Consider the following 57,671-nt stretch of genomic DNA (forward strand, 5'->3'; position numbering starts at 1 on the left):
CAGCGAATAAAGTCCCAGGAGGATGAACGCCCCGATGATCATGGCCATCTGCAGAAGGTTTTTTTCCCGCAAAGCATGAATGAGTTCAGGCCGTCCAATGACAGGCGGTCGAAAGAGTCCGTAGCTGGCCGCGCTGCTCGATATCTCGATGGAGATTTTGACTTCGGGCTGCAGCGGCAAGGGAGCCCAGACTTCACCGCCCATGGGAATCGAATGCTCGTGCTGGGCGGCGATGGATCCAAACTGCTGATCAAAGTAAATCACGTCGGTGGCCGGATCGGAAAGGATCACACGCCAGGCTCCGAAGACATCACGGATATTCAAAAACAAAGGATCGCGCAGATCCCGCGGCAGACTCACAGTGGTTTCCAGCCTCGAATAGAGCGCCTGCCCTTTCCGCACCTGCTCCAGGGAACGCCAGAGCGTAAAGGGAACACTGCGCAGGGAACCCGGTGCCGCACAATCGAGAGCGTCTCCAAGGCTCTGACAGAGCCATTCGCCATGCAGCTCGACCAGCTTATCCTCGGAGAAATCCCAGCTGGAAAGATCAGCAGTCCCCTGCTGAACCCTTCTGATGGGCTGGGATAAAGCGTGAGTGGCAAAGGTCAGCAGCATAAGGCTGAGGACCAAAAATTGGCTGTGCATGCGGGGATCCCTCCACGCCTTATGATCGGCAGAAAAGGAGGCATCCTGAAGATTTTCCTAGGGTTTATCTCGACCTGGCTGCATGATTCTACGAGGTTGACGGGCCCAGGATCCCGGCACAGCCTCGTCATCGACCCGCGTGGTCGAAGCACCATCCAACGCAGCAAACCTGCAGATACTATGGTTTTTTAGCTGAATGTTACGCAAAGGCAGGATTGCCAGTCTCCGAGCAAAAAGCATTCAAGTGTTTCCATGGCCTCTCCGATTCAGGAAATCAGGTGCCTTGACTCCAGGGCAGAACGAGGAGGCAACCATGAAAAGTCTTGCGGTTTTCCCATTGGCAGCCCTGCTGCTGACCCACTGCGGAAAAAAAACGGATGACGAATCAAGCCGGTCAGTGAATGATGATATCAAAAGCACAATTCCTGATGTAGGAACGATCATCATTGATCTTCCATCAGCCGTAGCCCCAGGCGGTGGCAACATACAACTCGCGGATGCCTCGGAAAACATCAAAACACTTTTCCTCGTGCCTGTCAGCTTCACCGGGGTAGCCGGCCAGATGACAACACTCACCAAAAGTATTATCGACCACATCTTTGGCAAACCCGTCTGTACGGATTCTGATACCAGCAATGATGAAGCGGATTGCAACGCCTATCGGGGAATTGTTACAGGGCAAGTGTCGGAAACACCGACCGTCTTTGAAGTTCCCAGCAGTGATTCCGATGCACCTTCGCATGTAAAATACTGGGCGAACCCAGCTGGCTCGGATTACGATGTGGGTATTGAACTCTATTGGCCCAATGGAAAAGGCTCATATGTCTCGGCGCTGCAGATGCAGCTCAGCAAAACGGGTGAGAAGCAAGGCAAGGGCGAACTCACATTCTTTCCGAATTATGATGGCGCGGGTTCAGCTCCGGATGTGATTGTCACCAAATTTGAGGCCACCGAAGATAAAAAGACGATGGCGCTGCAGATCTATTTTGAAGCGAGCACGCAACTGGCCTCCTTGGGTTTATCCGTTACGGATAGCAATGGCTTGATTAGCGGTTCGGGGTCTGCGATCCGACCTGCTCAGGCTACGGCGTCAGGGAATTTCGCACCCTTCCAGACCAAAGACGAGTTTGCGTATGTTTTCACCTTGGCCGCGGATGCCGCTCGTAACATTGCTGTGGAAAAAATGGCCGCCGTTCAGGCCGCGCATTACGCGGATGAGGCGAATTTCTTTACGAGCTATGGTGTCGACGGGCTTCTGAAAACGTTTACCCTCGACCTCTTGCGCAAGGACACGAGTAACTTCAACTGTACAACATCCGGCAAGTATATCTCCACAGACCTGCCGGTCAATATCTGTCAGTCGAATACCGCTGTGACGGATGCTGCCGTACTCACTGGGTTGGCTACGTTCTGCAGCAATAATCCGACGAATGACACCATCTGTCCCGTTGCCGGCCAGACCAGCCGCTGGGCCAATCCCATCTACCTCAATGCCGAGGGTTATGTCGGGAATGAGAGTTACCAAAAACCAGGCGACACGGCTTATGGACTTTTGGTGGAAGCTATGAATGCTGTCACGGTTTATACGCCGACGGCCTTGAAGGCTCAGACCATGCCTGAGCTGCCTGCAGCTGTGGAGGCTGTGGAATAAAAGTTTTCTTCGGGTTTATTTCAGCCGAGCTGCATGATTTGACGAAGTTGCCGGGCTGAGGCAGACTCAAGATCCCGGCGCAGCATCTTCATCTGCCAGGTTTGATCGAAGTTCCCTATCTGATCGAAAACCTCAAACACCTCAAGCCACTGGGAATCAAGGCTATCCTGAAGCCGCTGCAGGGGATGGTCCTGAAAGAGCATGCCGCCCGCGGCATCCCGCGTAAAACCCCGCACCGAATAGTCGATCACCGCCGCTGCAGGGCCAAGGCAGTCCAAGATAAAATTCAAAGATCGCAAAGGCGAAATCGTCCCGCAGCTGGTCAAATCCAGATCCACCCTGAGGCAAGGAGCTTCGTCCGCACTTCCAAAATCCGGATAGGTATGCGCGCAGAGGTGACTCTTATTCAGATGCATATGCACAGCCCCAGGCCCTGCATCACTCAGGAGCATCAGGGCCGAGGCGCCCCACGGTTCATAGTCCTGCCGCGAGCTGGCCAGCACCACCGCTTCAATGCGATCGGCGATCTCCTGCAGCATTTTTTCCAGGGACGCCGCCTGATAACGCTGCTGCAGTTCCTGGGAAAAATCGTGAGGCGACGGATGCACAAAATAAAGATTCGTGCGCAGCGACTTGGTGAGGTTATTGAATCCTTCCAAAAGATGCGCAGGACTTTCCGGCAGAAGACGCTTCATGATCCCGACCTCCCGAGTCGCCATAAAAATCCATCCAGCACATAATGAGTCAGCTGCGGCAGAGCCAGAAGCGGCACGATCCAAGGCAGGGACGTCTCCGCCACCGGCTGAAAATGATAGGAAAACCAGGGAAAAATCTGGGGATGATCGCTCCACACCCAGGCATCCCAAAAACCCTCTTCCATATAAGCCAGCACAAAAAGCGTCAGCACGAAAAGAAGCGGCGCCACCCAACGCCAGTCCGTGCGGCTGTCCGGTCGCCAGAATCGGGCACCGTTGAAAATCCAGATTATGGCCATATAAGGCAGGCCGTGGCTGATGATATTGGTGAGTGTAAATGCCAAATCATTGTTCCAGACGACAATACCAAATCCCCAGGCCGCTGCCGTCCCGAGGATGACAAGGTTCTTCGGCAGATTTATCGCGCGCGTTTTCCATTCCTGCGCGATGTAAGCGAGGGCAAGGCCAAGGGCGGCTGCATGCACATAGGGCAAAAGCCAGCTGACATTCCAAACAAAAATATCCCCGGCCATAAACCAACCGAATTCACGCGCGCTTCCCAGGTGCCAGACGATCAAAGGATAGAGGCTGGCGCTATAGATCGCGAGCTTATCGAGGACCGTGCTGCGCTGTCCTCTTTGATAAAAGCGCATGATCCCATAGGGCTGCCGTACAAAATGAAAGACGGCGAGATACGCGAGCGAACGCCAGAAAATATTCGGTCCGAGGCTAAAAAGGAGAACACTCACGATAAAACCAGCCAGAGGCACGATCCAAAGCAGTTTTGGTTTCATGCCGGCGCGATAGACTGTGGAATACACATGAGCCACATCAATGCCGACCACAGTCAGAAGCCAGACGCCCGGATGCAAGGGTTCATCCATCAAAGCAGGGAAAAAAGCCTGCAAAAAAGCGACCAGGAGCACCGCGAAAAAAGGCGGGGCCAGGATCCAAAGCAGATCGAAGCGTGCGGAATGCATCCAGGGTTGGGCTCGCATCAGCTTTGTCCCTGCCTCTGTTTCAAAACATGAAGAGCCGCGCTCCGCCCGCGGGCAAAAGCCTCTTCAAATATGGAAATGCCGCTCATATCACTATGCGCGAAAACAAGGTCAGGCCAAGGATTCGCCTGCATGCGCGCCCGATCCTGTCCCCAGATATAACCCGGTCGCGGTTGAATCATCGCGTGACCCCAAACCCAAAAATCCATGGCCTTCACACTCGGACCGATGCCGGGATGCATATGTTCCAGATCAGCCAGCACCAGCCGTTCCCAATCCTGGACCTGCCGCAGGCCCGCGATCATCCGCGCCACGGCGGGTTTTTGCGTGGCCAGGGGCCAGTAGGAACTCAAGACACTGGCTCCTTCATAGCGCCGAAGATTCTGATGCGTGGCCACGACATAACCCAAAGACGCCGAACCATAGGGCACGTTATCCCAGGCCAAAGCCGCTCCAGCTGATTCCGGCAGACGATCGACGGTGCAGTTCGCGACCATCCACGGCGCATAGCTCAGCGTTCCGTCAGGGGCCGCATGCTCCGGCAAAAGTCTTTGCGCGACAAAGCGCGGCAGGGCCACGATCAAAGCCTCGGCCTGCCAGCGCAGGGCACGTCCCTTCCGGGTCTGCCATCCATCCACCGCATATCCCGAGGCGTTTTTCTCGATACGAAAAATCAGTGTATCACCGATCCAGCGATCCTGCGATCGTCTCATGAGCTGCCGAATGAGCCAGGCGTTGCCCTCGGGCCAGGTCAGGATCGTGGCCCCTTCCCCGCGCTCCGCGTCACGCGCTGCAAAATAATGCAGGCCGGCCCAGGCGGAAACCTCCTGCCATCCCGTTCCATAATCATCGCGGCAGCAGTAATCCAGGTACCAGCCGAGGTAAGGGGAATGCCAGCCCTGTCCCCGCACGAAATCAGCAAAGTTCATCTGATCGAGTCGCAAGTATTCCGCATCACGCGAGGATTGATCCAAGGGAATGGCAAACAGCCGTCGTCCATCCCGACCTTTTTTATGCCGCAGCGTGCCGACGAAGTGAAAGAAGGCGCGCAGATCATCAGTATCTCCGGGCCCGAGAGCCTTCCAGGCAATCAAGCCCTCAAACCAGCGGCCTTCATAAAAAACGCGATCCTCGGGATCATGACATAAAAATTCGTCACGAAATAAAGGCTCACCGCGCGGCGACCAGCCCTTCAGAGCGCCGGCATCCTCCAAAAATTCGAGCAGATCCTTTTCCTCGGCATTTGGCAAAGGCAGATAATGCGCGCCCAATGGAAAAGCCGAGACCGCATTCCGTCCGCTCCGGGCATTGCCGCCGACCTCGTTGCCCATATCCAGCAGCCGATAGTCACGAAAACCCTGTTTTTCAAGGGTATAAGCCGCTGTGCAGCCCGCGACCCCGCCGCCCAGGATCAGGACCTTGAGCCTCTCGACGGCCTCGGGCGCGGGAAAATCCTGCGTCCTTAAACGATGTGCGCTCTGACTGTCATCACCGGAAAGCCTCAGCCCGCGACCCTTTTCATCACAGCCGAGCATCCAGGGAAGGGCCATGCCGCCCAGAAGAAGCTCCCGCCTGTTAATGGACATAACGCGCCCATTCCTCTTCAAAGGTTCGCACCAGAACCTGATTATCCAGGCGATTGATGGCTGAAGCCGTGGCCTGCATATCCGGGGGGAAATGAAACAGGGCCGGCAGAAGATCAGGGCTTAAAAATTTCAAACCGCGCGGCACATCCTTCGGGACCTTATAAGCCTGGCGTCCGGCCAGAACAAAACCCCATTCCCCAAACGAAGGCACATAAACATGATAGGGCGCCGTTTGAAAACCCACAGCATTCAGCGTATTGACGATGGTCCAGAAGGATTGCTTCGCATAGTAAGGCGAAGTCGATTGCACCACCATCTGCCCTTCCGGTTTCAGGGCCTGCTTCACCAGCTCATAAAAACGCGTGCTATAAAGTTTTCCTATGGTAAAACTGCTGGGATCGGGAAAGTCGATGATGATGAAGTCAAAGGACTGAGGCGCGGAGCGCAGCCATTGAAAGGCATCCTCATGCACGAGCGTCAGCTTAGGCGAGCGAAGTGAATCCTGATTCAGATCCCGAAGGATCGGATGCCGCGTGGCCAGGTCCGTCACCGCACGATCCAGATCAACCAGCACCACGTCTTTCACAGTTTCATAACGCAGCACTTCACGCAGCGCGAGACCATCCCCACCGCCGAGGATCAAAACCCTTTCGGCCTGGGGCAGACTCGCCAGCCCTGGATGGACCAAAGCCTCATGATAACGATATTCATCGGCCGAAGAGAACTGAAGATTCCCATTCAAAAAAAGCCGCGTATCCTGCTGATTCCGCGTCAGCACAAGGCGCTGATAGGGTGAACTCACCGCGGCAATCACCGGATCGGGAAAACTCTGCGATTCCGACCAGTTCGTCAGACGTTCCCCCAGCGCAAGGCCAGCGCCGCAGACCGCCAGGACTAAAAGCACCAGTATCCTCTGCGTATTCCGCCAGGCCTGGCCCTTTCCCAGAATTTCAAGAGCCGCCCAGGCCACCAGCACATTGCAAAGGCCAAAGAAAAACCCTGAGCGCACAAGGCCGAGTCGGGGGACAAGGATCAGGGGAAAGAGCAGCGAAGCGAGCAGGGCCCCCAGGTAATCAAAGGTGAAGACCTTGGCCACGAGGTCCTGGAACGCGTACTCATCCTTCAAAATCCGCATCAAAACAGGGATTTCAACACCAACCAGGATGCCGGTCACACTCACGAGGCTATAAAGAAGAATCCGAAAACTCGCGACCTGATCGAAGAGGCAGAACAGCACTGCGGCCGAGCTGCCCCCGACCAGAGCCAGCAAAAGTTCCACATGAATGAAAAAACGTAAGAGATCCCGCTTCACATAGCGGGAGAGCCAGGACCCCACACCCATCGAGGAGAGGTAGACACCGATCACCGTCGAAAACTGAGTGACCGAATCCCCTAAAAGATAGGACGCGAGCGTACCCGCGATCAGTTCATACACAAGTCCCGCGGTGGCGATGACAAAGACCGAAATCAAAAGAAGCAGGGCCACAGGCTCGTCCTATCCGCGAATGGCCGAAGCGATGATGATCGCGACGGCCAGTATGGTTGCCGAAGCCGTCAGGGCCAGCGGCAGGTTTTTTTCCTCGACGATTTCCTTCCACATGTGTCCGGGCGTCAGGCGATCGAAGATCACCATGGCCACGATCAGAATCACGATACCCAGTCCCGAAAACACCAGCGCGCTCATGATATACCGGCTCAGGCTTTCCACAACGTGTCTCCTCTGTCGTTAAACATCTTACTTATGATAGGTCCTATATCCACCGCTGCCACCACGACTGTAACCGCCACCCGAAGTGCCAAGCCCCGAGCCGCGATCATCAGAGCACGACCAGCCTGTCGAACTCAAAAAAAGAAAAAGGCAAGAGATCATAGCGCCTAATAAACGATAATAAAACATCCGCGTCTCCTAACCGTTCACATCACTGTCAGCCCAGCGTTTGCTTTCAAAACGCCAATCCCCCAAAAGAATCCAGAGGGGAAAGAGACTGACCAGAATCAGACACAGCACCAAGGGCGAGATGACCTTGACGTCTTTTTTCACCGTCACCCGCAAGGGAAAGTCCTGCTTCGAGAGGATCGAGGGATCGACCCAGCCCATCTCGGAGTTGATATCCAAACGATAGCGCCCCTGGTCGAGATGCTTTAAAAACACCTCATCCAGAGTATGCGACTCGCTTCCCTCGCTCCCGCTTTCATAGCGATAAAGATCGCGCCCGAATTCGATCGGAGCCGCAGCCTGGCCATCCTCCTGGACCATCGTGAAACGCAGATTGAGCCATGAATTCTGGAGCGGCGCATACACCTGAATCTTCACATTCGTGCCGCTCTTATCGAGGGTGAACGATTCCGAGCGCAAGAGCTGCACCGGGACCTTGCCATCGCGCAGGATGTTGGTATCCAAAACCGTCGTTTCCTGCTTGAAACTATTCATGAGAAGATGCAGGGCAATCAAAATCGCCGCAAAAAATCCCCAGTGTTTCAGATAGGCATTCCGCTTTTCCAGATAGCGCGAGGGCTGATTCGGAGCCACGCCCACTCGGGCCGGCATGGGATGCAGAGGACGGAAGGCCTTTTCAATATCCTCCGGCTCCACATAGGTGCCGGCCGACCACATTTCTTCCGTCCCATCCTCTTCACTGCTCAGAATATCCGGCGGCGCTATGTAGTCCTTGACCGTGACCTCATCGCCGATTTTCACCCGCCAGTAGAATTCGCCGAGCACGAACTTCACCCGCGCCTTGCCCTTTAAAAACAGGCGATAGCGCCGTCCACCCCAGCTGACCCAGGTCCCAAGCGCCGACTTCGGCCGATGCCGGGTCATATGCAGAAAGTTCCAGTGGCCCTGCGATTCGGTGAGCCAGCGAAAACCCTGAAAGGGGTTGAAGAGCAGGTATTCGCTCCAGACGTAATCGCCACTTCCATCGGACCGCACCATAAAACCGATGACCTGCCATGTTTCGCCGCGGAGTTTATTTTTGCTGCCGAGTTCCAGCAGCGGTTTCCACAGCATCGACTGCGAGGCTTTTTTCAGAATGCGCAGCCCCTGATGGTTTTCTTCCACCAGGGCTCCACAGGCGCGGCAGGCGTAACTCAAACTCTGACCAGGCGCATGAATGGCAATCGGCGAGCCACACTGCAGGCAGTTGAAGCTTATCTCACCAGCCATCGAGTTGCCTCAGTTGGGTAAATTTAAAGTCATTGAACTCAAGATAACGCCCCAGATACACATGCTGCGTGAGGCCGATTTTTTCGACCGAAAGAAATTCGCCCTTGGCGTTGCTGGCATCCACGCTCAGCCGTTCCTGACGGGCGGGTGCGGGAAACGGCATCTCCCCTTCCGTGGCCACGCAGGTCGCGGTCTTGATGTCATCGACTAAAAACATCTCGTGTCCTGGCACTGATATCAAAGCGCCGGCTTTGATGGTCGCAAGGTTCGGCACATCAGGCGCCGGTTCCACGGGAAAGGAGAGCATGTAAAAACCCTGGGCCTCAGCCAGCCAGCCAATGCGGCCCTTGGGAAAGAGCGCGCACCATTCATTCCAATAGCCATCGCGCCACTGAAGACGCTGACGTCCGATCAGCTCAAACGTCTCGCCCTTGTAAACGCCGCGCGTACCGATCTGCAGCGGCGTGATCTCGGGCGGCAGCGTGGCCATTTTCCCGAACACAGACCAGTCCTGATCGCGGATCATCGTCGTCTGGCAGTAGCTGCACACAATAAAGAGGGTCGCCGGGGACTGCACACGAAGAGCAGCCCCGCAACTCAGACAAGGTAGTTCCATAACTGTCCTTTAGATGCGCGAGAGAAGTTCGGCCTTCTTGCGATCGAACTCTTCCTGGGTCAGGATTCCTTTGGTCAAAAGGCCCTGCAGTTTTTCCAAGGTGGCGAACACATCCTCCTTGGGCGCCTCGCTGCCGCCTGTCGGCTGCTGAAAGGCCGAGGCCATCGCCTGACCAAAACCGACGCCGGCTCCGAGTCCGACGCCAATTCCGGCGGCTCCGCCTTCATTCTGAGCGGCCAGGGGCACGCTGTCGGCCACCTGGAACTGGGCATAGCGTTTCAGATCCCCCAATAGACGCATGGAACTGGCTTTATCCAGATATTTCTGCAGTTCCTCAGGCAGGCTGATGTTCTGAATCAGGAAGGTCGCAAGTTCGAGACCGTATTGGGCGAAGGTTGGTCTCAGAATCTCCTGGAGGGTTTTCGAGAAACGGTCCTGCTGCGCCGCCAGATCCATGAAGGCGACCTCGGCCGCTCCGAAATGACTGCTGAGAGCGGTCAGGACCATCGACCGCAGCTGGGCCTCCAGCTCGCCTGTCGCATATGCGGGACGGGTGCCGCTGATTTTCTGAAAAAAGAGGCGGGGGTCACTGATGCGATAGGAATAGGTTCCATGCGCGCGCAGACGAATCGGTCCGAATTCCTTGTCGCGGATGGTAATCGGATTCGATGTGCCCCAGCGCTGATCGATCTGCTCGCGGGTCGAGAAAAAATAAAGGTCCGATTTGAAGGGCGAGGCGAAGAGCTTGTCCCAGTTCTTGAGGTTCGTCAGAAGCGGCAGGGTCTGGGTGTTCAGAGTATAACGCCCAGGTCCGAACAGATCCGCGATTTTCCCTTCATTGACGAAGAGCGCCAGCTGCGATTCACGGACGGTGAGCTGCGCCCCATTCTGGATCTCGCGATCCTGCATCGGGTACTGCCAGCTCAGGAGGCCGTCTTCCGTCTCCACCCACTCGATGACGTCAATAAACTGCTTCTTCAGAAAATCCATGATACCCATGCGCTCATTCCTCTTTACTTTCGCAAGCGAACCAACTTGAACGGCATAACGTGGGACGAGTATACCCGCACGACCATTGAGGGCCAAGGCTTTGTGAATCTTTTCGTTCCCACCCGAAAATTACTCATGCTGCATTGATCCTTCACCATGACGACAAACTTGTTCAGGTCGGTGACATCCATTTTTTTCACCTGTGTCCCCTGCGATGCAGGCGTAAGACGGACTGGAATCGGACAGTGACAGCAAAGCGGGACACTATACAAAATTGACGCAGCACGAAAGCACGACAGAAAGTGTGGATTGCGGCACTCGCCTCGACTTTTTCGCGACAAACACGGCTAATATGACATAATTTGCCCGCTATTTGGACAGAGTGAAGCGGTTTTAAAAAATTTTGGGGGGACTTTGGAAATGTGGTACGGGCTTTGCTTTGTATTCTGCATGACCGGCCGCTGAGGTCGATCAAAGACTCAGGATGAGAATCCCAGTCGAAGCTGATCCTCGGGATCGAGGGAGAAAAGGATCCGCATCAGCTTCCGAATCAAAAATTTCCTCCCCCATTTCTTCATCATCACATCACAATTTCCAATCAACCCACATCATCCTGAGAAAACTCTCCCGCGAGAGTTTTTTTTCTTTTTGTCCAAATCCTCACGAAAGCCTACTGCAAATTAAAACTCGCACTCCGCATCACCCAGGAAGGAAAACTGGGAATCCGATCGATTGCAGTCGCCACGATACGGGCAGTGTAGGTTTCACCCTCATCGGTGGCTCCGGTCGGCAGCGTATAGCTCGCACTGGTGCCGGCGATCGGTTCCGACGCGAAGACCTTGATCCCCGCCGCATCGTAAACATGCACGGACCAGTGGTAATCCGTAACCGTTCCGAAGGGGGATCCGGTGAGTGTCACTTTTCTTGTGGCCGCTGTGTATTGGCCAGTGATCACCCCTGTCACCATGCTGGGAAATGTAAATGGAAACTCATTCACGATCCGCGTATCGCCCGTGCCCTGAGTGACCTCCACAAAGAACACCTGATTGGCTTTTGGGACAGCCGTGCTGACCAGTTCCACGCGTCTTGAAAAGGTTCCATCGCCCGCTTCGCCATCTTCGCTGTTGCCATCATCCGACAGTGTTTGATCCCAATCCGTATAGGAAGCTTCCCCCGTGTTGGGATCGAACCGCACGGACGAGGAGCCCGTGAAGAGGGTACTGGATCCTTTCACCAGCACTGCTGTTGCTTTTTCATCCTCAAAGAGCTGCGTGGTGAACATCAGAGTGCTGGCAAGGCTGCCATCACTTTGCACATCCTGCACAAGTTGGAGCGCAATGTACTTGACGACGCGCGGAAAATATTGGTCGCCATCATCCTGGGAAAGATCGGCAAGCTCGTCCGCATTCGCATCGCTATCAAAGGCGTCGGGGACTCCATCATCATCATCATCGGAATCAAACCAGTTGGGCAGGCCATCGCCATCGATGTCACCATCGCGATCGTTGGTCTGGCCATCGCCGTCGGTGTCGGCGGTGACCGTGGAGGTTCCAGCGGCCGTCAGACGCGCGCCAGCGCCGGCCGACAACGCCGCAGAAACTTCCAGGGCGTCGGGAATTAAATTATCATTCGCATCGGCAGCCTCATTCTTTTCCCAGGCCACGCTGCTGAAATCAGTGAAGTTGATAATCGGACCGTTATGGACGAGAGTCGGCAGCCGATTCTCCGTAATCGCAAAGTACTGGCGAACCTTGCCAGGATTCAGACCAACATAGGTCAGGATTGCTGAAAAACGATACTGCGGGTCGAGCAGCACCATGGTGTAGGCCACCGAGGTGTCGACGCCTTCTATACTATAGTTACCGACCGCGTTGACGACGCCTGAATGAGCAATGCCGGTATCGCGTTCCACCAGAGCCAGCACCCACTGATTCATTTCAGACTGGCTGCCTGTGACGCTTTTGATGGAACCTTTGATGGTTTCGCCTGATGGACTGGTCGCGGCCCCGCCTCCGCTCTCGCTCGCGCTCTTCGCGCAACCCAGGAGCATCAAGAGGAGCAGCACCTGACTGAGGTTTCTCTTGCTCAAAACCCGCCCTTCCACTATAAGGTCCCTTCCTACGGCTTTTCTACATGGGGGATCGGCAGAAACCCGGAAAAGTTGAGGAGTATCGGAACCCGGCAGGTCAGAAGGAAGGGACTCATGAGCGAGCCCACGCTTGGCAAATTCCAAAAAATCAACGAAAGTTTCCTTTGTGAAAACTGCGGTGCCAGCGTTCCTCCTGCGAAGCGCACCTGCCGCAACCACTGCCCTCACTGCCTTCACAGCAAACACGTCGATGTCTATCCGGGCGACCGGGCCAACAGCTGCCAGGGCCTTTTGCGGCCCATCGGTTATGAACTGAACGGCAAGAAGGGGCTCGTGCTTCTTTTTCGCTGCGCGCGCTGCAAGGCTGAGACACGCAATATCGCGCTGCTCGATGATCCCATACTGAGCGACGACTATCAGAAAATCCTGGATCTTACCCCGCGGGCTCCCCTACACTGACCCAAACAGGGCATCAGGGGCAACATGAGTCAGGTTCCACTTCTGAATGAATTGGCATTGATCGCGGTCATCGGGGTATTCGTCACCCTCATCCTCTCCAAAATGAAGCTGCCCGCGGTGGCCGGGCTTTTGGCCTCGGGTGCTTTAATCGGACCTTATGGGCTGGGCTGGGTACGTTCGACCGAATCCATCGAAGTCCTCTCGGAAATCGGTGTGGTCTTTCTCCTCTTCACCATCGGCCTCGAATTCTCCGCCAAACGCCTGAAACATATTTTCGGTCAGGTCGCACTGGGCGGCTTTTTTCAGGTCATCCTCACGATAGTCGTGACTGTGGCCATAGCCAGCAGCCTCGGTATTTCCCTCTCGCACGGTCTTTTCTATGGTTTTGTCTTCTCGCTTTCGAGCACGGCTATCGTTTTAAGAGCCCTGAGCGAAAGGCGGGAGCTGGATGTTCCGCATGGCCGTTTTATTGTCGGAACCCTTATTTTCCAGGACCTTTGCGTAGTCCCCATGGTCCTGATCGTGCCCTTTCTGGTGAGCGAGCAATCGCAGCTCGCGGCGCTGCAGGATATCGGGATCGCTTTGGGCAAGGCCGTCCTGCTGGTTGGGATTTTGTGGTCGATCTCGCGCCACGTGATTCCGCGCTGGCTCAGTTGGGTGGACGCGAGTCGCAGTCGCGAGGTCTTTCTGCTCGCCATCCTGGGTCTTTGCATCGGCACGGCCTGGCTGACTTCGCTGGCCGGACTGTCCCTGGCGCTCGGTGCTTTTCTGGGCGGAATGGTGGTGGCGGATACGCAGTACGGTCAGCGGGCGATGGGCGATATCCTGCCCCTGCGTGATGCGTTTGTGAGTATCTTCTTCATTTCGCTCGGCATGCTCTTTCAACCGACGGTCCTGGTGCATGAGCCGCAGCTTGTGCTTTGGATGCTCTTCGGCCTGATCGTCGTGAAGGGTCTGATCGCCACGATATCCGCACTGATCATGAAATTTCCCGCGCGCGTGGCCTGGCTGGCCGGCGTGGGCCTCGCGCAATTCGGTGAGTTTGGTTTCGTCCTGACCAAGCTCGCCATCGATCATGGACTCGTCACCAGCGCCGATACGCAGCCGCTGCTCGCGGCGGGTGTTCTGAGCATGTTCCTGACGCCTCTTCTTTTACGCATGGCCCCGCATATCACCGCCGGTGAAAAACTGCTGGCACCTTTGGAAAGGCTCCTCGGCGTCCGCAGTATTGATGAATTCGATGAGGGTCGCGATAAGCCCGAGCATCATGTGGTCATCATCGGTTTCGGTCTTGCCGGTCGTGAAGCGGCGCGGGCTCTCGAACGCTGCGGCGTTCCCCATATCGTTTTGGAATTGAATGCCGAGATCGTGCGGCAGGCCAAGGTCCGCAAGCAGCCCGTCTTTTACGGCGACGCCACGAGTGAGGAAGCGCTGGGCCATGCGCACCTGTCCCGAGCGCGGCTTTTGGTTTTGATGATGGATGATCCGAAAGCGGCCCAGCGGGTGGTCGATACCGCTAAAAGAGTGGCGCCTGATGTACCGATTCTGATGCGGACGCGTTATCTGCGGGAAAAAAAGAGTCTTCTGACCTTGGGTGCGGCTGATGTCGTGGCCGAGGAAGTGGAAGGCGCGGTCGAGATGATAGCCCGCATTCTGCGTCTGCTCGAACAGCCGCGCAATGTCATCCATGATAGCGTTCATGCCGTCCGGCGTGATCTGCAGGAAAGCCCCAGGGCGATCAAGGTTCCGCGTCCCGAGCTGCAGGCGTCGGGCGGTATGGATGGCATCAAAATCGAAAGCATGCTGGTGCGCGAGAACGCAAAGGTGGCTGGAAAATCCCCGGTGGAATTGAAACTCCGCAGCACCACGGGCCTTTTGATGATAGCCCTGCGGCGCGGCCCGGAATTTTTCAGTGAACCCGATCCCCATAAACCACTTTTAGCAGGAGACATCGTGTATGTGGTCGGGTCCACGGCTGCCATCGAATCCGCGCTGCCTTTATTTGGTTAGGCGCGTGACTTAGTCGCGGAACTGTTTGGTCTTGATCAGGCGCGAGATATCATAGCCGTGTTTTTCCACAGCGGCTTTCAGAAGGTCCTGGTACACAGCATCATCAAGGGTTGGTGTGCGGCTCAGCACATAGAGCGAAACGCGATCAGGATCGCCGACCAGAGCCCACTGATAGTTGGGATCCAGCTCAAGGATCCAGTACTTGCCATTGGTGAGTCCATTGAAGAAGCTGACGTCCAGTTTCGAATTGGTTTCATCGACCGGCACAGCCTTGCCGGTGATGCTGATGGGGAAACCGCGCTCAGGATCGAGGATGCGGCAGAAGTTGAAGACCTTCACGCTGCCATCATCATTCAAGGAATATTCAGCCGTCACAGCCGTGCAGCCGGGCTGGAAGATCTGGGGCAGACGTGCGATCTCGTACCATTTGCCGAGGTACTGGTTCACATCCACAAAACTCACCGTCTCAAGTTCAGCTGCAGAAACAGTGGAGGCCTGAGCGCCGAAGGTCAGCGCGGCGGCGAATGCCAAGCGGGAAAACCATGTCATTTTCATGAGTGAACTCCTGGTTCTTGCACACGTTACTTTGATGCACAACTTATGCATCACTTTTTCCTTTATAGTCCCAATTTTCAGTTGTGTGCAAGGAAAGATAACACCCTGAGCGCACAAAATTGCGGCAGACTCTTCCCTTTAGCTGCTTTTTAGTATAGATAGGGGTGTCACATTAGCCCGGATTCACGGGCTGGTTTGGAAGAAGGATTGTACCCCATGGATATCAATAGCTTTTCCTGGATATTCGTTCCGACCATGATTTTCGGTGAGGCCATCATCCGTAAGATCACCGATCTGAAATCGGATAAGACTCATTATCCCTGGAAGGATCTGGCCATCAACTTTTCGATAGGCCTTGGCGATCGCATCGTGACCAATCTCTTCTGGACCGGCATCATGTTCTTCGCCATGAAGATGGTGGCTGAGCATGCGCAGTTCGCGGCCATTGATATGAATAACTGGTGGGCCTGGCCGCTGGCGATCCTTCTCTCCGACTTCGCCTTCTACTGGTATCACCGCGCCGGCCATGAGGTTCGCCTCTTCTGGGCCGTCCATAATGTGCATCACAGTTCCACCTTCTACAACTTTTCGACTTCGGTCCGCCTCTCATGGCTGGAAGGCCTTCTGCGCTGGCCTTTCTGGGTGATCCTTCCCCTCGCCGGTTTCAGCGCCGAAGTCACCATGGTCGCTTACATGGTCGTTCGTCTTTATCAGGTGCTTTTGCACAATGAATACATCACAAAATTGGGTTTCCTCGAATATATCCTGAGCACACCCTCGCATCATCGCGTGCACCACGGCCGCAATGAGCAGTATCTGGACAAAAACTATGGCGGCATCACGATTCTTTGGGATCGCATGTTCGGCACCTTCGCGGAAGAAGAGGAGAAGGTGGAGTATGGTCTTGTGAAGCAGCTGGAAAGCCATAACCTGCTGTGGATCAATACTCATGAATTCGTGAAGATCGCAAAGGATGTGAAGGGCAGCACAAAGTTCCAGCATGCGCTGTCCTATATCTTCGGCAAGCCAGGCTGGGCTCCCGCGGCTGCCTCTCGCGATGACAAACTTCCGAACGGCACCGCGCCTCAAACCGCCTGCTGATTTTCCTCGTCAGGACGCGCGTTCCCAATCCTCGGGATCGTCAGCGTCCTCCTCGAAACCACTCTTCTCTTTGTCTTTTTTCAAGGGCACGACAGCTGCTGCGGACTTCGCTGACTGAGCCTGGGCTTGAACCCCACGCCCGAGGATGACATCGGACAGCTGCTGCACGGTTCGATTCAACATCTCCGCCTCGGCCTCGAGCGACGTGGAAAAACTCATGGTTTCATGGGCCATATCGGAATTCAGGTGAGTGGCCGCATCCAGTTCATTCATGGCGCTCGTGATATTGTTCACGCCTTCCGCTTCCTCCTTGGCGGCGGTAAAGATTTCCTCCATCAGCGTCTTCACACTGCCGACCTGCTCCACGACTTCATTCAGGATCTCATCGCAACGATCGGCGATGGACACGCCGTTGGAGACTTTTTCCCGGCCTTTCTCCATCCAGCTGATGGCCTGGGCCTTGGACTGTTCAACGATCGCGTTGACATCGTTGCGGCTGGCATGCAAAAGACTGCTGATCTCGGTCGCGGCCACACCGCTCATACGCGCGAGGTTGCCAACCTCCTCGGCCACTACCGCGAAGCCCTTGCCATGTTCTCCGGCTCTGGCGGCCTCCACCGAGGCATTAAACGACAGAAGCTTGGTCTGAAAGACGATATCGTTGATCACGCTCGTGCGTTCTGCGATCTTGTCAATGATCGCTGCCGTCTGGCCTATGCGATTATTGTTATCGTGGATCTGTTCGATCATCTGGCCGATGGCGAATTCGATATCATGCATGGACTGACGCATGCGATCCATTTCCCGCTTGCCTTCGTTGGCGATCGCATAGCTGTTCTCTGCCTTCTGCGCCGAACTGCTGACATTATCCACGCTGCGGTTGACCATGGCGGTGATTTCATTCAAGGTCGCCACGGTTTCCTGGATGGCCGAAGCCTGTTCGGTCGCGGCACTGGATGATTTACCTGAAGTGTCGCGCAGCGAGTGGGCTGTTTTCACAGCCAGCCCAATGGAACTTTTCAGCCGCGTGGCCACCTCCTGCAACTCCTTACTCACCCGGGTCAGCATCAGGCCGGTCAGGACCAGGAAAATGACCGCAACAAGGGAAGCCATGGCTGCGAGCATCAGCACGGAACGGCGCGCGGGCTCCTTGATGACGGAAGTCGGAATCAGAGATTCAAGATACCAGAACGTTTCCGTCTGACCGAAGTTCAAGGCCTTGACGCTCGACAGATAGGTATCGCCGAGCACGACGGAGTCCTTCCCGCTCAGGCGCGCGTCATCAAGCGGCTGATAAGCGTCCTCTTTGACCTCGGTCATGGACTTGCCAATCCACTGCGACGAGCCTGAGAACGCGGCGACTTTCTTCGACTGCGACAGGAGCACAAGGCGCTCCTGAGGTCGACCCTGGATATGATGATCCAGAAGCTGCTGCAGAAAATCGAGCTTCACATCCGCGCCGACCACGCCCAGAAATTTTCCCCGCACCACGATCGGCACGATAAGGGAGGTCATCAGCACCTTGTTATAGATATAAGGATCCATGATCACTTCTTTCATGAGGCGCCGCGGAACCTGATAGTATTCCCCGGTCGGACCGCTCGCTTCATAATCGCGATTGGCTTCGCCTGTGATCTTTCCATCCGCCCCATAAAGCATGTAAAGCACGACGCGGCCGGTCGCGTCATGCAAGGGTGTGTTCGCATATTTCTGATCCTGCCCGTCAAAGGCATTGGGTTCCCACAGCGTCCAGAATCCAAGGACGTTGGGATTATTCCTGAGAACGACCGTCAGCACCTCCACCAGGTCCTGTCGGCTCAAGGGCATGTGATCGTGTTCTTTAAGCGACTGCAGAGTCTGCGCCAGAGTGCGAACCACATCGAAGGTGACGTCGAGTCTTCCCTGGATCTCGGTCGACGCGGCGGCCAGCTCCAGCTGCGCCTCGCCCCGGGAATTTTCCATCGAAATCTCGCCGATCTGATAGCCACCGATCAGACTGCTGATAAGTCCGGTCAGCAAAAGAGCCATAAGGCTTGTCGCCAGCATGCGAAACCGCAAACTACGCTGCATGTACCCATTCATTGCCATAGAGAAAGAGCTCCACTGCTTGTGAACTGTAGGAGGGTCTTCGGTTCACGAAGAGTAAAACTGTATCCAGGACTCTTTACGAAGGAGTAAGAAAGGCAGCGGCTGGCGCTGCCCCGGTCTGAATCATGAAGCCCGATCGAGGGTCTCGTTATCCTCGTCTTCAAACGAGCTTTCTTCAGCGATCTTACGGATATCCCGCACGTTTGCGGCTATGGCCTTGGGCTCGGATGCCGCGCTGCTCAAAGTTTCCGTCTGACCCATAATCACCGCTGACAGCTGCTGCACGGCTTGATTCAAATGTTGGGCTTCATCGCTCAAGGCCGTGGAGAAGCCCAGGGTTTCATGCGCCATGTCTGAATTCAAGTGAGTGGCCGAATCGAGTTCGTTCATCGCGCCTGTGATATTGTTCACGCCCTCGGCCTCCTCTTTCGCAGCCCTGAGGATTTCCTCCATCAGGTTTTTCACAGAGCCGACCTGTTCGACGACTTCACTCAGGATCTCATCACAGCGATCGGCTATGGCCACGCCGGCTCCCACTTTCTGCTTGCCGCTTTCCATCCAGGTGACCGCCTGGCTTTGCGAATGCTGAATGATGGCATGAACGTCCTTGCGGCTGGTCTGCAAGAGTGTGGCGATTTCCGTCGCGGCGAGTCCACTCATCCGCGCAAGGTTACCGACCTCCTCGGCCACCACCGCAAAGCCTTTGCCATGCTCGCCGGCCCGCGCGGCCTCGACCGAGGCGTTGAAGGATAAAAGCTTGGTCTGAAAGACGATGTCGTTGATCACGCTCGTGCGTTCCGCGATTTTATCTATGATCGCTGCGGTCTGGCCTATGCGCTGATTGTTTTCGTGGATCTGCTCGATCATCTGGCTGATGGCGAATTCGATATCATGTATGGATTGCCGCATGCGATCCATCTCGCGCTTCCCATCATTGGCGATCGCAAAACTGTTCTCCGCTTTCTGGGATGATGTGCTGACGCTTTCGACACTGCGATTGACCATGGCGGTGATTTCATTCAGAGTCGCCACAGTTTCCTGGATGGCCGAGGCCTGCTCGGTGGCCGCGCTTGACGATTTGCTGGATGTTTCCCGCAGGGACCTGGCCGTGTGAATTGCAAGGTTGATGGAGCTGCCGAGGCGCTTCGCCACATTCTGCAGCTCGCGACTGACCTGGGTCAGACTCCAGCTGCTCAGGATCAAGGATATGATGGCCACAAGGCCGCCAAGACCGACGAGCATCATGACCGCATTCTGAGCCGGCTTCTGTATTTTGGCTTTGGGAATAACGGACTCCAGATGCCAGGGCATCTCCGCTTTTCCGAAGTTGATCGTTTTCACGCTCGAAAGATTGATATCGCCAAGCAGCACCGAATCCTTGGTATTCAAACGTTCTGCGCTCAGGGCTTCGTAATGGTCCTCTTTCACTTCGCTGATGGTCTTGCCAATCCATTGCGGCGAACCCGAGAAGGCCGCGATCCTGTTCGCTTGCGACAGAAGAATGAGGCGTTCCTGAGGACGGCCCTGCAGACGTTCATTCAGAAGATTCTGCAGAAAGGCGAGACTGACGTCGGCCCCCACCACACCCAGGAATTTACCCTGCACCATCACCGGCACCACGATCGAGGTGATCAGCGTTTCCTTGCCGTTGACCGAATAAAGATAAGGATCGACGATCACTTCCTGACGAAGGCGGCGAGCCACAAGATAATAGTCACCTGCTCCCGGGGCTTCATAATCCTTCAAAGGTTCCAGGGAGACTTTTCCATCGCCGGCTTGCGCCACATAAGGAACGAAGCGTCCTGTAGCATCGTGGGCGGCATCGGCGCTTATGAATTTTTTATCCTGCCCGTCGAAGGTGTCCGGTTCCCAGGCCGTCCAGAGTGCGAGCACATTGGGGTTGTTTTTCAGAATGCTTGAAAGCGATTGAATCACATCGGTCCGCGTCAGGGGCATGCGATTCTGCTCGCGAAACGACTGCAGCGTCAGCGCCAGAGTACGGACCAGATCAAAGGTTCCATCCAGGCGTTTTTGAATATCCGTGGAGGTCGCCGTCAGTTCGAGCTGGGCCTGGGATCGTGAACCCGTCATCGAAAGGTCGGCAATCTGAAATCCGCCTATGGCTGTGCAGATAAAGCCAGTCAAGAGCAGTGAAACCAAACTCGTCAGGAGCATGCGGAAACGCAAACTGCGCTTTGTGTACCAATGAAAGGCCATGTTTCCTCGCAACGGCTATGGGTTCAGCTGCTTCTCTTTCGGATCGAGGGGAGAGTTTATAAGTTAACAATCCTGAAAATTTCGGCGGAAATGTTAACTTTCGCAATACGCAAAAATCAAGCAGCAGGCGAGGCGCGAAAGCTGAACCCTGGCCTGCGGATTGCAATGCATTGATCAGCTGATTGCAGCGTTTGGAAGGAGCTTACGCATGAAGATCTTGAAACCTTTTTCGAAGAACCATAGTGAAGGCAAAGTGGGCTGGATACTGCTCTGGCTTCTCGGTGTACCGCTGCCCATACTCGTGCTCTTCTACGTTCTGCGAGGCTGCACTTAAGGGGCCGGCCGGGGCCGGCCTGGATGCTTCAATCCCGGAAGGCTCCTGGATTTTTTCGCCAAACTTCCTCGTTCACGCTGGTCGCCAAAGCCAGCCACGCCACCATCGGCGCAAAGAGCAGGGCTGCAGGCCTGTCCACTTTGGCCGCATAATAGGTCAGTGCTGCTGAGTCAATCAGATTGCTCGCACTATCCACGAGACTTGCCTTGGCTTTCCTTTGTCCGAAAAAAAGCTTGGACCATACAGCATTCAGGCCAAGTTGCGCTGTCCAGAGTGACAAAGCCTTGCTGCGCGCCGGGCTGGGTGGAGCTTTCAGAAGACGGTAAGCCCCGACAGCTGTGGAGGCATAAAGAGCCATCCAGACCGGACCAAAAGCCTTTTTGGGCGGCTGAAACGCCGGTTTTTCCAGCTTATCATACCAATGCTTGGTGGCGCCTTTTTCAGGCGTTGGCGCCATCGTACGGGCGAGAGTGGCCGCCAGGACAGTTCCACCGAGCGCGACAGCCGCGCTCTGCCCGGTTGATAGATCGAAGTTTGTGGCTTTCATAAAGATACTCCCATCACGGTTTTATTCCGGAGGGGGATAAAGCAAATATCAAGCCATGAGGCCTCTGGGGTCAGGATACTTTTTGCAGATGGGGAGCTTCGACCACTGCGATCGCGCAGGGCACGCGGATGACGAATTTGGTGCCGACGTGATCCAGCGAGCCATACGTGAGGGTGCCCCCCAGATCCGAGACGCGGCTGCGCACGGCGGCAAGGCCTACGCCACGGCCACTGGTCATGGTCGCTTTCTGCGCCGTCGAGAGTCCGTCGTGGAAAATGAGTTCATAAGGTTCGTTCGGGTCAAAGGCTATCCCGCGGGATTTGGCCTTGGCGACCAGCCTCTCGACATCGATGCCGGCGCCATAATCTTCCAGCGTGATCTCCACGTGATCGTCGACGATGCGGGCATTCAGATCGATGCGGATCGGCTTTTTCACCAGCTGATGGCCGAAGGGCAGGATAAAGCCGTGATCGAGGCTGTTATTGAAAAGATGCAAAAGGATCTCGCGCAGATCGCTGACGACCTCGATATTCCAGTTCATCACGTGATCGTTGCAGCTGATCGCTTCGATCGGATAATTCTGGCTACGGATCGCATCCAAGCGTTCAGGCAGGACCTGGGCCAGGAACTGCATCAGGTTCCAGTTATGCAGATCGGTGACGTGCATGCCGAAGACCTGATCATAGACCTGCATGTATTCGCTGAAGCATCCCTCCATTTCCTTGAATTTCGGAATGAAGTTTTCGAGCTTCTGCTGGATATTATGGGCGGGCTCGACGATGACGCCCTCGCATTCATGAATGATCGCCGACAGCTGATCGAATTTCAAGGAGCGGCTCAGCCCCTTCATGGTATGCAGCATGCGGAAGACCAGCGTGTCGTTGAAATGACCCTGGATTTCATCTTTGATATGGCTGATATCCTTCTGCACTTCGGCGAAGTAGCCATCCAGGATGTTCTTGTCGATCGACACCATGCGGGTGAGGATCTGGATGAAACGCTTCTTCTGGACCTCTTCCTCTTCCAAGCGCCTTTGCAGGGCGCGGCGTTCGGTCACGTCCTTGGCCACGACCATGACCTGGTCCACATGATCGTCGGCGTTGGCCAGCGGTTTCCATTCCAGCTCGATATTGCGCGGGCCGGTCGGATAGAGCTTCACGATCTCATGGGGCAGATGATGGGTGTTGGCATCCCAAAGGAAGGCCTCGACATCCACGCTCGATTTCAAAGATTCGATGACGGTATTCTGCTTATCCAGGCTCATTTCGGTATTGTTGAAAAGCAGATCGTTGATGGTCAGATGAGACATGTCCGACTTTTTAATGCGGAAGATGTCCAGAAGGTGCTGGGAGTATTCATCGCCGATATGGAAGTGCTCGTCGAAGGTGAAGATACCCTGCTCGATGTTGACAAGGATGTCATCAACCTTCCTCTGCCGCTCGGTCAAGGAGCGCAGGGCCTTATGGAGTTCCGCTGTCCGGGCTTCCACCATATCCTTCAGGTTATTCTGATAATCAATGTTCTGCAGCGAAAGAGCCAGCGACTGCATCATGGTTTCCAGAAAATGGATATCCTCGGGCGGCAGCGGCGTATTCTCGTCCAGGACTCCGATGCAGAACACACCGAAGCGCTGGCCTTTCCAGATGACGGGAACGATGATTTCCCGCTGATTTCGCACGCATTCGCGCGCATCGAGCCATTCCATTTCCCAGCTGGCGTGATCGCCTTGATCTTCACTCAAGACCAGGCGCCGGACGTCGCCGGTCCTTTCATCCTGCTCCAAAAACCAGACATGCCGGGTTTCAAGATTGCTCAGTTCCTTCTGGATATGATGACTGGCGGCCTGCAGCGCATGGGTCTTTTCCAAGTGCTCGGACATCTGCTTGGTGGCGTTCAGGACGGCTTCCAGGCGATTTTTGAGGACCTGGATTTTGCGGAGGCCTTCGATGATGTGATTGGACTGTTCAAGTTCCTTCTTTTTCATCACGTTGATGCGGTCGGCGAGACCAAGGGACAGAAGGATGGCTTCCAAGGCGGAACCGATCTGACTGCCATAAGAGCCGATGACCATCGGCAGGGACAGAAGCCCCATGACCGAAAGCGAGCTTAACGCGATGAAAGTCAGGAACACCGACCAGGCGATGATATAGAAGACCGCCTGCCGGTTCTTTTTCATGGTCATGTAGACAGCAATACCGAAGGCATAGAAAGAGCTGAAAGCGCCGCAGGAAAAGCCGATTTTATAGGCGAGCCCAAGGGGCAGGGCCATATTCAAAAAGCCAAAGGTCGCTGTGGTATACATCACCACGCGATTGATGCGGGCGAGTCGCGGCGCGTTTCGATCCAGATCGACGAAGAGATGCAAAAAGCCTGTGCTGAAAGCGCCTACAAAGCCGCCGCTGACGGGCCAGCATCTTTGAATCATCCACTGGCTGTCGCCCCAGAAATACATGGCGCCGACGCCGGTCCAGGACAGATAGAAGAAAATGCTGGAGGTCAGAAAACCAACATAGGCAAGGTATGCGCGACTTCGCGTCGAGGCGAAGATGAAGGCGTTGTAGAGAAGGATCGCAAGGATGCAGCCAAAGTATACGCCGAACGCAGGTCCATCATCAGACGCATGCTCACGCAGCGTGTCGGCCTCCCAGATCTGCAGTGGCAGCGTCACGGTGCTGCTGGATTTCACCCGCAGAAAATAGGTCTTCGTTTCCCCGGCCGCGATCGTCGTCGGGAAGGCGAAGTTGCGATATTTGAGCCAGCGCTCTTCAAACGGGCGCATATCCCCGGACAGGGTTTCCTCGAAACCGTCCGCGCCGGCATCATAGAAGGAGATTTCATCGAGCAGGGGATAATCAATCTTCAAGGCCACCGTCCGGTCCTGCTCCGATGGGTTCTGGACGGCAAAACGGAGCCAGATGGTCGAGGCCGTGTAGCTGAAAGCCAGAGAACGCTTGGGATTAAGCTTGAATCGCTTGAACTGGGGTTTGCTGACCTGAGCCAGCGTGCGCTTACTGAATTTATCCTCGTAGTAATAAATATAGGGCGCCAGATCCGAACCCTGTTCATGTTCAGACAGCGTATAGACCCGGATTTCATCCTGCGCCTGCGCCAGCGCGGGGCGCGTCAGGACGAGGAAGAGGGTCTGAAGGATGATGAACCAGCTGAATCGCAACAAAATGCACCCTTTGCCAAAAATCATAGGACCCCTCTTTTTCGGTTTTCAGCTGCGTTCATGAAGGGGGGCGACTCAAACTTTTTTTTCCGCCAATCAAATCGGATGCCTTGCCAGGATTCTGACCCAGAAGTAAGAGGTGAAATGCAACTCTGGTGTATACCGGTAATCACCTTTATGAGTCACCGGAAATCCGCAGTTAAAAAAATTGATCCTGAACACGGCCCGGCCGATAGAAGACCTGCGCATATATCTTTTTGAGAATAGAATGACGAGGCTGTTGAAAACTCTGCAGGTAATTGGGTTCTGGCTTTTGCTGGTGACTCAGGCTCTTGCCTCGTCTTTTGAAGTCAAAGAAGGCGCCGATTGGGACGGCGAGGCGATCGGATCCCATGTGGAATATCGCGTTATACCCCGCCATCCGCGGAGTTTTACAGAGATTCAGGATCTTTTGGAACAAGGCCCGAATATCCTCTCGAACGAAGCTGTCTTGAACTACGGGATGACGCGCGACACCATCATCGGTCGGTTTTCGATCACAAGCGACCGTGATCGCGAAGTCGTCATGCACATCGACTATTTCTTTCTCAGTCACTTCAATCTCTATATCCGAACGCCGGATGGCTGGAAGGAAAAAGAAGTGGGCCTGAAGGCCCCCTATTCCCGAAGGGATTTGAAGACCCGCAGCTATACCATCCTCGTCCCGCTCAAAGCTGGACTCAACGAATTCTATTTCAGCGGCTTCGGCAACACGAGCGTTCAGATGCCGATCCGCATCTGGTCGCCTGCCCGTTTCTATCGCCATGAAAGCTCGGTGCGAAGCTTTGTGGATGTTATCCTGGGCGGGCTCTTCATCATCCTCGTCTATAACCTTTTCATCTATATCAGTCTGCGCGAGCCCATCTTCCTCGTTTACACCTGGTTCATCGCCGCCCATCTTTTCTATCAGATCTTCGCTCTCGGCCTGCTGCCGGAACTCAGCTATGAATGGTTCGGCATGAATCTGACGGTGGATTATCTGGGGTCCATCTGCGTCTGTGTCGTCGTGCTGGCCACCATGATCTTCATTCCCCAGTTCCTGGATATACCGCGCGCCTCGCCTCTGGCGACCTGGGTGCGGGGCGTGGGCTGGGCCTGTGTCCCCACCATAATCCTGGCCCCGGTCCTGACCTATGCATCCACCTATGCCTGCATCCTGATCGCAACGGCCGCGATCTTCGTCTGTCTCTATGCGGGCCTCGTTGAGATTCGCAAAGATCATGCGAAGACCTATGTGAAGATCTACATGGTGGCCTGGATCATCTATATGCTGGGCGCCAGCAGCCAGATCGCCAATTTCATGGATCTACTGCCGCTGAATCTTTTCACCAAGTACAGCCAGGTGACGTTCCTGAGTCTGAAAATCTGCCTCCTGTCCCTGGCGCAGGCCAATAAGCTGAAGGACTTCAAGACCCGCATGCATGCCGAGCAGAAAGCCAAGGCGCATAGCTACGATCAGCTGACCAAGGTGTTCTATCCGCATCAGCTGGGGATGATCAAATCCGGTTTTCAGCTGGAGGAGACCATGCCCACTCATGATGGCGAAGCGTGCGTGATCAGCTTCGACATCATTTCCAGCTCGACCATTCAGCATGAGAAGGCCAAGGATTTTTTCCATCGCGTGTTCCAACGCTGCAACGAGATCATGATGGAAGGTTATGATGGACGCGAGCTGCAGGCCGGCGCCTACCGCATCAAAGAGCTGGGCGACGGCTTTCTTTGCAGCGTGGGATATCCTTTCCGATCCACACATAGCTCGATGGCCCAGGGCGCCTATGAACTGGCTTTGAAATTCCATGCGGCCTTCCAGGAGGAGGTGCGGCTCTTCAATTACGGCGAGCCTATCCACTGCGGCATCGGGATTGCCATGGATTCGATCGCCGGTTTTTATCCCGCTACCGGCGTGCGGGAGTATGACCTTTACGGTCGCGCCATCATCCTTGCGACCCGCTATGAGGCCATGCGCAAAGTCCTTCTGCGGCATAGCGCGCGGCAGAGCATCCTCAGCATCCAGGAACGCGTGTTTCGGCATCTGCACGACAGCACCCAGGCCTCGCTCGAAATCTTTGATCTGAAAGCGCACCATGAGGTTGTGCGCGATGATCCGGATGCTCGCAAAGTCTATTTCCAAATCCTCGCGCACGAGGAAACGCCCGAGGCGCTGCGCCAGGGAGCGTGAAGTTCCGCAGACAGCGCTGAATCCCCCGCAAACCCAGGTCCCCTTGGCATCCAAAACCCCGATTTGTTTGCCATAATGGCTTTGGCCGCAAGCTTGCAATCCTTTCCTCATGGCTTCGCATAGAGACGCATGAAGGGAGGTTCCATGACAGCGCGGGTTCTGGAAAATGCTCTGGTCACCTCGGCGACCGCAGCTTTGAAATCAAACTGCAAAAACTGTGAGCGGCGGCATCTGTGTCAAAGAATTTCCCTGGTCGTCGATGACCTGAAACTCCAGCAGATTCATGTCTGGGACATCGAGCACCGCCTGCGCTACAAGGCGCTGATGAAAGAGCTGGCCCATCTGGGTTTCGACTTCCCCGACGGCCTGCACCGCTGCGATGTCAGTCAGATGAATCGCCCGGAAATCCTGGCTATCCTGCGCGAAGCCCAGGAGCTTTTGCTCGAAGTCATCAGCGCTCCTTAGAGCCGCTTGGTCGTTCACAAAAATCAGCGGCTTTTCCCTTGCGCCGAATGCAATCCGCGGCGCAGCTCCGGGACCATCCCTACAGAATTCTTCGGCTTTTCCGATGAAACACCAGGCGGACCTTCACAATGAGGCAGCTATGGCGTTTACCTCCAGTCTGAAATCGAAACTTCTGATTCTTGGCTTCACCGTTTTCGCGGGCCTTTTGGCTGTCGAGGCTTATGTGATCCGGGAATTCCGCAGCAATATGCTCGATGGCCGCTTCACCAAAACGAAACATCTGGTGGAAGCCCAGGCCTCGATGATTCAGCATCTCATCGATGCCGCCGCTCAGAAAACCATATCCGATGACGAAGCTCGCGCCCGCGCGCTGGACATCGTCCAAGGCTCGCGCTTTGATCAGGATAATTATTTCTGGATACACGATCTGGATGCGCGCATGGTGAGCCATCCGATAAAGCCGGACCTGAACGGCAAGGATATTTCCGAGATGAAAGATCCCACCGGCAAGCGTTTCTTTTTAGCCATGAATGATATCGTCCGCGCCGAGGGCGAAGGCTTTGTGGAATACCACTGGCCCGCTCCCAAACAAGCCGATGGCGCCGCCGTCCCCAAGGTGTCCTTTGTGAAGCTCATTCCCAAGTGGAACTGGGTGATCGGCGCCGGCGTTTATCTGGATGACGTCAACCAAACCTTTTATTCCGTTCTGTGGCGCATGATCGCGATCTCGGTCGCGCTTTTTTCCGTCGTCGCGATCTTTGTGCTGAGCGTCTCTTTCCGTCTGGTTCGTGAAGTGAATCAGTCCGTGGAGATCGTGACCCGCAGCAGCCATTCCGTGCGCCACGCGGGAAGCACTCTGAATGAGACCAGCTCGCTCCTGGCCAATATCACGACGGAAAACGCCGCCGCCCTGGAAGAAACCGCAGCCACCACCGAATCGGTGTCCCGCATGATCAAGGAAAATTCCGAGCGTTCGCTGAAAGCCCGAAGTCTCGCTGATGAATCCCTGCAAACCGCACGCGCGGGCTTTCAGGATGTCGAGCAGATGCAAGGCGCCATGCAGAGCATCGTCGCGTCCAGCAAACGCGCCGAGGAAATCATCCAGATGATCGACGAGATCGCTTTTCAAACCAATCTTCTGGCATTGAATGCCGCGATCGAAGCAGCGCGCGCCGGTGAACACGGCAAAGGCTTCGCGGTCGTGGCCGAAGCGGTTCGTTCGCTGGCCCAGCGCAGTTCGTCGGCCTCGAAGGAAATCACCGGAATCATCCGCAGCAACAGCAATTCGACCCGCAATGGGGCTCGCCTTGCGGACGAAATGAGCCTTCATCTGAAAAGCATCGTGGGCGTGACCGAATCCGCCACCGCTCTGATGTCCGAAATTTCGGAAGCCTCGCAGGAACAGACCCGTGCCATGGCCCAGGTGGTCCTGGCCCTCACGCAGATTGATCAGGCCACTCAAAAAGCAGCCTCCACGTCGATGGAAACGAGTGAATCCAGCACCGACCTCGTCGAGCAGTCGGGCCAGCTGGATGCTGCTGTGCTGCGCCTGATGCGTGTGGTCCAAGGCCAGGACGCAGCCGCAAGCGAAAACCACGATGTCTCACGGGCTGCCTAAACCTGAGCCTTCCACTTATCCTGGTTGACAGACTGCTCCTTTTCTCTTATCCAAGGACTCCGATAGGCGAGTCCATCGTACTATGAGGGTTAGACTGTCGCGGTTCCGGCAACGGAGTCGAGGAAAGTCCGGACATCACAGGGCAGAATGCTGGCTAACGGCCAGGCGGGGAAACCCGACGGCAAGTGCAACAGAGAGTAAACCGCCTGCCTGACCGCAAGGTGAGGCCGGTAAGGGTGAAACGGTGAGGTAAGAGCTCACCAGCAGTCCTGGTGACAGGCTGGCTAGGTAAACCCCATTCGATGCAAGGCCAAACAAAGGGGTTCAGCTGGGATGACGAAAGTTTTCGCAGCTGAACAAGATCGGCCCGATTGAGCCCTTGGGTAGGCCGCCCGAGGCTGACGGTAACGTCAGTCCCAGATTAATGACAGTCAACGTCCCTCGGGACGTGACAGAATCCGGCTTATAATAGCCCCCTAAGGTGCAGTGGACTCGCCTCCCGGACTTCAAAGGAACCCTTTTTCATGCCCATCAAGAACGTCAATCCCTTTCAGGATCCCCTGGAACATATGCGCCCCGAGGTCAACCGTTACATGGCCCTTCTGAAGGAAGGCCTGGAATCCGGTGATCTGCCCCTGCTCTATGGCCCCGCCATGGAGCGTCTGCCGGGACAGTGGCGCCCGCACCTGGCCGAGCACATGGGTGAAACTCCCAGGGAGCTGATTCTGGAGATCGGCAGTCACTTTGGTGAAGTGATTCTGAAGATGGCGGCGGACCACCCGGATACCGCATTTATTGGCATGGATATTACCTTCAAACGCGTCGTCAAGCTTGCGCAGAAAGCGCAGAGCCTGGCGCATAAAAATCTGCTGAGCGTTCTGTGCAACGCCAAAGCCCTGGATCAGGTCTTTGCGGATGGCGAACTGGACGGAATCTTTATTTTTTTCCCGGATCCTTGGGTCCAGAAAAAACGCCAGATGAAGAACCGCCTCGTGAACAAAGCTTTCGTGGAGACCCTCCACAGGAAACTGAAGCCGGGTGGGTTCTTCTGGTTCAAAACCGACTGCGAACCTTACTATGCTGATGTTTGCGACAGTTTCCAGGACCGTCTCTGGACTGCGAACGAAACGCGTCATGGATTACCATCCGAAATTTATACCAGTCGTTTTGAAAGACTCTTTCATGAGCAGGGTTTACCTCGCCATGAATTTTGCTGGATCGCCAAAGAGTCGATTCGGACTGATCTGTAAGTTTTCCCCCATCAAGACTCGCCCCCAAGCTGCCGAATCGTATGAAGTCCACACAGGAGATTCGGCGGGATGAGCGAAAAACCCTATCAAAAACCAGAAGATGGCGTCATCCTTGCTTTCAAGGATCATGCGGCCCAGCCACCAGCGGGCTCTGCAGCGCCCGAGTGGGCCGGAACGGATCTCGCCAGATTCGCGCAAGATGTGGTAGCTTTGAATTCACGGGGCCAGGATACCCACAGGGGTCCACGCTGCCAGGTTGCCCCTCTGGAAAGTATGCAGAGAGGGCTGAAGATCAAAAAGAAGCCCGCAGACGAAGCTGAGCCCGAAGGGCCCGTGAATTTAAGTCGTTTTCGCAAGGAGTAGGAAAAAGCTTTGGAATCAGACAGTGGTCCCTCATTCATCGTCGAGACGCCCCTGCACACATTTCAGATTCAGGCCGAGACCATCGAACGCCTGACGCGTGCCATTTGCGCCGGACTCGGCTTGCCTGATTATGAAGTGTCCTGGGATTTTATAGATCAGGACGAAATGAGATCTTTGAATCAGCAGTATCGCGACAAGGATCGCTCGACCGACGTCCTTTCATTTCCGCAGGAGGAATGGGACGAGCCGCTGCATTTCACGGCTCCTTCGTGGCCCTTGCCGGACAATGCGGATAATGAGGATGAACCCCCACAGATGCTGGGTGATGTCATCATCAGTCCCGAGGATGCTCTGGCCAATGCGGAAAGCATAGGTCACAGTCTGGATCGTGAAACCGCCTTCCTTCTGGTTCATGGCATTCTGCATCTTTGCGGGCATGATCATATGGAAGCAGAAGAAGAACAACGTATGATAGCCGAACAGCAGGCGATCATGGCTTTCCTCGAACGTGCCGAGCAAAGTCCCCTTTGGGCGGGATGCTGCGAGGTCAGAGGCTGAGCTATGGAATTTGGCTTATCCTATGATCTGATGGAAATGCTGGTGATCGGTCTTGCGATCATCGGTGCGGCGATCTTTTCCGCGGCCGAGACGGCGATCACTTCGCTCGGCGCCCATAAAATGCGGCATATGGTTTCGAATAAAAAGGCTCAGACCTCGCATTCCCTGCGGCTCTGGCTCTCGCAACCATCACGGGTTCTGACCACCATCCTCATCTTCAATAACTTTTGTAAAGTCCTGGCCTCCGTGGTCGCCACCGACCTTGCCATGCGCTTTTTCGGGGATCAGGCCATCAGCATCGCCATCGGCGTTGTGACCCTGCTTTTCCTGGTCTTTGGCGAGATCATCCCAAAATCCTTTGCGCGCGCGAACTCCGAGCAGGTCGCCCGCATCTCGATGAAGGTGATGTACGTCCTCTATCGGCTTTTCTTTCCCTTGGTCTGGCTTTTTTCCGAGCTGGCGAACTTTGTGATCCGAAAGCTCGGCAGCGATCAGACGCTGCAGCCGGCGATCACGGAAGAGGAATTGGAATTCCTTTTGGAAGTCGGCGAGAAGTCGGGCGTCATCGAAGACATGAAGAAGGATATGATCAACGGTGTCTTCGAGTTCGATGAAACCAAGGTCCGCGAGGTCATGACCCCGCGTACCGATATCTTTGCCCTTGAGAAAAACGACAGCATCGACCAGGCCGTGCGCATGATCATTCAATCGGGTCATTCGCGTCTTCCCGTTTATGATGAGCAGATTGATAACGTGATGGGGATCGTCTTCGCCAAGGATCTTCTGCGTTATCTGTCCGATCCCAAACGCGGGAAGAATAACAGCCAGCAGCCCGTGCCGCTGACGGCCGTCATGCGCGAGCCGCAGTTCGTGCCGGAGAGCAAGCCTTTGATGGAAGTCTTCAAGGAATTGAAGCAGTCCAAGAACCATATGGCCATCATCATCGACGAATACGGCGGGACCGCGGGTCTTGTCACGATGGAGGATATCCTGGAAGAAATCGTCGGGGATATTCAGGATGAATTCGATGCCGAGGAAGCGGCCATCCTGCAGATCGAAGAGGATGTCTATGATGTGGCAGGTTATGTCAACATCACTGAATTCATGGATTTCTTCGAACTGAATGAGTCCTTTGCCAAGGACGTGGAAGGCGAAGTCGATACCATGGCGGGTTGGATGACCCAGCTCCTGGGTCATCTGCCGGAAGTCGGACAGACCGTCACGCACGGGGATTTGACGTTTGAAGTGACCGAAGTGGATCGCCACCGCATCGAACGCCTGCGGGTGATCCGCCATCGGCAGCCGACTGCGGTATCCGCGGCGGAATCGGGGAGCTAGGGCCGCTCGGACCCACCGTCATCTCATGTGCGCGAGCGAACCTGGGGAGCCAGGACCCACCGTCATCTCATTTGCGCAAGCGAACCCGGGTCTCCGTCAGCCTCTTGAGCGCTTCGTTCATTCGCCGATGAAAGCTAAAGCTCCGCTGCGCCTCGCGCGTCAGGGCATCCACGGCCCAGCGGTAGCGCTCCAATTCCCGGCATACTAAAACCAGATCCGCGCCGGCAGCCACCGAGGCTATCACCGCCGCGGTCCAGCTTTCGCGGTCCTGGGCGATGGCCTTCATGTTCATATCATCCGTAACGATTAAACCCTTGTATTTAAGCCGATCACGCAGAAAACCCTGCATGGTTTTCGCCGAAAGACTCGAAGGATGATCCGGGTCCAGGGCGGGATAAACCGCGTGGGACACCATCACCATCGGGCATTCGTTCATCAAAGCCAGAAACGGCACGAGTTCACGGGCGTAAAGGGTCTCCATGTCGGCATTAATCACTGTGCCGTGCTCATGCGTATCCGCACCGGCATCACCCTGCCCGGGAAAATGCTTCAGACAGCCCAAAACGCCCGCGGCCTGGAGCCCATGCATGTATGCAAACGCACGCTGCGTCACCGACTCACTCGTAAGGCCGAAGCAGCGGTCGCCGATCGCGACGTTGCCTTCGTTGGTCAGAACATCCACGCACGGTGCGAAGTTCACATTCAGGCCCAGACCCAAAAGTGAAGACCCGACGATGTAACCGTGATTTTCAATCGACAGAAGAGCGTCCGTATCCACGCGTCCTTCAGCAAGGAGCATGGCCGGCCCGCCATCAGGAAAAGGCTGTTTCAAGCGAGCCACCCGCCCCCCTTCCTGGTCGATCGCCAGTATCATGGGCGGCGAATTCGCCGGAATCAGGGACTGAAGGTTCGTGCAAAGGCGTCTGACCCTTGCAAATTCAGGCGAAATATTACGGCGGAAGAGTGTGAATCCTGCAGGCGGAAGTCTTTCGAAGCACTTCTGCTCTTCAGCGGAAAGCGAAGTGCCTTCGAGCGCAGCCAGGATAACTGCGCTGGCCTGATCTGGGGACATTATTTTTACTCGTCAATGATTTGGAGGATGTAACGTCTGTTCAGCTTGGCCGCAGCACAATTCAGGATAGTCCGGATCGCGTCCGCTGTCCGTCCCTGACGGCCAATGACCTTGCCGATATCCTCTTTGGCGACCTTGAGTTCAATGATATTGGTCTGGTTTCCCGTGATCTCGCTGATTTCGATACGATCGACCTCATCCACCAGAGCTTTCGCCACGTACTCCACAAGAGCCTTCATAGAACCATCATCGTGCTGAGCAGCCATATCAATCTTCCGTGTGAATCAGTTACCGCAAATCACAAGGCCTTAAACCTCTCCTATCTTCAATCTTACAGAAAGTTCCAGTTGAAGAAAAGAAGGCAATCTGAGGCCCACCCCATTTTTTCCGAGTAGGGACGAACACCGATCAAGGCCCTTTCCCACGCGCTTTGAGTTCGCCCAGAATTGTGAATAAAATCAGACATATATCCCGTTCTTGATTTTCTCGACTATGATTTTTTCTGGCATGGTGGGATCACGTGGATCGACGGTGAAAAACGCCTGCTGTTCGCAGCGACGCTTGTTTTCAAGCAGCCAACGCAGAATATCGGCAAGGCCCTTGTTGCGTTTGTCACGGAAGAAAGGATCGTTCGCCAGGGCGTCTTTAGCCTTCTTCAGGGCTCGGACTTCCTGCGCATCGTTCTCTTTTACGGGGTAGTCGTTCAAATCGTATTTCTTGATATCCTCGGGCAAAACGCCCAAAAATCTGACTTCCGGCGCGGAATAATCCGAGTTTCGAATCAGCGATGCGGCGGATCCGGCCTTCAAAGTCCGGTAGATATTCTGCATCGTATAGGCGTCAAGGTCGCCGAAGAAATAGAGGGGAACCTGCAGCTGATCCTGAATCCGTTTCAGCCAGCCCCGCACCGCGTTCGACGGAACGCCTTGGGCACCGACCAGGATGCAGTTATGACGTTTGGTGTAACCATTGGCCACCAAAGTGTTCGCCGTACCCTCCGATTCGACGATCAGGCAGTAGTCGATTTTTTTCCGCGCCTTCAGCTGCAGATTCTGCGGCCGGTTTTTCGGCTGAAATGGCGAGGTACCGAGCTGGGAAAGGTCGATGACCGCACGGCCGCCATCCGAAAGGGTTTCCTCGACCACCAGCTGCTGCGAGTAGGTTTGACCCCCACGGTCGTTGGCGTAGCAGTTGAGTTCCTCGCGATAGCATTCGAGGATCTCGCAGATGAAGTCGATGATGGAATCGGATTCGTCCTGATCCGCGAAGTCGATGGGTTTCATGAAGGCGTTGTGCTTCACTTCACCTTTGGAAATATAGTAAAGCTCACGCTTGGTGTTGACCGCGCCGGTCGAGATGTTGCGCAGGAGGATCTCCAGCATGAAGACCGCGCGCGACATTTTCTTCACCGAAGCCACATTGAGTTCGGTCTTGATTTTCTTCTTACCAGGCGTCAGGAAACCCACTTTGAAATCATAGAGGGCGTTGTCCAGACTGCACTTGGTGGCTTCGATCACCGGCCGTTTGGCTTTTTCCAGATCCTTCAGCAGTCTCTCGCACAGCTCAATCGACAAGTCAGGTATATCGTGCTGTAGAACCTTGCCGCGCATCATCCACTCCTTTGATTACTTTTTCTTGCCTTTGCTGGGAACTTTCTTCAAAGCCTTAGGTTTGGCCTTCTTCGCCGCGGGCTTAGCCGCGGATTTACCCGCGGATTTTTTCGCCGCAGGCTTCGCCGCCGCAGGTTTTGCCGGGGCCTTGGCCGCTGGCTTTGCCGTCTTTTTACCCGTGCCTTTGTCGGCCTTCGCCTTGGCCTTGCCTTGAGGCTGCGGTTCAGCCGCGATGGCTTTGGCGGTTCCTCGGGCGGCTTCCGCCTTGTTCTTCGCGACGGCCTTGGCCTTGGACTTGGACTTCTTGCCGGAAGCCGCTTTTTCTTCGACCTCTTCGGACAGCTCATCCGTATCTATTTCATCGACCGCATCACGCGATTTCTTGCGTTTGCCGCCGCGCTTTCTATCATCGGTCGGAGGGCTTTCATCCTCGTCCTCATCATCCTGGTCCAGGTCGGATTTTTCACCCTTGGCCAGAGTCAGTTCATAGGCGGCGCCCAGACGCTTCTTTTTACGCTTGATCGCCACTTCGAGCTGGGCTTCGGCCTCTTCAAGCTCTTTCGCAGCCTCCTGCGTATCGCGGCCCAGAATCTTCAGAAGTCCCTTGTGCGCGGCCGAGCGACGGTCCTCGTTGGACTGGGTCATGCGTACAAGGCCATCGACCAGGATCGGCGCGAACTGCTCGATATGAGCCATCTTGCTTTCCAAGAGGGCTTCCTTGTGCTCGCGCCTGAGGTGACGGGACAGTCTTTGCCCGCCTTGCATCAGGGCGCGGCGGATCTCTTCGACCAATTCGTCCGACGCATCGATGGTTTCCTTCGAGGCGTTTTTGAATTTGATGAAGGGCGAGACCACGGATACCGCTATAATGTATGGTCCCTGCGGCAGCGCCCCGCGCGCCTGCTTCATGCCGTAAACTTTCCAGTTCACCGACGTGATGGCTTTGACAATCGCGCAGCCGGCCTTATCGAACTGGAGCGGCACGCGGTTGGCAAAGCGTAGAACCTGGCAGGCTTCGTCATCCTCGCCCTCGGCCTTGCTCCCACGTTCTTCCAAACGGGCGATGGCCACTTCCACCTGGATGGGTTTGAAGTCGCAGATCGCCGGACGGCGCGAGACGACCGAGAAATAATCAACCTCACCAAGGCGCAGGATGCTCTTGGCCAGGCCCGCTTCGCCGATCGCCAGCACGGAGTTGGTGGACGGCGGCAGGAGCGAGGCATTCTGAATCGCGGAAAAGAGCGCCTTGCGCTGCTCTTCATTCAAGTCGGACAACGGGTTATCCAGCATTTTCTTCTGAATGCCGTGATTCGCCACCATATCCTGCATCACCTGGTCGGTCACGCGCGAGAAGGCGGTCAAAAGCCACTCGCGCACCGAAATCTTGCCAAAGAGCTTGCCGTGCGCCAGGAACTCGCCGAGTTTCATGGTGTGCGGATGAGGGGCCGTGGCTTCAGGAATATGCGGGACCTTGGTGGCCACGCGCTCGATGTGCACCTCGTCATCATCCATCAGCTTATAGTGAAGCTCAAGATGCGGGTTCACCAGAACGTTGCTCTTCAGGAAAGCCATGATACCGGCTTCACCGTTCATCTGCACCCGGCCGTCGATCAGGAACTCGACGCTGGTGCCGTGCGGACGATCCCAGTCGATTTCCTGCTTATCCTTGAACACGCCCTTGTTGTTCTTCAAATCGATTTCGATGACGCAGGACGTGGCCTTCTTCTGCCCCTTGCAGCGGGTGACGACCTTCACACCCTGGGCGGCCGTTTGCATGGCCCAGGTCGTGGCCGCGGAAATACCGATCCCCTGCTGGCCGCGGGTGCAACGTCCGCGACCGAACTTGGAGGAGGCCAGGTATTCACCGAAGACCATCGGCAGTTCCTTGACGGGAATGCCCGGTCCGTTGTCTTCGACGCGAATCAACACAAGATCGGTGTTCTTGGTCGCGCCTTTGCCCTTCCGTTCGATAAGAACGCGAATCGTGGGCAGGATATTGTGTTCCTCGCAAGCATCCAAAGAGTTATCGAACGCTTCTTTCAGCGTCGTCAGAACCGCCTTGGTGGGCGAGGAGAAGCCGACCTGCTGCAGATTCTTGGCAAAGTACTCAGCGGTACTGCTGGTCTTGATCTGTGCTGGTTCCTTGATCTTGCCGACTGCCATCCCTTCCCCCTGCGTTTCAAATTGAGGCCTGCTGCAGCCTCAATTCAATGGCCCACCTTAAACTATACAAAATACACAGGTTTCTGTCCCTACCCCGCGCGAAACGCCCTTGAGTTAAAGACTTTTTCCAGTTTTATTCATAACCCGACCAAAATCCAGGGCTCAGAATCCTGTGCAAAAAACCGAAAACTCCTACTGAGCATGCAAGCTTTGAAGGCCGTAAGGAGCTTTCATGAAAGAATCAAAATTCATCGTACTCTTCGTCGACGATCAGCCCAGTGCGATCGAGCCCCTTACGGATTATACCCAGAGCCTGGGCTACGAAGCTATATGCGTCACCGATCCCACCGACGCCATGGAATTCATTCGATCTGAATATAATAATATTATCGTTGTTGTGTCGGATTTTGAAATGGGAGACATCAATGGGCTTCAATTTCGCGCCTTGATGCTGCCCCGTTACCAGGACATCCCCTTCATCATCTATTCGGGCTTCATTGATGAAGCCATGCTCCGCCACGGCCTTGCGACCAAGGTCAGCGCTTTCGTCGACAAGCCTTATGATCTGGACCAGTTCGAGCGCATGCTGAACCAGGGCATGAGCGAGCGGCAGCAGAATCTTCTGGAGAAAAGATCTCTTCGCAGAACGTTCATCGAAGAGGCCTTTGACCTGCTCGAGGAATTCGAATCCCTGGTTTTGGGCCTGGAAAGTCGCAGTCAAGATTCCGATTCCATTCTCAATATCTTCCGCATTGTCCATACCATCAAAGGCGGCTCCGGTGTTCTGGACTGGCCCGAGTTCACTCGTTTCCTACATATTTATGAGGATCTGCTGACGAAACTGAAGGGTCAGCACCTCACCATTACGCCCAGCATCGCCTCAAAACTACTGAAAGGCTATGATTTTCTTTCCAAAGCCCTGAAGGGCCTGGAAGCGAATCGCTATATTCCCATCCAGCCCGAGGAGTGGACGCAGGAGTTCAACCTGTCCGGGATCGAGCTTTCCGGCCTTCACAAGGATCACGATCGTCGGGACGAGATTCACAAGGTCGCCGTCGAAGGTGACGAGTCCATCCGCATGCCGACCCGCATCCTGGATGAGTTCATGGAACTGTCCGGCGAAATCACGGTGATCCGGAACAGCGTCAATAAACTGGTTCGTTCGCTGCAGAATGAAGTGCCTGGCAACAAGGATGTCTCGCTGCTCGCCGAGTACCTTGAGGAGATGCATAAGATCAACAGCTCGATGCAGAGCAAGATCACCGAGCTGCGCAAAGTCTCGCTGCAATCCATCGTCAAAGGTTACCACAGGACCGTGCGTGATCTATCCATCAGTCTGCAAAAGGACATGGAGCTGCGGGTCGTCGAGGACAACCTTAGGATCGACACCAAGCTCGCCAACGTGCTGAAGCATTCGCTCATCCATCTTTTGCGGAATTCCGCGGATCATGGCCTGGAAGGTCCGGGGGAACGCCTGAGCAACGGCAAGGCTGAACGCGGTGTGATCACCCTTCAGGCGGTCGAGCTCGCCGAGGAGATCGTCATCACCATCGCCGACGACGGCCGCGGTATTCGCACGGACATGGTCGCCGCTCGCGCTTTGGAACGCGGACTCTTCACCCAGTCCGAATTGGATCGCATGAGCGACAAGCAGATCTTCAGGATTATCTTCGAAGCCGGATTCAGCACCGCCGCTGTCGTCACGGATGTCAGCGGACGCGGGGTCGGCATGGATATGGTCAAGACTTCGATTGAATCCGTCGGCGGCCGGGTCGATGTCGATTCGATTCGCGGCAAGGGCACCACCTTCACGCTGCGACTGCCCATTCCCAAGTCAGTTCTTATCATTCATTCGCTGCGCGTCAGGGCCGGCGGCCAGCAGTTCAGCATCCCTCAGGATCACATCGTCCGGCTTGTCAGGCTCGATGCGCAAAAGCGCAAGGAGCGGATCAAGAGCATGGGCGATGTGGAGTTTTTGCATCAGGGCGATGATCTTTATCAGCTGATCGATCTGAATGCCCTCATTCAGAACAAGAAAGCCTCTCATCAGGAAACGGATCAGGAATGGAGTATCGTCCTGGTTCGCACGGAAGGCCTCATCTATGGAATTTTAGTCGATGCGATCGAGGATGCGGAGGAAGTCGTTGTGAAACGGCTCGCTCCTCAGGTTCGCTCGGAAATCTTCATGGGGTCCACCTTCCTCGATAATGGCCAGGTGGGTTTGATTATCGACACCCAAGGGGTCGCCGACAAACTGGGCCTCAGCCATGATGAAGACAAGGCGACCGAAGCGAGCGCGGCTTCGATCGAAGCCCCACGCACGGATTATATCGTTTTCCAGCTGGGCGTCTCGGGGCGCTATGCCCTGCCGCTGGCGGATGTGTTTCGGCTGGAGGATCTTGATCCTCGGCAGTTCACGCATGTGGGTGGCCGCCTGACCATGATCTATCGTGACCGTGTAATGCCGCTTCTGATCATTGAAAAGGCCATGAAGCTCAATGCGGACAAGGGGCTTTTGGAGAATGAAAAGGTCCCGTCCATCATCTGCCAGCTGAAGGACCAGTACTACGCTCTTTTAGTGAGCCGCATCCAGGACATCATCAGCACGACGGAAACCGTGGATACGAGTCTCGATCTTGGGCCCTGCATTCGCGGCAGCCTGATTGATCAGAACAAGGTTTTAACGATACTGAATCTATATCAGCTGCTCGGATTGGAGCAACCGCACGCGGCGGAAGCTTCTGCTGTTCAACAGGCCGCCGTGAAAGCTGAGCAGGGTTGGGGTCTGTTTTAAGGAGTCTTGATGCAGTTAATGGATGAAGCCATCCAGGAGTTTATCAACGAGTGCAGCGAGATGCTGGAACGCGTTTCGGTGACGTTGACCGACATTGAACGAACAGGTCCGAGCCCGGACAAGTACAGTTCGATCTATCGGGATATTCACACCATAAAAGGTTCAGCCCAGCTCTTTGGCTTCAATCAGATCGGCACCCTGGCCCACGCCATGGAAGCCACGCTGGATCCTGTGCGCAAAGGCCGGCTGCAGCTGAGCAGCGACCTCGTCGATTTGATTTTGAAAGGCCTTGATCATATTCATCACATCCTCGAAACCGTGAAAAAGGACAGGCGCGAGGGTGATTTTCAAAAGGAAGTGCAGCAGTATATTCCCCGGCTCGTGGACACGCTGACCCGGAAATATCATACGCCCCTCAGGCTCCTGCGTGATGAATTCGCGGACTATGAAATCCTGCCGAAGGAAACGCCCGTGCAGCTGATGCCCGAGGAGCTGGCGGAAATGACCAAACCGATCCCGGCTCCCGTGCGCGTTGCGTCCACCAAGGGAAACGCTCCGGCCTCGCCCCCTGTGGCTGGGGTGGAACCGCTGTCCAAGGCACCCGCACGGACTCCTGCGCCCGCAATCCAAAAGAGCGCAAAGCCTGCGGACGAACGCCCGGCTGCTCCTGCTGCGGCCGAGAATCAGGATACCATCCGCGTTCAGGTCACGGTTCTGGATAAGCTGATGAACCTCGCCGGCGAACTCGTCCTCGTCCGCAATCAGATGCTGCGCTATTCGAGCGTTCATGCGCGGCAGAATCCTGAGCTATCCCGTCTGAGTCAGAAGATCAATGCCGTGACCTCGGAGATCCAGAACGAGGTCATGAAAACCCGCATGCAGCCGATCGGCAGCATCCTATCCAAATTCAATCGCATGATCCGGGACCTGTCCCGCGATCTGAACAAGAAGATCGAATTGAAATTGGAAGGCACGGAAACGGAACTCGACAAGGCTTTGATCGAGGCCGTCAAGGATCCCCTGACCCACATAATCAGAAATTCCGCCGATCACGGGATTGAACTGCCTGCCGATCGCCTCGCGCAGCACAAACCCGAGCATGGCACCATCACGGTCCGGTCCTATCATGAAGGCGGCCAGGTCGTGATCGAGATTTCCGATGATGGGCGTGGTCTCAATCGCAAGAAAATCATCGAAAAAGCCTTGGAAAAAGGCATCATCACGGCCGAGGAAGGCCGACTGATGAGCGACCCGGAAGCCTGGCAGCTGATCTTCGCCGCCGGTTTTTCCACAGCGGATCAGGTGTCCAGCATCTCAGGCCGCGGGGTCGGCATGGATGTGGTGAAGACCAATATCGAAAAGATCGGTGGCGTCATCGAACTTGATTCGGTGCAGGATCAGGGTACAAGGATCCTTCTGAAAATTCCGTTGACCCTCGCCATCGTCCCGGCTTTGATCATCCGCTCCGGCGGCATACGGTTGGCCATTCCCCAGGTGAAACTCCTGGAGGTCCTGCGCGTCAGCAAAAGCGGAGAGGGCCAGCGCCTGGAATATATTCATGACAGGCCGGTCTATCGTCTGCGCGGTCAGCTTCTGCCTCTCGTCGACCTGCAGGAGTTTCTGTCTGTTCCCCCGCTGCGTTCGGCCAAGTCCCTCATGTTCGATGAGGATATGGCGAGCATCGTCGTTTTGAAATCCGGCTCCTCATCCTTTGGCATCATCGTCGATGAGATCGAGGATAACGCGGACATCGTCGTCAAACCGATTCCCATGTTCTTGAAAAACGTCGGCATCTATGTCGGCGCCACGGTCCTTGGTGATGGCTCGGTGGCCCTGGCTCTTGACGTCGGCGGCATCGCCGAAAAAACCCAGCTGGCGAGCGGCGCGGATAGTCGGAAAACCCTGGATTCCGCCCAGACTCAGCAGCGCGGTCACACGGTCCTGGATTACATCGTCTTTGATATGGGCGATCAGGGCCTTTACGTTATGCCCATGAGCATCGTGAATCGTCTGGAGGAATTCAAGAACTCCCGCTTTGAATATGCCGGCCATAGAAAGCTCGTTCAGTACCGGGATAAGCTTCTGCCCATAGTCTCGCTTGCGGACTACTACCAGGACCTTTCCCCCGAGCTGAAGGACTATACTCTCAAGTCGCTGAAAGATCCGCCGGATGCCGTGTGCCCCGTGATCGTCCTGCAGATCTATGACAGGCTCGTGGGCCTCCAGGTTCGCCGGATCGTCGACATCGTCGGGATGGATGGCAATATCGACGATAGTTTGAAGATTCATCATGCGATTCATGGCACGCTCATCTTCAAAAATCGCATCTATACCGTACTCGACGCCTACCGCGTGATCCGCGATTCCTTGAATCTTCAGGATCAGCATGGAAAGGCAGCGGCTGGCACCACCCATCAGCTTTTGGTGGTCGAGGATTCGGACTTTTTCCGCAAGCATATGGAAAGGCTCCTGACCGATGCCGGTTACCTTGTGCGCACCGCCCAGAATGGACAGGAGGCCCTGGACATTCTGGAAGCGGCCCCCGGGGCCTTCAGCCTCGTCATATCTGATATTGAAATGCCGATCCTTGATGGTTTCGGCCTCGCCCAGAAGATTCGCGCGACGCCAACGCTGAGTCGCCTGCCTTTGATCGCGGTCACCACCCGCTATCGGCAGGCGGATATTGATCATGGGGAAAAGGTGGGCTTTGTCGCCTATCTCGAAAAGCTCAATGAAGAGCATCTGGTCGATGTTGTCCAGAGCATACTTTCGCGCCAGGGGGCTTGAACGATGAGCACAAAACAAAACAAAGTCCAGCTCAGCACTTTTTTCCTGGGAAGCCGCTGGTTCGCCTTCGATGTGACCCGGGTTCAGGAAATCGTCAAACCCATGGACCTGACTCCGGTGCCGCTGGCGCCCGTTCACGTCCGCGGCCTGATCAACCTGCGCGGTCAGGTGGCCACTGCGATCGGACTGCGCGAGCTCTTTGCTCTCAAGGACCAGGGCGTGGCCGAGGCCTTCAATATGGTCTGCCGCGTCGATGGCTTTCTGATGGCGTTTCAGGTCGATCAGATCGGTGATGTGATTGAAGTCACGATGCAGGACTATGAAACCGTGCCGGCCACCATACCCGAATCAACAAGGAAGTTCCTGTCCGGTGTTTTCAAAATGCAAAGTCAGCTGCTGAGTGTGATCGACCTCGACAAGGTCACCGAAGTTCTGAACCAAACCGGCGGCAAAGCTGCTTAAGGACGACGCCATGCGGATGCTGATAGTTGATGACTCGGTCGTGTTTCGCAGCCAGATCAAGGCGATTGCGGAGCAGATCCCGGCGATCACGGAAATCGTCCTGGCTTCCAACGGCAAACTCGCTTTGCAGCGTCTGGAAGCGTCTTCTTTCGATATCATGACGCTCGACCTCGAAATGCCCGAGATGAATGGTCTCGACACGCTGCGCGCCATGCGGAATCTTCCCAGGCGTCCGGCGGTCCTGGTTTTCTCGGCTCTATCCTCCCGTGGTGCCGAAGCCACGATCAAGGCCATGGACCTTGGCGCCCTGGATTTTTTCACCAAGCCGACCCAGGTTTTGAATCTGGAAGAGGCGCAGCAGCTGATTCGTCAGGATCTTCTGCCGCGCATCACGGAGCTCTGCCAGAAGCTGCAGAAAAAACCAGCTTCCGCATCAGCGTCCAAGCCTTTGGATCAAAGGCGTCAGCCCATGCAGCCCGACCTGCGGACGAATAGTGAGCTGATAAAGCCCGATGCTGTGGTCATCGGCGCTTCCACCGGCGGACCGGCTGCCTTGAAGGCTGTGATGCGGAGCCTGAGGCCGCCTTTGCCCTTTCCTCTTTTCATTGCCCAGCACATGCCGCCTCTTTTCACCAAATCGCTGGCGGACAATATTACGGAAATGCTCGGTATTCCCGCGGCGGAAGCGCAGCATCAGGAAGTGGTGCAGCCCAATCGCATCTATGTGGCTCCTGGTGATTATCATCTCTCGCTGAAAAATCGCGGCGATCAGGTACTGACGATTCTCGATCAGAAGGAAAAGCGCCATTCGGTGCGTCCGGCGGTGGATGTTCTCTTTGAAAGCGCGGCGGATATTTACGGTCATAAATTGCTCGGCATCATCCTCACCGGCATGGGCCAGGATGGAATGGCCGGTTGCAAGCAGATTAAAGATAAACGCGGCATGATACTGATCCAGGATGAAGCCAGTTCCGCCGTCTGGGGCATGCCCGGCGCTGTCTTCCGCCTGGGTGCCTATGACAGGGTCTGCACGCTGGAAGAGATGGAACAACTCCTGGCGCGAACCCTTGGGAGGGCTGCCTGATGTCCGTCGCCTTTTGCCGCTATTTGATCGATCACAAAAACCTTGATCCGGTGGTTTTCCTGGATGCCGTTGATCAGCTGCGGCGCATGACGCCGACTCTTCCGCGGCTGATGCTCGATCATAAAATGCTCGATCATGAAACCATGCTGAAGGTCTTCGCCCACCAGGCCGAGCAGAAAATTTCTTTCGAGGCCAGCTGCAAGGCCCTCGGCGTTTGGACGGACAGTCTGGAATCCTCGCTCGCGGACATCCTCGCGGAATCGCATCAGTCCATCTTTCATATCCTCCTGGAACGCCAGCTCATCAGCCCGCAGGATCTGATCGCCGCCATGGATGAATTTCTCGCGACCCATGCGCACGTTCAAAAGGATGAATCAGGAGAAGCGGCATGACCTTCTTTGGCAACATTCTTTTGGACGAGAAACTGGTCACGACCCAGCAGCTGGTGGAAGCGCTCGTCAAGCAATCCGAGGAACTCGCCTCGCCCATCCGCATCTGCCTGGACCAGAAACTTGTGGCCCCGGATCGACTGGTCGATGCCGTGCTGGAGGCTGCCGAGCAGCATACGACCCTGCCCGAGATGCTGCATCGCATGAAGCTGGTCGACAGTCAAAAGGCCGAGCAGATCACCCAGGCGCTGAAGAATCAAAGGCGCCCGATCGGGCAGATCCTGGTTGATCAGGGCGTGGAACTCAAGAATCTTTCGCAGCTTTTAGTCCGCTATCAAAAATCCCAGGAGCAGCTGCCGGATGCCACGGGCTTTGAATTCCACTTCCCCGAAGTGCATGGCGAAACCAAAAAGCAGTATCTGAACTTTTTCAGTTCGCAGTTCAAAGAGGAACTGGAGCGCGCGATCAATCAGCTGCCTTCGCTCACGGGCTTTCAGCTGACTCAGGACGGTGCCCACTCGCGTCAGCTGGAGGACATGCTGCATCAGCTGACCGCCGCCGCCGGCTTCGCGCGCATGGAGGTTTCGCGCCATCTGTGTGAACGCGCTGCCCTGCTCGTGGAGCGCATCAATATGCAGCAGCTGAACTGGAACGAAACCATCGCACAAACGATCGGCCGCGTTCTGATCAGCACGCTGGATGTGCTCTGGGAGCTTCAGCGTTTTATTGAAATCAGTGGGTCCGAACGGGATTTCTGGCAGAACGCCCAGTCCCGTCAGAATTATTTGAAAGCTTTTAAGGCGCTCGAACGCCACTTGCCTTCCTAGGAGTCCTGTATGCATATCCTCATAGCTGACGATTCCAAATCGGTTCATGCCTTTATGAAATCCCTCTTTGCAGGGACCGCGCATCAGCTCGTGCATGCGCAGGACGGTCAGGACGCCTTCGATCAGTGGCAGAAGCAGCCCAATGGCTTTGACATCATCCTCCTGGATTGGGAGATGCCGGTGCTTGATGGCTACGGCAGTCTCGATAAACTCCTGACGGCCGGCTGCACGACTCCCATCATGATGGTCACCTCCAAGAATGATCCCAGCTATATCACCAAGGCCATCGAACGCGGAGCCGTTGAATATGTTATGAAGCCCTTCGATCGGGACATCCTTTTTGAAAAAATCGAGATGGTCCTGGGGAGAAAGGTGGCCTGACATGATCGCCAAGGAAACGCTCAAGATCTTTGCCGACCTGATCCTGCACGAGACGGGCATCGTCTTCAAGGAAAGCAATTTTTATCAGCTGGAAACGCGGATCGAACATATTCTGCAGCAGAATACCATGACGCTGGATGCCTTCATCCGCGGCGTCATCACCGAGCGGCGCGCCGACCTCCTGGCCCAGCTCCACGACCAGGCCACCAACAATGAAACCTCTTTTTTCCGTGACCCCAAGGTGTTCCAGTCGCTCTTTGCGCACGTGATGAAGCCCTTCTTCGAAACCAAGAGCGGCCGCACGCTCCAGATCTGGAGCGTGGCCTGCAGTACCGGGCAGGAACCCTATTCCCTGGCCATGGAGTTGGAAAACTATCGGCTTTTGAAGAAGGATGCATCCTATCGCATTCTCGCTACCGACTACTCCCAGCGCGTGCTGAAGAAAGCCCAGGACGGCATCTATACCCAGGTCGAGGTCCAGCGGGGTTTGAGCGCCGTGAACCTCGTCCGCTATTTTGAAAAACTGGATAACCGCGAAAACGCCGTCGACATTCGCTGGCAGATCAAGGCCCAGCTCCGGTCCCATATTGAGTTCAAGCCTTTCAATCTGCTGGCCCCGGCCTGGCGCCTGCCTCGCCCGCAATTCGACCTTATTCTGTGTCGGAATGTCCTGATTTATCAGGATCCCGAGAACCGTCGGGAGATCCTGAAGAAGCTGTCGCAGCATCTGACCGAGGACGGAATTCTGATCCTGGGCTGTGCTGAAGCCATCACGAATCTACCGGAAATTTACGTGCTGAACGTGGTTGGCGATGCCACCACCTATAAGTTGGCTCCCGCCGCCCGCGCCCGAACCGCCGTGGCCTGAAGGGAGGCACCGCACCCGCACGCGCCGGCCCTCCGGCGCCAGAGCCTTAATACAGCCATTCAAGCGTATCAAGGGCCCATCTGGACAATCCCCGGGATTTCGTTATAGTACAAGGCCATGTGCCTCTTTTGGCCCGTCCTGTATCCTTAAAGGATTCCCATGCGCCTCATCCTATGGATTGCGATCTTCGTCAGTACACTGGCAGGAGCCAGCTACGGCTATTATAAGTTTCGCGCAAGCCGCATGATCGCCCACCCCGCGTTCATCGAGGAATTCGCGGCTGAAGCGCGCGAGTATCAGGCGCCCGTGGCGGAGGCCAGCGAAGCGGCGGCCATGGCCGAGGACGAAGAACTGGAGTGCCGCTATCTGCGCGCCATGGATTGGGAAGCGATCCTGAATAACCACACCTGGCTGAATGGTATCGAGCGCGAGGCTATCAAGGCCGATACGGTCTGGATTCTGCGTTTAAGCCTGCTCGCCTTCCTCGGTATGGAATACGACCTCTTTGAAATCGAAAAGATTGATGCCGAGACGCTCACCTATCACCGCATTCATTATGCCGACGCCCCTGAAGCCGTGGTGCAGTCGGAAACGCAGCCCTTCGAACATTTTCGGCAGCAGATCTGCGGCATCCAAAGGGTTCGGCCGATGGTTTACGTCGCCTCCGACCTGGGTCAGATAGCCCTGCCCCTGCCCGAGGAATTCAACGAACGCTTCATGAACCAGGCTGAATTTCGCCAGCTGCTGGGTGAACACCTCAATAAACCATTTCGTATCAATATCAATCAAAGCAACTGGACCGTTGAAGACTTCCTCGATCTTATGGAACAACGCTGATCCCCGGTCTCGTCAGAAAGGCTCACTTACATGCTAGGCAACGTGCTCGCCATCACCTGCGCCATGGTATGGTCGCTGTCGATCATCCTTATGAAAAAATCCGGCGCGCGGATTCACCCTCTGGCTCTGAACCTCGGCAAGAACGTTATTGGCCTCATTCTTTTGCTTATCACCGCCTGGGTGGTGGATGGTGGGGTGCAGGTGCCTCCGGCCCGGGAAACCGCTCTTTTGCTGCTCAGCGGCTTTTTGGGGATCGGGGTCGCCGATGGTTTCGTGCTGCGCGCCATGCAGCATCTGCACGCGTCGCATGTCGGTATACTGGAATGTCTCTTCGCGCCTTTCGTCATTATTCTTTCGGTTCTGTTCCTTGGCGAGAAACCCACGATGACCATGTTCATTGGCGGAGCCTTGATCGTGGCCTCGCTGCTCTTCGTCTCGCCTCCGCCTGCGCTGGCCGATGATAGCGAAGCTCCGAAAGAGCGAGGCCGCGGTATACTTCTGATGGCTCTGGGCCTCTTTCTGATCGCCCTTGGCATCATTCTCGTCAAGCCCCTCTTCGGCAGCACAAGCCTGATTTCCCTCGTGACGATTCGCATGACGGCGGGTGTCGCCGGGTCGTCTTTGATTTTCGGCGCCATCGGTGATCGTCGCGCGCGATTCCGCGAGTTCTTCACCGCACCGCACAAGGCAACGCTGCTTGCTGGCTGTATTCTGAGTGCTTATCTGTCGATTATTCTTTGGGTGGCGGGCTATAAGTATCTGCAGGCGTCCGTGGCGGCTTTGCTCAATCAGACTTCGACCATTTTCACGCTGATCTTTGCGATCCTTTTTTTAAAGGAAAAGCTGACCCGTTCGAAAGTGATCGCGATTTGCCTGGCCATGAGCGGAGCAGCGCTCATCACTCTGGCCGGCTAAAACTTTTTCACATCAAGTTTTCTTCGTTCTGACTGAGCCTCACCGCCAGCTCCAGGATGTAGCGGTAGCCTGCGGACTTCCGCAAGACGGATTTCACGCAGCGGGGAAGCTCTTTACACTCCTGGCTGCGGTCCTTGGCGCTGATGATCAGCGTAGGCAGTTCCTTCACGAAACAATTCAGGTAGAGCGAGATATCCACTGCGTTCTGGTCGCCCAGATCGTAGTCCAGGATCGCCACATCATATTTCTTGAAGAGGTCAATGACACCAAGGTCTTCGATATTTTCATAGCAGTCGAGCGGGATCCCTTCCATGTCCGCCAAACGCTGCATGATGGCCAAGAAACTCGGATCATCATCAATCAAGACCATGCGGCGCGGCGATGAAAACGGTTTCTGCAGTTGGCTGAAGTAGCGACTATCCCACACCCCGGTTTGTCTCTGCAGAGATGTTGTTTCACATCCCATGGTTTGAATGTACATCGTCATTTTCCTTTCTCTGGCCTGTCAGAAGCCCCATTGAAGGCAGCTCCTCCTCGGCTATCAACCTGCACAATTCTTTTCAACAAAAAGCGACGCGAGCTTGGTAGTGGAGATTATGGGAAATGATCGCCATGAGCAAAGTGCGAACGCAATTCTTCCTTTCAAACATGGATTTAGGCCAAAAAGGGCTGGTTTTTGCGGCAGTTTTAGCGGGAATGTGAAGTGGGAGGACCAAAAGGTCCTCCCATCTTTATAGAGTTGATAGGGGAAAATTAAAGAACAGCGGGTATCTGCATGGTCACGCAGTGCACAGCGCCGCCGGTCGCGATCATCCCATCACTGGGAATGAAGACGACTTTGTAACCGAGCGATCCGTAAACGCGGCGAACCTCGGCTTCATAGCTCTTGAGAAGGCTTTGGTCCGCGTAGCTGCGGCCGCTGCTGCTCACGTACTGGGGGATGATCGCGGTTCCGTTGAGAAGCAGCGAGTTGGTGTACGAGCGGTAAAGGTCTGCGCTGGGAACTGGCATCGGGATGCGCACCACTTTGTAACCGAGATCCGCGATATCCGCTGCGCGCGCGTCCAGGAACTCCTGAATGCGCAGCGCGAGGCTCCGATTGCTGCTGCTTGCATACGACAGCGTTTCGTCGCTGATCTGACCGACGATGACGGTATCATCGTTCAGGAACTTGCCCCACATATCGATGTGCCCCGTGCCTTCGCTTGGCATGCGGGGGAAGATAAAGGTCTTCGCACAGCCAGCGAAGCTGCCATAATATTGTTTGATGTCTTCGGCATCCAACACAATATCACCGGCTTTGAAGACGTCAGCATTGGCATCCGTAACACGGGTTGTCATCATGCACTCGCCGCGCATGTTGTTCATGAAGTTGCCACCTTCGTTATAAACGGGAACGCTGACGCGCGGCGTGCCCGTCAGTCCAGCGAATGAACGGCTGGTGGCATCATCAGCAGGACGACGCGGATAATAATTGAAATCGAGGAGGCGGAGTTCGTTATCCGAAGTGATGGCCCCCAGTGGCGACCAGTCACGAGCCCAAACGGTCACCTGACCCGAGTCCTTCTGCTCCACGATGGACAGCTTGCTCACGTCCTTGCCCAGGACCTGGCGCAAACGACTGAAGGCTGGAGACTGCACTGTCGCTCCCGAGCCACGGTTCACCGTGATCCAGACTTTTTTCGCGCCCGCATCCACGATGGCTTTGACCAGATCTTCGCGACCATAGCTGCTCAGCAGCTCCGAGGAAACGATGACGCCATCTGCTTTTGCGTATTCGGCAGGAACAACCTGCTGATCCCGATAAGCGGACATGCTGGACGCAGACGCGTCTTCATAATGTCCATCGAGTTTCGACTTGGCACCAGTGCCACAGGCAGTTGCCACCAAAGTCAGTGTCAGCAGGCTTAAGCTCACAGGCTTGAAATTCATGAAGGACTCCTTGAAAGATGGAATAACCATCTCCCCTTTTATAGAAGCGGAGTCCAGGATACAATTTCGTCGAATTTAACCAGCAGAAAAGGATATGCGTTTTTACTGAATAAAAATCAGCCTACCTTAATGTGCCAGGGCTCGAAACGAACACCGTAGCTATTGTTCGGCGTATAGCGGATATCGACATAACCGAGATCAATGAGGCGTTTGAAGACGTCACTCTTCGCAAAGTGATCGGTGAAGTTGCGATAACCCCAACCGAGTTTGCCCACATCGAAGTCGCTAATGCCATGATAGGAGTGGCCTGGAGGTGCCAGCGAACGCGAAGCCCGGGAAAGGTTGCCCTGACACGCGATGGCCTTGCTTAAAAAAAGATGCAATTGTTTGACGACCGAGCGTATGCCGGATGTCAGCACGATGTCGCTGCCGACATCCCGCACGATTTCCTGATAAAGAGCCTCGGGACGGCCTCTGAAGATATAATGACCGGAGCCAGGAATCTTCACGGCATCCTTTTCATCAAAGCGCGCGGTCAGTTTATCCGTGACCTTCTCACCGTAAAAACCATAATTGCGCGCATCATAGAAAAATATTTCTTCGACGAAGCTCATCTCGTCCGTCGCGAAAGGGCCAATCTGAGACATGTTGGCTGCAGACTTCAGGAGTTCGTCAAAGCTGAGCAGATTGAATCGAGCAAAACCTATCGCCTCCTGCGCGCGCGCCAGTCGCGATTGAACCTGTTTCAGGAGTTTGAATTTTTCAGGCGTCAGATAGATATCATCAGGAAAGTCGGTGTCGAAGTTTTCGATCTTCTGCTGCATGCGCTTTTGAAGGTTCGGATCCAGCGGGGGCTGAACTTTATCCTCTGAATTTTCTTGGGAAAAAGATGCCGCCAAGGGCCGCGTGGCCACCACGCCCAGGGCGAGAGCAAAACCTTTAAATATTTCGCGGCGTTGCATGACATCAACCCTTATACCAAAAACCGACCCTTCGCACTGCACTCTGGTTCGGAAGCCGTAAAAAAAACTTGAGTCCGGCATTCCTAAAATTCTTAACTTTTGGGAAGAAACGCCGAAGCAGGATCAGAGGACAGACTATGCACGTGGGCTGGAAAAATCTCTTGAACCAGCAGGATCTGGAGCGGCGTATCATCGCCTTCTATACCCTGGGCGCTATTATCATCACGCTGATCTTCAGCGTCATGATCGCGTTTTATGGGGCTCTGGCGCTAGGGCTGGGATTGGTGCTGACCGCGGGTAACAATCTGCCGGTTTTGTATTTGCTCCGTCGCAAAAAAAATACCCGCATGGCCGCTTATTACCTCATTTCCCAGGGCGCCTTCACCATGACTCTGGCCATTGCCTTCGTGGGCGGCGCGGAAGGGCCTGTGACCTACTGGATCGGTATCCTGCCTCTGGCTGGGGGGCTTCTTCTGCGCTTCCGTGGGATCGTATTCGGAACGGTTCTGGCCCTGGTCTCGCTTCTGGTGCTGGCTTTACGCGGCTTCATCCCCGGCGTCTATGACGTCCTTATCCCCGATGCCTTCTACCTCGTCATATCCCTTTGCTGCTTCACGCTGATGATCAGCTTCATGTCCTATTTCTTTTTGCAAAAGAACGCCATGGTCGTGGCGGATCAGACCCGCAAGCTCGATAACCTTCTGAACATAGTCACGCATGATATAGCCAATCCTCTGACGCTCATAACAGGGCATGCCGAGCTGCTCCTGGTGCAGGAGGCCAGCCCCGCGCATACCAATGCTTTGCGCCGCATTGCCCGCGCTTCCGAACTGATCACCGATATCCTGCATAAGGTCCGGCAGATTCAGGCGGCCAAGGCCGGCAAACTGAGGATAGAAACCAGTCCCGTGAGCCTGCCCCAGGTTTTCGACAAGCTGCGCTTTGTGTTCGAGGCGCGCCTGGACCTTAAAAAGCAAACCCTGCGCATCGACCTGCCCTCTGCTTTGCAGGGCGTGATGGTGCGAGCTGAGCCGGTGATGCTTCTGAACGAAGTGCTGAGCAACCTCGTTTCGAACGCCATAAAATTTTCACCCGTCGGCAGTATCATTGATGTGGTGGTGACGCGTGCTCATGACTTCATGCGGATCGAGGTGCGGGATCAGGGCATGGGAATTCCCAAAGACCTTATGCCGCATATCTTCGACGACTTCCGTTCGACCAGTCGGCCCGGCACCGAAGGCGAGACCGGCACCGGCTTTGGCCTGCCTTTGGCGCGGCATGTCGCGGAAGCATTCGGCGGCAGTCTTCATGCCACGAGTCGGCAGGGCGATGACGCCCGCGGGGCCAGCGGCACAACTTTCATTCTCATGCTGCCCGTTGCGAGCGAAGAGCTGCTTTATCCCAAGGCTTCCTGAGGCCAGCTATTCCAAGGGCTTTGCATCTTCATGCAGAAAACGGATCCCCCGGACTTGATGAATTCATCGGTCGCGACTTCGATCGGCGTGAAACCATAGCTCCGCAGCATGCGGCAGGTTTCAGTGGAACCTTCCTGCAGGATCACGTGCTGCTGATCAGGGCAGTGCGCATTGCAGGCAAATCGGGGGGCGTCGGCTTCATGCAGCGGCACTTCGATGATACGCGGGAAGAGGCGTTCCAAAACGCTCCAGCCTTCCTGGGTGAAACCCTCGCGGCAGGCCAGCACCGTGCGTGCATCCAAAAGACTGAGACAGGTATCGAGATGATAGAACTTGGGATGCTTCAGCTCAAAAAGAACGATGGGCGTTCCCGTCAGCTCATGGATCGTTTCATAGATGCGCGCATCCGTTCGGAAGCCATAGCCGCCGCATATAAGCCGACGGCCAGGCACCCAAAGCGCGTCCCCCATGCCTTCAAAAAGAGTCTCGGCCCGACGCGCCGGCAGCGCATGCACGCGAACGCCGAGGCGTTCCAGCTGCGACGCCAGGGACGCGACCTCCAGATGCCGGGTTTCATCCCACATGTTGCTCAAAATAACGGAAGGCTGTCCGGCCTTGTCCAGGAAGGGAAATGTCTGATTCGCGCAGAAGACCATATCGGGGCATTCGGGGCGGCAGTCCATGATCGTGGTTTTCAGTCCCAGCTGCTGATAGACGTCGAGCAGTTTCTTCCACTGCTGCCGGGCTCTTTCCTTGTCCACTTTTCGCAGCTCGCCCTGTTCATCGCGCATGTGAGCATTGATCGCCGCCACCAGATCGAACCCATCGGGCTTCACAAAAAAATGGGATCGGCCCTGAACCATCTCAGGATACTGGTCTGCAGGACGCAAGCATCCACCACTGCGATCGATCAAACATCGTTCCATGGATTCACTCTGTTTCAAATTTAGTTTAACAGCTCTTGGTCTTTATCCAAAAATTTCGAATATCTTGCAAGAAAATTCAAAATCGCGCCACAAAGGCGTTAACAAGGTCCTCAGAATTTACACACAAGTTCCGAAAAGTAAGAGACGAACACCCATGAGGTCTGTGTGGTGATGCCCCGATTCCGTCCGATCAAAATCGCGAAATCCCTTCCTGTCATGACTTTGGCGCTTGGCAGCCTTCCGAGCATCGCCCGAGCGGATCTGGCAAGACAGCATCAATCCTTTGACCGACTGGTCCTGCCTGGTGGACGCGCGGCCATGCTGGGCGGGGCTTACACGGCGCTTTCCAATGACCCATCGGGACTTTTCTATAATCCGGCCGGGATCGTGCAGGGAACGCAGAATCAGGTTTCCCTGAACACATGGTCCACCAACCGCAGCGAGGTCGTCTTCAAGGAAGCCGTGAAGGGTCAGGATTTCACCGAAACCTCGAACACGCTCTTCGGTGGTTTCGCAGGCGGCGTCTTTCACAAAAAATGGATCACGCTCGGCTATGTGATCGCCACGCTCGACAAGCGCAACATCAATCAGGATGACTATTTTTACGATATTTCCAACGAGGATGGCCAGGCCCGCGACTTCACGCGGATTCATCAGGAAAGCAATTCCTATGACCTCTTCGGTGCCAGCGTCGCCTTCAGCCTCGGCAAATCCTGGTCGATCGGTCTCGCGAGCTTCTATTATGATCGCAGCATCGAAGCCATGGATTATCAGCAGGTGACCTTCAACGGCGGCCAGGTCCTGGTTCAGGAATCCAAGGTCCGCGTGTCCAATCAGGGATTCCATGGCAATGCCGGCATTCAGTATCGCGGCGACAGCGTCAGCCTCGGTGCCAGCGTGCGGGTCGGGGAGCCGGTGCTGAACAAGGGCAGCCTGAATTTCAATTCCGTGACGCATGCCGTCGCCAACACCGTGCCTGATGTGGTCAATTACACGAGCGATGACTACGAAGTCGATACCGAGATCATTCCCACCATCTATCGCCTGGGACTCGCGTTTCATCCGGCCCCTGGTTTTCTGGTCAGTACGGATCTTTCCTATTCCGCTCCGGTCGCGGTGGATAATGGATCACCGGATCGGCTGGGCACCTGGAATTATGCCTTGGGTTTGGAAACGGGATTCACCAATTGGCGTTTGATGCTTGGCGTTTTCACCAACAACTCGACCTTCCCCGAGATTCAGGGTGATGGCACCAATCAAACTGCACACCTGGATTATTTGGGCAAGACGATTGGCACATCCATCATCACGAAGAGTTTTGATCTGCATCTGGGCTTTGTCAGGCAGGATGGAAGGGGCACCGCGCAAATCGTGGCGGGTACCACAGCCAATCAAAGGGTGGAAGCGACGACCGAGAACATACTTCTGAGCTGGACCTTCAAGCTTTAATCAAGCCTTCGCGGCCGTTTTCGGCAGCATCACGGCCTGGGCCATGTGCTCTTTGATCTTTTGGATGAGAAGAATCCGATTGATAGGCTTGCAAACAAAATCATCACAGCCGACTTTCAGGCAACGCTCCAGATTCTCTTTGCGCGTGTGGGCCGTCACAGCCAGGATGGGATTTTTAAAGCCCGAGTTCCGCAGACGCGTCGTGGCTTCGTAACCATCCATCTCGGGCATCTGGATATCCATTAAAATCACGTTGAAATCGCCCTTCAGACCCTTTTCAACACCTTCCACTCCATTGCAGGCCAGTTCCACTTCCGCTTCGACCAGAGCCAGCATACGCACCACCAATTCGCGATTATCGGGCGCATCGTCCACAAAGAGAACTTTGACGCCTTTCAGATTCAGCAGGCTCTGGTCAGAAGCGGCCATGCGTGCCGGACGTCGGTTGCTTTCATCCTGGAGTGCTTTCATATCCGTCTCTCCCGGGTCCTGGAACCCATCAAACACCGAATCCCAACAAAATCTCGTCTGCTGGGCAGCAGACGTTCGCACACAAGGTTAAGGAAGTGTACGACTGCCAGCACACTTCGTCCAGGTTCCAATCCCAGCAATCGAATCCTGGCCAGGCGACCAGGTGTTGATGCGTGAGGGCGGCCTGCAGGCGTCCAGCTTCTAAAAAAAATGGCGTCTGTCTTTGCATTGATCATTCAAGATATTTCACGACTGATCAACCAGCATTTTGCTTTATGCGATCTTCGCAATCGCTTGCATCTCAGCAAAGCCCAGAAAATTTCCGAGCGTGCGCGTCTCTCGTGACTCCTGGGAGTCAGAGTTAACAGCAGACAAAATGCTTGGTCTCTGCACGCAATTTAAGACTTTTCCTCGCGCCTGCCAATTCTCTTTTTCAAAGCGGAGGATTCCCATGGAAAGGCAGGCCCAGCTGCAGATTTTTACGGATGAATCGGGCGTTAAAAAAGGGGCCGAAGCCCCTTAAAGGATCATCTACAAAACTGATCGCGTCATCGGCTCAGCTGGAATTCGCTGCCATCATCCCTTCTTTCGCCTTGAGCCGACGTAAGCAATAAAAGTTCATCGTGATAACATCAACTGACCATGTTGAGTATCTCGGGTGCGCTGAGCTTTTCTCAGCTTGAAGGTCCCGTCTCAGCTCCTAGGAATCCGCGCCTCGCATGAGACGGGCTCAGCTCGCTTCCACGCACTTTCTTGGGGCCGCAGCCCCATCTTTTTCAAGTCAAAAGCATAACAGCATCAAGCCCAGGTCGCGCGATACGCGTGGGAGAAGCGTGAGCGGCCTTGCAGGACGCCCAATCCGAAAGAGCGATGATTTCAGGTGGACCCTGCTCGCCCTTGAACGTCAAACGGATCAAAGGATCATCCGCGAAACTGAGACCGACGATGCTGTGATCGCGCAATTCGCTCAGCTGGAACTCGCTGCCATCACCCCAATCCTCTGTTTTCAGACGACGAACGAGTATGAGTTCATCGCTGCGACGTCGACTGATCACACTCAGGACAGCATCCTGCGGCAAAGGCAAACAACTATGGAGGGGACCCGGAAGTTTTTGCAAGAACGAAGCGGTAAACACCCGCAGATGACCTTCCTGCGTCACAGCCAGAAGCCGGGTATCGGCCGCAAACGCGCCGATGGCTTTCCCTCCAACATTCTCACCTAGCTTCTGGGTTTTGGCATCATAACTGAGCTGCAGGGTGAGCTTGGGTGTCTGCGCTCGGGCCACCGACTTGACCGCACGGAGAGTCAGGACGCGACCGCGACTGTTGCGAGTTTCGCTGGGTAGTTTGCCCAGGTTGTAAAGCAAAGGCTGTTTTTCCGTGCTCAGGCTTACTTCCACAAAGGCATCCGCTCCTTCCGGCCAGATCTGAGCAAACAGCACCGAATGGATGCCCTTGGCCAGCTCATAGCTCTTATCCCGCGACCAGCCGCTCAAGCGCACAGCCTTGGCGAGCACAGGGCCATCCTCCTGCTCGCGATAGACGATGTGCAGCACATTGGTGCCGCTGGTCGGTGGCAGGATGCTGACAAAGAAAAG

The 57,671-nt window shown here is 55.3% G+C and carries 49 protein-coding genes and 1 other RNA gene (1 of these 50 running past the window's edge); 25 read left to right on the forward strand and 25 right to left on the reverse strand.

The window, feature by feature from the left end; all coding sequences use genetic code 11:
• Window positions 1–645: hypothetical protein (locus VFO10_RS29650; protein WP_325145649.1), on the reverse strand; the 645-nt coding region annotated here is incomplete at its 3' end.
• A gap of 313 nt (window positions 646–958) precedes the next feature.
• Here VFO10_RS29650 and VFO10_RS29655 point away from each other — a divergent pair.
• Complete coding sequence (locus VFO10_RS29655) at window positions 959–2,296, forward strand: hypothetical protein (RefSeq protein WP_325145650.1); 1,338 nt, start codon at window positions 959–961, stop codon at window positions 2,294–2,296.
• A 20-nt stretch (window positions 2,297–2,316) separates the two neighbouring features.
• On the opposite strand, the gene VFO10_RS29660 is transcribed toward VFO10_RS29655, so the two are convergent.
• From VFO10_RS29660 to VFO10_RS29700, 9 genes are all read right to left on the reverse strand, one after another.
• Window positions 2,317–2,991: an S-adenosylmethionine decarboxylase gene (locus tag VFO10_RS29660; protein ID WP_325145651.1), complete on the reverse strand. Its 675-nt coding sequence runs from the start codon at window positions 2,989–2,991 to the stop codon at window positions 2,317–2,319.
• Window positions 2,988–3,989, reverse strand: a complete 1,002-nt coding sequence (locus VFO10_RS29665) for a hypothetical protein (RefSeq protein WP_325145652.1) — start codon at window positions 3,987–3,989, stop codon at window positions 2,988–2,990. The genes VFO10_RS29660 and VFO10_RS29665 overlap by 4 nt, the downstream gene beginning before the upstream one ends.
• A complete protein-coding gene (locus VFO10_RS29670; protein ID WP_325145653.1) occupies window positions 3,989–5,575 on the reverse strand; it encodes an NAD(P)-binding protein in 1,587 nt (528 codons plus the stop codon). The genes VFO10_RS29665 and VFO10_RS29670 overlap by 1 nt, the downstream gene beginning before the upstream one ends.
• On the reverse strand, window positions 5,565–7,061 hold the full coding sequence (locus tag VFO10_RS29675; RefSeq protein WP_325145654.1) for a polyamine aminopropyltransferase: 1,497 nt from the start codon (window positions 7,059–7,061) through the stop codon (window positions 5,565–5,567). The genes VFO10_RS29670 and VFO10_RS29675 overlap by 11 nt, the downstream gene beginning before the upstream one ends.
• 9 nt (window positions 7,062–7,070) lie before the next feature.
• Window positions 7,071–7,283 (reverse strand): DUF350 domain-containing protein, encoded by a 213-nt coding sequence (locus VFO10_RS29680; RefSeq protein WP_324955551.1) that lies wholly within the window; start codon window positions 7,281–7,283, stop codon window positions 7,071–7,073.
• Window positions 7,284–7,481: 198 nt separating this feature from the next.
• Window positions 7,482–8,741 (reverse strand): DUF4178 domain-containing protein, encoded by a 1,260-nt coding sequence (locus tag VFO10_RS29685; RefSeq protein ID WP_325145655.1) that lies wholly within the window; start codon window positions 8,739–8,741, stop codon window positions 7,482–7,484.
• A complete protein-coding gene (locus VFO10_RS29690; protein WP_325145656.1) occupies window positions 8,731–9,357 on the reverse strand; it encodes a DUF4178 domain-containing protein in 627 nt (208 codons plus the stop codon). The genes VFO10_RS29685 and VFO10_RS29690 overlap by 11 nt, the downstream gene beginning before the upstream one ends.
• Before the next feature lie 9 nt (window positions 9,358–9,366).
• Window positions 9,367–10,356, reverse strand: coding sequence for an SPFH domain-containing protein (locus tag VFO10_RS29695; protein WP_325145657.1), 990 nt, complete (start codon window positions 10,354–10,356; stop codon window positions 9,367–9,369).
• A 661-nt stretch (window positions 10,357–11,017) separates the two neighbouring features.
• Window positions 11,018–12,436, reverse strand: a complete 1,419-nt coding sequence (locus tag VFO10_RS29700) for a hypothetical protein (RefSeq protein WP_325145658.1) — start codon at window positions 12,434–12,436, stop codon at window positions 11,018–11,020.
• A gap of 114 nt (window positions 12,437–12,550) precedes the next feature.
• Here VFO10_RS29700 and VFO10_RS29705 point away from each other — a divergent pair, with 114 nt between their 5' ends.
• Together VFO10_RS29705 and VFO10_RS29710 are read left to right on the forward strand one after the other, a co-directional pair.
• Window positions 12,551–12,895: an RNHCP domain-containing protein gene (locus tag VFO10_RS29705; RefSeq protein WP_325145659.1), complete on the forward strand. Its 345-nt coding sequence runs from the start codon at window positions 12,551–12,553 to the stop codon at window positions 12,893–12,895.
• Window positions 12,896–12,919: 24 nt separating this feature from the next.
• The gene (locus VFO10_RS29710; protein ID WP_325145660.1) at window positions 12,920–14,905 is read left to right on the forward strand and encodes a cation:proton antiporter; all 1,986 of its coding nucleotides are present in this window, start codon (window positions 12,920–12,922) and stop codon (window positions 14,903–14,905) included.
• Between the two features lie 9 nt (window positions 14,906–14,914).
• Here VFO10_RS29710 and VFO10_RS29715 read toward each other — a convergent pair whose 3' ends face one another.
• Window positions 14,915–15,460, reverse strand: coding sequence for a lipocalin family protein (locus tag VFO10_RS29715; RefSeq protein WP_325145661.1), 546 nt, complete (start codon window positions 15,458–15,460; stop codon window positions 14,915–14,917).
• A 216-nt stretch (window positions 15,461–15,676) separates the two neighbouring features.
• On the opposite strand from VFO10_RS29715, the gene VFO10_RS29720 reads away from it, so the two are divergent.
• Entirely contained in the window at window positions 15,677–16,561 is an 885-nt protein-coding gene (locus VFO10_RS29720; protein WP_325145662.1) for a sterol desaturase family protein, read from the forward strand.
• Window positions 16,562–16,570: 9 nt separating this feature from the next.
• On the opposite strand, the gene VFO10_RS29725 is transcribed toward VFO10_RS29720, so the two are convergent.
• Together VFO10_RS29725 and VFO10_RS29730 are read right to left on the reverse strand one after the other, a co-directional pair.
• Window positions 16,571–18,631, reverse strand: coding sequence for a methyl-accepting chemotaxis protein (locus VFO10_RS29725; protein ID WP_325145663.1), 2,061 nt, complete (start codon window positions 18,629–18,631; stop codon window positions 16,571–16,573).
• A 141-nt stretch (window positions 18,632–18,772) separates the two neighbouring features.
• Window positions 18,773–20,866, reverse strand: coding sequence for a methyl-accepting chemotaxis protein (locus VFO10_RS29730; RefSeq protein WP_325145664.1), 2,094 nt, complete (start codon window positions 20,864–20,866; stop codon window positions 18,773–18,775).
• Between the two features lie 208 nt (window positions 20,867–21,074).
• Between VFO10_RS29730 and VFO10_RS29735 the strand changes: the two genes are divergently transcribed.
• Window positions 21,075–21,200 carry a hypothetical protein gene (locus VFO10_RS29735; RefSeq protein ID WP_325145665.1) on the forward strand — a complete coding sequence of 42 codons (126 nt, stop codon included), beginning with the start codon at window positions 21,075–21,077 and terminating at the stop codon, window positions 21,198–21,200.
• A 28-nt stretch (window positions 21,201–21,228) separates the two neighbouring features.
• Here VFO10_RS29735 and VFO10_RS29740 read toward each other — a convergent pair whose 3' ends face one another.
• Window positions 21,229–21,747 carry a TspO/MBR family protein gene (locus tag VFO10_RS29740; protein WP_325145666.1) on the reverse strand — a complete coding sequence of 173 codons (519 nt, stop codon included), beginning with the start codon at window positions 21,745–21,747 and terminating at the stop codon, window positions 21,229–21,231.
• A 70-nt stretch (window positions 21,748–21,817) separates the two neighbouring features.
• Window positions 21,818–24,922: a 7TM diverse intracellular signaling domain-containing protein gene (locus tag VFO10_RS29745; RefSeq protein WP_325145667.1), complete on the reverse strand. Its 3,105-nt coding sequence runs from the start codon at window positions 24,920–24,922 to the stop codon at window positions 21,818–21,820.
• Window positions 24,923–25,187: 265 nt separating this feature from the next.
• Here VFO10_RS29745 and VFO10_RS29750 point away from each other — a divergent pair, with 265 nt between their 5' ends.
• From VFO10_RS29750 to VFO10_RS29785, 8 genes are all read left to right on the forward strand, one after another.
• Window positions 25,188–27,137, forward strand: coding sequence for a 7TM diverse intracellular signaling domain-containing protein (locus VFO10_RS29750; RefSeq protein ID WP_325145668.1), 1,950 nt, complete (start codon window positions 25,188–25,190; stop codon window positions 27,135–27,137).
• A gap of 144 nt (window positions 27,138–27,281) precedes the next feature.
• Window positions 27,282–27,602 carry a hypothetical protein gene (locus VFO10_RS29755; protein ID WP_325145669.1) on the forward strand — a complete coding sequence of 107 codons (321 nt, stop codon included), beginning with the start codon at window positions 27,282–27,284 and terminating at the stop codon, window positions 27,600–27,602.
• 139 nt (window positions 27,603–27,741) lie between these two features.
• Window positions 27,742–29,220, forward strand: coding sequence for a cache domain-containing protein (locus VFO10_RS29760; RefSeq protein WP_325145670.1), 1,479 nt, complete (start codon window positions 27,742–27,744; stop codon window positions 29,218–29,220).
• An 85-nt stretch (window positions 29,221–29,305) separates the two neighbouring features.
• Window positions 29,306–29,700, forward strand: an RNA gene (gene rnpB / locus VFO10_RS29765) — RNase P RNA component class A.
• 44 nt (window positions 29,701–29,744) lie between these two features.
• Window positions 29,745–30,470, forward strand: coding sequence for a tRNA (guanosine(46)-N7)-methyltransferase TrmB (gene trmB, locus VFO10_RS29770; RefSeq protein WP_325145671.1), 726 nt, complete (start codon window positions 29,745–29,747; stop codon window positions 30,468–30,470).
• A 69-nt stretch (window positions 30,471–30,539) separates the two neighbouring features.
• On the forward strand, window positions 30,540–30,833 hold the full coding sequence (locus tag VFO10_RS29775; protein WP_325145672.1) for a hypothetical protein: 294 nt from the start codon (window positions 30,540–30,542) through the stop codon (window positions 30,831–30,833).
• A gap of 9 nt (window positions 30,834–30,842) precedes the next feature.
• Window positions 30,843–31,391, forward strand: coding sequence for an rRNA maturation RNase YbeY (ybeY, locus tag VFO10_RS29780; RefSeq protein WP_325145673.1), 549 nt, complete (start codon window positions 30,843–30,845; stop codon window positions 31,389–31,391).
• Window positions 31,392–31,394: 3 nt separating this feature from the next.
• Window positions 31,395–32,729, forward strand: a complete 1,335-nt coding sequence (locus VFO10_RS29785; protein WP_325145674.1) for a hemolysin family protein — start codon at window positions 31,395–31,397, stop codon at window positions 32,727–32,729.
• Between the two features lie 67 nt (window positions 32,730–32,796).
• On the opposite strand, the gene VFO10_RS29790 is transcribed toward VFO10_RS29785, so the two are convergent.
• The 4 genes from VFO10_RS29790 to VFO10_RS29805 all read right to left on the reverse strand — a co-directional run bounded on the left by VFO10_RS29790 (window position 32,797) and on the right by VFO10_RS29805 (window position 37,574).
• Window positions 32,797–33,801, reverse strand: coding sequence for a glycoside hydrolase family 3 N-terminal domain-containing protein (locus VFO10_RS29790; RefSeq protein WP_325145675.1), 1,005 nt, complete (start codon window positions 33,799–33,801; stop codon window positions 32,797–32,799).
• Window positions 33,802–33,806: 5 nt separating this feature from the next.
• Entirely contained in the window at window positions 33,807–34,040 is a 234-nt protein-coding gene (locus tag VFO10_RS29795; protein ID WP_141736834.1) for a KH domain-containing protein, read from the reverse strand.
• 219 nt (window positions 34,041–34,259) lie between these two features.
• Window positions 34,260–35,411 (reverse strand): hypothetical protein, encoded by a 1,152-nt coding sequence (locus tag VFO10_RS29800; protein WP_325145677.1) that lies wholly within the window; start codon window positions 35,409–35,411, stop codon window positions 34,260–34,262.
• Window positions 35,412–35,426: 15 nt separating this feature from the next.
• On the reverse strand, window positions 35,427–37,574 hold the full coding sequence (locus tag VFO10_RS29805) for a DNA topoisomerase VI subunit B (protein ID WP_325145678.1): 2,148 nt from the start codon (window positions 37,572–37,574) through the stop codon (window positions 35,427–35,429).
• Between the two features lie 232 nt (window positions 37,575–37,806).
• Here VFO10_RS29805 and VFO10_RS29810 point away from each other — a divergent pair, with 232 nt between their 5' ends.
• The 10 genes from VFO10_RS29810 to VFO10_RS29855 all read left to right on the forward strand — a co-directional run bounded on the left by VFO10_RS29810 (window position 37,807) and on the right by VFO10_RS29855 (window position 48,918).
• Window positions 37,807–40,368, forward strand: a complete 2,562-nt coding sequence (locus VFO10_RS29810) for a chemotaxis protein CheW (protein ID WP_325145679.1) — start codon at window positions 37,807–37,809, stop codon at window positions 40,366–40,368.
• A gap of 9 nt (window positions 40,369–40,377) precedes the next feature.
• Window positions 40,378–43,155 (forward strand): hybrid sensor histidine kinase/response regulator, encoded by a 2,778-nt coding sequence (locus tag VFO10_RS29815; RefSeq protein ID WP_325145680.1) that lies wholly within the window; start codon window positions 40,378–40,380, stop codon window positions 43,153–43,155.
• 3 nt (window positions 43,156–43,158) lie between these two features.
• Window positions 43,159–43,617, forward strand: coding sequence for a chemotaxis protein CheW (locus VFO10_RS29820; protein ID WP_325145681.1), 459 nt, complete (start codon window positions 43,159–43,161; stop codon window positions 43,615–43,617).
• Between the two features lie 10 nt (window positions 43,618–43,627).
• Window positions 43,628–44,701, forward strand: coding sequence for a chemotaxis-specific protein-glutamate methyltransferase CheB (cheB, locus tag VFO10_RS29825; protein WP_325145682.1), 1,074 nt, complete (start codon window positions 43,628–43,630; stop codon window positions 44,699–44,701).
• Complete coding sequence (locus VFO10_RS29830; protein ID WP_325145683.1) at window positions 44,701–45,093, forward strand: hypothetical protein; 393 nt, start codon at window positions 44,701–44,703, stop codon at window positions 45,091–45,093. The genes cheB and VFO10_RS29830 overlap by 1 nt, the downstream gene beginning before the upstream one ends.
• Complete coding sequence (locus VFO10_RS29835) at window positions 45,090–45,917, forward strand: hypothetical protein (RefSeq protein ID WP_325145684.1); 828 nt, start codon at window positions 45,090–45,092, stop codon at window positions 45,915–45,917. The genes VFO10_RS29830 and VFO10_RS29835 overlap by 4 nt, the downstream gene beginning before the upstream one ends.
• Before the next feature lie 9 nt (window positions 45,918–45,926).
• Window positions 45,927–46,298: a response regulator gene (locus VFO10_RS29840; RefSeq protein ID WP_325145685.1), complete on the forward strand. Its 372-nt coding sequence runs from the start codon at window positions 45,927–45,929 to the stop codon at window positions 46,296–46,298.
• A 1-nt stretch (window position 46,299) separates the two neighbouring features.
• Window positions 46,300–47,166 (forward strand): protein-glutamate O-methyltransferase CheR, encoded by an 867-nt coding sequence (locus tag VFO10_RS29845; RefSeq protein WP_325145686.1) that lies wholly within the window; start codon window positions 46,300–46,302, stop codon window positions 47,164–47,166.
• A 159-nt stretch (window positions 47,167–47,325) separates the two neighbouring features.
• A complete protein-coding gene (locus VFO10_RS29850; protein ID WP_325145687.1) occupies window positions 47,326–48,003 on the forward strand; it encodes a hypothetical protein in 678 nt (225 codons plus the stop codon).
• Between the two features lie 30 nt (window positions 48,004–48,033).
• The gene (locus tag VFO10_RS29855) at window positions 48,034–48,918 is read left to right on the forward strand and encodes a DMT family transporter (RefSeq protein ID WP_325145688.1); all 885 of its coding nucleotides are present in this window, start codon (window positions 48,034–48,036) and stop codon (window positions 48,916–48,918) included.
• A 7-nt stretch (window positions 48,919–48,925) separates the two neighbouring features.
• Here the strand turns inward: VFO10_RS29855 and VFO10_RS29860 are convergent, their stop codons facing one another.
• From VFO10_RS29860 to VFO10_RS29870, 3 genes are all read right to left on the reverse strand, one after another.
• Window positions 48,926–49,399 (reverse strand): response regulator, encoded by a 474-nt coding sequence (locus VFO10_RS29860; protein WP_325145689.1) that lies wholly within the window; start codon window positions 49,397–49,399, stop codon window positions 48,926–48,928.
• A gap of 272 nt (window positions 49,400–49,671) precedes the next feature.
• The gene (locus VFO10_RS29865; RefSeq protein ID WP_325145690.1) at window positions 49,672–50,850 is read right to left on the reverse strand and encodes an agmatine deiminase family protein; all 1,179 of its coding nucleotides are present in this window, start codon (window positions 50,848–50,850) and stop codon (window positions 49,672–49,674) included.
• Window positions 50,851–50,966: 116 nt separating this feature from the next.
• The gene (locus VFO10_RS29870; RefSeq protein WP_325145691.1) at window positions 50,967–51,812 is read right to left on the reverse strand and encodes a D-alanyl-D-alanine carboxypeptidase family protein; all 846 of its coding nucleotides are present in this window, start codon (window positions 51,810–51,812) and stop codon (window positions 50,967–50,969) included.
• Between the two features lie 137 nt (window positions 51,813–51,949).
• On the opposite strand from VFO10_RS29870, the gene VFO10_RS29875 reads away from it, so the two are divergent.
• Window positions 51,950–53,227 carry a HAMP domain-containing sensor histidine kinase gene (locus tag VFO10_RS29875; protein WP_325145692.1) on the forward strand — a complete coding sequence of 426 codons (1,278 nt, stop codon included), beginning with the start codon at window positions 51,950–51,952 and terminating at the stop codon, window positions 53,225–53,227.
• Here VFO10_RS29875 and VFO10_RS29880 read toward each other — a convergent pair.
• Complete coding sequence (locus tag VFO10_RS29880) at window positions 53,209–54,153, reverse strand: dimethylarginine dimethylaminohydrolase family protein (protein ID WP_325145693.1); 945 nt, start codon at window positions 54,151–54,153, stop codon at window positions 53,209–53,211. The genes VFO10_RS29875 and VFO10_RS29880 overlap by 19 nt on opposite strands.
• 165 nt (window positions 54,154–54,318) lie before the next feature.
• Here VFO10_RS29880 and VFO10_RS29885 point away from each other — a divergent pair, with 165 nt between their 5' ends.
• Window positions 54,319–55,602 (forward strand): hypothetical protein, encoded by a 1,284-nt coding sequence (locus VFO10_RS29885; protein WP_325145694.1) that lies wholly within the window; start codon window positions 54,319–54,321, stop codon window positions 55,600–55,602.
• Here VFO10_RS29885 and VFO10_RS29890 read toward each other — a convergent pair whose 3' ends face one another.
• Window positions 55,603–56,073, reverse strand: coding sequence for a response regulator (locus VFO10_RS29890; protein ID WP_325145695.1), 471 nt, complete (start codon window positions 56,071–56,073; stop codon window positions 55,603–55,605).
• Window positions 56,074–56,849: 776 nt separating this feature from the next.
• Window positions 56,850–57,671, reverse strand: the 3' portion of a protein-coding gene (locus tag VFO10_RS29895) for a DNA gyrase/topoisomerase IV subunit A (protein ID WP_325145696.1). It continues 1,596 nt past the right edge of the window; 822 of the gene's 2,418 nt are visible here — the last part of the coding sequence; its start codon lies off the right edge, out of view; the stop codon is at window positions 56,850–56,852.

The organism is Oligoflexus sp. (assembly GCF_035712445.1).
Lineage (GTDB): Bacteria > Bdellovibrionota_B > Oligoflexia > Oligoflexales > Oligoflexaceae > Oligoflexus.

Coding starts and splice junctions, on each gene's coding strand:
- VFO10_RS29655 (WP_325145650.1), top strand. CDS start 959: ATGAAAAGTCTTGCGGTTTTCCCATTGGCAGCCCTGCTGCTGACCCAC.
- VFO10_RS29660 (WP_325145651.1), bottom strand. CDS start 2,991: ATGAAGCGTCTTCTGCCGGAAAGTCCTGCGCATCTTTTGGAAGGATTC.
- VFO10_RS29665 (WP_325145652.1), bottom strand. CDS start 3,989: ATGCGAGCCCAACCCTGGATGCATTCCGCACGCTTCGATCTGCTTTGG.
- VFO10_RS29670 (WP_325145653.1), bottom strand. CDS start 5,575: ATGTCCATTAACAGGCGGGAGCTTCTTCTGGGCGGCATGGCCCTTCCC.
- VFO10_RS29685 (WP_325145655.1), bottom strand. CDS start 8,741: ATGGCTGGTGAGATAAGCTTCAACTGCCTGCAGTGTGGCTCGCCGATT.
- VFO10_RS29690 (WP_325145656.1), bottom strand. CDS start 9,357: ATGGAACTACCTTGTCTGAGTTGCGGGGCTGCTCTTCGTGTGCAGTCC.
- VFO10_RS29695 (WP_325145657.1), bottom strand. CDS start 10,356: ATGGGTATCATGGATTTTCTGAAGAAGCAGTTTATTGACGTCATCGAG.
- VFO10_RS29705 (WP_325145659.1), top strand. CDS start 12,551: ATGAGCGAGCCCACGCTTGGCAAATTCCAAAAAATCAACGAAAGTTTC.
- VFO10_RS29710 (WP_325145660.1), top strand. CDS start 12,920: ATGAGTCAGGTTCCACTTCTGAATGAATTGGCATTGATCGCGGTCATC.
- VFO10_RS29715 (WP_325145661.1), bottom strand. CDS start 15,460: ATGAAAATGACATGGTTTTCCCGCTTGGCATTCGCCGCCGCGCTGACC.
- VFO10_RS29720 (WP_325145662.1), top strand. CDS start 15,677: ATGGATATCAATAGCTTTTCCTGGATATTCGTTCCGACCATGATTTTC.
- VFO10_RS29725 (WP_325145663.1), bottom strand. CDS start 18,631: ATGCAGCGTAGTTTGCGGTTTCGCATGCTGGCGACAAGCCTTATGGCT.
- VFO10_RS29730 (WP_325145664.1), bottom strand. CDS start 20,866: ATGGCCTTTCATTGGTACACAAAGCGCAGTTTGCGTTTCCGCATGCTC.
- VFO10_RS29735 (WP_325145665.1), top strand. CDS start 21,075: ATGAAGATCTTGAAACCTTTTTCGAAGAACCATAGTGAAGGCAAAGTG.
- VFO10_RS29740 (WP_325145666.1), bottom strand. CDS start 21,747: ATGAAAGCCACAAACTTCGATCTATCAACCGGGCAGAGCGCGGCTGTC.
- VFO10_RS29750 (WP_325145668.1), top strand. CDS start 25,188: ATGACGAGGCTGTTGAAAACTCTGCAGGTAATTGGGTTCTGGCTTTTG.
- VFO10_RS29755 (WP_325145669.1), top strand. CDS start 27,282: ATGACAGCGCGGGTTCTGGAAAATGCTCTGGTCACCTCGGCGACCGCA.
- VFO10_RS29760 (WP_325145670.1), top strand. CDS start 27,742: ATGGCGTTTACCTCCAGTCTGAAATCGAAACTTCTGATTCTTGGCTTC.
- trmB (WP_325145671.1), top strand. CDS start 29,745: ATGCCCATCAAGAACGTCAATCCCTTTCAGGATCCCCTGGAACATATG.
- VFO10_RS29775 (WP_325145672.1), top strand. CDS start 30,540: ATGAGCGAAAAACCCTATCAAAAACCAGAAGATGGCGTCATCCTTGCT.
- VFO10_RS29785 (WP_325145674.1), top strand. CDS start 31,395: ATGGAATTTGGCTTATCCTATGATCTGATGGAAATGCTGGTGATCGGT.
- VFO10_RS29790 (WP_325145675.1), bottom strand. CDS start 33,801: ATGTCCCCAGATCAGGCCAGCGCAGTTATCCTGGCTGCGCTCGAAGGC.
- VFO10_RS29795 (WP_141736834.1), bottom strand. CDS start 34,040: ATGAAGGCTCTTGTGGAGTACGTGGCGAAAGCTCTGGTGGATGAGGTC.
- VFO10_RS29800 (WP_325145677.1), bottom strand. CDS start 35,411: ATGCGCGGCAAGGTTCTACAGCACGATATACCTGACTTGTCGATTGAG.
- VFO10_RS29805 (WP_325145678.1), bottom strand. CDS start 37,574: ATGGCAGTCGGCAAGATCAAGGAACCAGCACAGATCAAGACCAGCAGT.
- VFO10_RS29810 (WP_325145679.1), top strand. CDS start 37,807: ATGAAAGAATCAAAATTCATCGTACTCTTCGTCGACGATCAGCCCAGT.
- VFO10_RS29815 (WP_325145680.1), top strand. CDS start 40,378: ATGCAGTTAATGGATGAAGCCATCCAGGAGTTTATCAACGAGTGCAGC.
- VFO10_RS29820 (WP_325145681.1), top strand. CDS start 43,159: ATGAGCACAAAACAAAACAAAGTCCAGCTCAGCACTTTTTTCCTGGGA.
- cheB (WP_325145682.1), top strand. CDS start 43,628: ATGCGGATGCTGATAGTTGATGACTCGGTCGTGTTTCGCAGCCAGATC.
- VFO10_RS29830 (WP_325145683.1), top strand. CDS start 44,701: ATGTCCGTCGCCTTTTGCCGCTATTTGATCGATCACAAAAACCTTGAT.
- VFO10_RS29835 (WP_325145684.1), top strand. CDS start 45,090: ATGACCTTCTTTGGCAACATTCTTTTGGACGAGAAACTGGTCACGACC.
- VFO10_RS29840 (WP_325145685.1), top strand. CDS start 45,927: ATGCATATCCTCATAGCTGACGATTCCAAATCGGTTCATGCCTTTATG.
- VFO10_RS29845 (WP_325145686.1), top strand. CDS start 46,300: ATGATCGCCAAGGAAACGCTCAAGATCTTTGCCGACCTGATCCTGCAC.
- VFO10_RS29850 (WP_325145687.1), top strand. CDS start 47,326: ATGCGCCTCATCCTATGGATTGCGATCTTCGTCAGTACACTGGCAGGA.
- VFO10_RS29855 (WP_325145688.1), top strand. CDS start 48,034: ATGCTAGGCAACGTGCTCGCCATCACCTGCGCCATGGTATGGTCGCTG.
- VFO10_RS29860 (WP_325145689.1), bottom strand. CDS start 49,399: ATGTACATTCAAACCATGGGATGTGAAACAACATCTCTGCAGAGACAA.
- VFO10_RS29865 (WP_325145690.1), bottom strand. CDS start 50,850: ATGAATTTCAAGCCTGTGAGCTTAAGCCTGCTGACACTGACTTTGGTG.
- VFO10_RS29870 (WP_325145691.1), bottom strand. CDS start 51,812: ATGCAACGCCGCGAAATATTTAAAGGTTTTGCTCTCGCCCTGGGCGTG.
- VFO10_RS29875 (WP_325145692.1), top strand. CDS start 51,950: ATGCACGTGGGCTGGAAAAATCTCTTGAACCAGCAGGATCTGGAGCGG.
- VFO10_RS29880 (WP_325145693.1), bottom strand. CDS start 54,153: ATGGAACGATGTTTGATCGATCGCAGTGGTGGATGCTTGCGTCCTGCA.
- VFO10_RS29890 (WP_325145695.1), bottom strand. CDS start 56,073: ATGAAAGCACTCCAGGATGAAAGCAACCGACGTCCGGCACGCATGGCC.